40 protein-coding genes and 8 pseudogenes (1 of these 48 cut by a window edge) are annotated in these 51,681 nt (G+C 39.9%); 10 read left to right on the top strand and 38 right to left on the bottom strand.

Translation table 11 applies throughout. The features are described from left to right. The 4 genes and pseudogenes from AC1TPB_RS18785 to AC1TPB_RS18800 form a co-directional block, all read right to left on the bottom strand. Positions 1 to 509: the 5' portion of an IclR family transcriptional regulator gene (locus AC1TPB_RS18785; protein WP_482077935.1), read on the bottom strand. Its footprint begins 256 nt before the window's first position; the window shows 509 of its 765 coding nt (coding positions 1-509); it begins with the start codon at positions 507 to 509; its stop codon lies beyond the left edge, outside the window. Positions 510 to 602: 93 nt separating this feature from the next. Beyond that, positions 603 to 1,829: pseudogene (locus tag AC1TPB_RS18790) on the bottom strand (transposase); the annotation flags it as partial. A 125-nt stretch (positions 1,830 to 1,954) separates the two neighbouring features. Next, on the bottom strand, positions 1,955 to 2,896 hold the full coding sequence (locus AC1TPB_RS18795) for a stalk domain-containing protein (protein ID WP_482077936.1): 942 nt from the start codon (positions 2,894 to 2,896) through the stop codon (positions 1,955 to 1,957). Between the two features lie 450 nt (positions 2,897 to 3,346). After that, positions 3,347 to 3,496: pseudogene (locus tag AC1TPB_RS18800) on the bottom strand (NAD-binding protein); the annotation flags it as partial. 168 nt (positions 3,497 to 3,664) lie between these two features. Here AC1TPB_RS18800 and AC1TPB_RS18805 point away from each other — a divergent pair. The 3 genes and pseudogenes from AC1TPB_RS18805 to AC1TPB_RS18815 form a co-directional block, all read left to right on the top strand. Further along, positions 3,665 to 4,207 (top strand): annotated as a pseudogene (locus AC1TPB_RS18805) (ABC transporter ATP-binding protein); the annotation flags it as partial. Positions 4,208 to 4,276: 69 nt separating this feature from the next. Next, complete coding sequence (locus tag AC1TPB_RS18810) at positions 4,277 to 4,729, top strand: ABC transporter permease (RefSeq protein ID WP_482077937.1); 453 nt, start codon at positions 4,277 to 4,279, stop codon at positions 4,727 to 4,729. Positions 4,730 to 4,741: 12 nt separating this feature from the next. After that, a pseudogene (locus tag AC1TPB_RS18815) lies at positions 4,742 to 4,999 on the top strand (NAD(P)H-dependent oxidoreductase); the annotation flags it as partial. A 114-nt stretch (positions 5,000 to 5,113) separates the two neighbouring features. Here the strand turns inward: AC1TPB_RS18815 and AC1TPB_RS18820 are convergent. The 3 genes from AC1TPB_RS18820 to AC1TPB_RS18830 are packed head-to-tail and all read right to left on the bottom strand — an operon-like array spanning position 5,114 to position 8,483. Next, entirely contained in the window at positions 5,114 to 5,623 is a 510-nt protein-coding gene (locus tag AC1TPB_RS18820; protein ID WP_482062213.1) for a YfiT family bacillithiol transferase, read from the bottom strand. A gap of 41 nt (positions 5,624 to 5,664) precedes the next feature. Further along, on the bottom strand, positions 5,665 to 5,796 hold the full coding sequence (locus tag AC1TPB_RS18825; protein ID WP_482077938.1) for a hypothetical protein: 132 nt from the start codon (positions 5,794 to 5,796) through the stop codon (positions 5,665 to 5,667). 38 nt (positions 5,797 to 5,834) lie between these two features. Continuing rightward, positions 5,835 to 8,483, bottom strand: a complete 2,649-nt coding sequence (locus tag AC1TPB_RS18830; protein WP_482077939.1) for an S-layer homology domain-containing protein — start codon at positions 8,481 to 8,483, stop codon at positions 5,835 to 5,837. Positions 8,484 to 8,742: 259 nt separating this feature from the next. On the opposite strand from AC1TPB_RS18830, the gene AC1TPB_RS18835 reads away from it, so the two are divergent. The 3 genes from AC1TPB_RS18835 to AC1TPB_RS18845 all read left to right on the top strand — a co-directional run bounded on the left by AC1TPB_RS18835 (position 8,743) and on the right by AC1TPB_RS18845 (position 12,912). Beyond that, positions 8,743 to 8,895 carry a hypothetical protein gene (locus AC1TPB_RS18835; protein ID WP_482077940.1) on the top strand — a complete coding sequence of 51 codons (153 nt, stop codon included), beginning with the start codon at positions 8,743 to 8,745 and terminating at the stop codon, positions 8,893 to 8,895. Next, positions 8,896 to 11,205: a helix-turn-helix domain-containing protein gene (locus AC1TPB_RS18840; protein ID WP_482077941.1), complete on the top strand. Its 2,310-nt coding sequence runs from the start codon at positions 8,896 to 8,898 to the stop codon at positions 11,203 to 11,205. 66 nt (positions 11,206 to 11,271) lie between these two features. After that, positions 11,272 to 12,912 (top strand): extracellular solute-binding protein, encoded by a 1,641-nt coding sequence (locus tag AC1TPB_RS18845; RefSeq protein WP_482077942.1) that lies wholly within the window; start codon positions 11,272 to 11,274, stop codon positions 12,910 to 12,912. Positions 12,913 to 13,064: 152 nt separating this feature from the next. Here the strand turns inward: AC1TPB_RS18845 and AC1TPB_RS18850 are convergent, their stop codons facing one another. From AC1TPB_RS18850 to AC1TPB_RS18875, 6 genes are all read right to left on the bottom strand, one after another. Then, positions 13,065 to 16,985: a lamin tail domain-containing protein gene (locus AC1TPB_RS18850; RefSeq protein ID WP_482077943.1), complete on the bottom strand. Its 3,921-nt coding sequence runs from the start codon at positions 16,983 to 16,985 to the stop codon at positions 13,065 to 13,067. A 343-nt stretch (positions 16,986 to 17,328) separates the two neighbouring features. After that, positions 17,329 to 19,572, bottom strand: coding sequence for an FtsX-like permease family protein (locus tag AC1TPB_RS18855; protein ID WP_482077944.1), 2,244 nt, complete (start codon positions 19,570 to 19,572; stop codon positions 17,329 to 17,331). 6 nt (positions 19,573 to 19,578) lie between these two features. Next, positions 19,579 to 20,280 (bottom strand): ABC transporter ATP-binding protein, encoded by a 702-nt coding sequence (locus AC1TPB_RS18860; protein WP_482077945.1) that lies wholly within the window; start codon positions 20,278 to 20,280, stop codon positions 19,579 to 19,581. A 415-nt stretch (positions 20,281 to 20,695) separates the two neighbouring features. Continuing rightward, complete coding sequence (locus tag AC1TPB_RS18865) at positions 20,696 to 21,589, bottom strand: sugar phosphate isomerase/epimerase family protein (protein ID WP_482077946.1); 894 nt, start codon at positions 21,587 to 21,589, stop codon at positions 20,696 to 20,698. 22 nt (positions 21,590 to 21,611) lie between these two features. Next, on the bottom strand, positions 21,612 to 22,469 hold the full coding sequence (locus AC1TPB_RS18870; RefSeq protein WP_482077947.1) for a sugar phosphate isomerase/epimerase family protein: 858 nt from the start codon (positions 22,467 to 22,469) through the stop codon (positions 21,612 to 21,614). Then, positions 22,466 to 23,530, bottom strand: coding sequence for a Gfo/Idh/MocA family protein (locus tag AC1TPB_RS18875; protein WP_482077948.1), 1,065 nt, complete (start codon positions 23,528 to 23,530; stop codon positions 22,466 to 22,468). The genes AC1TPB_RS18870 and AC1TPB_RS18875 overlap by 4 nt, the downstream gene beginning before the upstream one ends. A gap of 138 nt (positions 23,531 to 23,668) precedes the next feature. Between AC1TPB_RS18875 and AC1TPB_RS18880 the strand changes: the two genes are divergently transcribed. After that, the gene (locus AC1TPB_RS18880) at positions 23,669 to 24,535 is read left to right on the top strand and encodes an AraC family transcriptional regulator (protein ID WP_482077949.1); all 867 of its coding nucleotides are present in this window, start codon (positions 23,669 to 23,671) and stop codon (positions 24,533 to 24,535) included. Between the two features lie 87 nt (positions 24,536 to 24,622). Here AC1TPB_RS18880 and AC1TPB_RS18885 read toward each other — a convergent pair whose 3' ends face one another. Genes AC1TPB_RS18885 through AC1TPB_RS18900 form a run of 4 tightly spaced genes read right to left on the bottom strand, consistent with a single transcriptional unit; the run spans position 24,623 to position 27,271 of the window. Then, on the bottom strand, positions 24,623 to 24,847 hold the full coding sequence (locus AC1TPB_RS18885) for a hypothetical protein (protein ID WP_482077950.1): 225 nt from the start codon (positions 24,845 to 24,847) through the stop codon (positions 24,623 to 24,625). Continuing rightward, complete coding sequence (locus tag AC1TPB_RS18890; RefSeq protein WP_482077951.1) at positions 24,844 to 25,497, bottom strand: NADPH-dependent F420 reductase; 654 nt, start codon at positions 25,495 to 25,497, stop codon at positions 24,844 to 24,846. Before AC1TPB_RS18890 ends, AC1TPB_RS18885 begins: the two co-directional genes overlap by 4 nt. Continuing rightward, positions 25,494 to 26,471: an SDR family NAD(P)-dependent oxidoreductase gene (locus tag AC1TPB_RS18895; protein WP_482077952.1), complete on the bottom strand. Its 978-nt coding sequence runs from the start codon at positions 26,469 to 26,471 to the stop codon at positions 25,494 to 25,496. Before AC1TPB_RS18895 ends, AC1TPB_RS18890 begins: the two co-directional genes overlap by 4 nt. A 38-nt stretch (positions 26,472 to 26,509) precedes the next feature. Beyond that, positions 26,510 to 27,271 carry an SDR family NAD(P)-dependent oxidoreductase gene (locus tag AC1TPB_RS18900; RefSeq protein ID WP_482077953.1) on the bottom strand — a complete coding sequence of 254 codons (762 nt, stop codon included), beginning with the start codon at positions 27,269 to 27,271 and terminating at the stop codon, positions 26,510 to 26,512. 449 nt (positions 27,272 to 27,720) lie between these two features. Here AC1TPB_RS18900 and AC1TPB_RS18905 point away from each other — a divergent pair, with 449 nt between their 5' ends. After that, positions 27,721 to 28,332: a TetR/AcrR family transcriptional regulator gene (locus tag AC1TPB_RS18905; RefSeq protein WP_482077954.1), complete on the top strand. Its 612-nt coding sequence runs from the start codon at positions 27,721 to 27,723 to the stop codon at positions 28,330 to 28,332. A gap of 168 nt (positions 28,333 to 28,500) precedes the next feature. Here AC1TPB_RS18905 and AC1TPB_RS18910 read toward each other — a convergent pair whose 3' ends face one another. The 12 genes and pseudogenes from AC1TPB_RS18910 to AC1TPB_RS18965 form a co-directional block, all read right to left on the bottom strand. Further along, positions 28,501 to 29,019, bottom strand: a complete 519-nt coding sequence (locus AC1TPB_RS18910; protein WP_482077955.1) for a GNAT family N-acetyltransferase — start codon at positions 29,017 to 29,019, stop codon at positions 28,501 to 28,503. Positions 29,020 to 29,283: 264 nt separating this feature from the next. Beyond that, positions 29,284 to 30,141: a GNAT family N-acetyltransferase gene (locus tag AC1TPB_RS18915; RefSeq protein ID WP_482077956.1), complete on the bottom strand. Its 858-nt coding sequence runs from the start codon at positions 30,139 to 30,141 to the stop codon at positions 29,284 to 29,286. 863 nt (positions 30,142 to 31,004) lie between these two features. Continuing rightward, entirely contained in the window at positions 31,005 to 31,925 is a 921-nt protein-coding gene (locus tag AC1TPB_RS18920; protein ID WP_482077957.1) for a carbohydrate ABC transporter permease, read from the bottom strand. Positions 31,926 to 31,937: 12 nt separating this feature from the next. Then, entirely contained in the window at positions 31,938 to 32,912 is a 975-nt protein-coding gene (locus AC1TPB_RS18925) for an ABC transporter permease (protein ID WP_482077973.1), read from the bottom strand. 73 nt (positions 32,913 to 32,985) lie between these two features. After that, positions 32,986 to 34,698: an ABC transporter substrate-binding protein gene (locus AC1TPB_RS18930; protein WP_482077958.1), complete on the bottom strand. Its 1,713-nt coding sequence runs from the start codon at positions 34,696 to 34,698 to the stop codon at positions 32,986 to 32,988. A gap of 154 nt (positions 34,699 to 34,852) precedes the next feature. Further along, positions 34,853 to 35,932: a response regulator transcription factor gene (locus AC1TPB_RS18935; RefSeq protein WP_482077959.1), complete on the bottom strand. Its 1,080-nt coding sequence runs from the start codon at positions 35,930 to 35,932 to the stop codon at positions 34,853 to 34,855. Next, positions 35,889 to 37,694 (bottom strand): sensor histidine kinase, encoded by a 1,806-nt coding sequence (locus AC1TPB_RS18940; RefSeq protein WP_482077960.1) that lies wholly within the window; start codon positions 37,692 to 37,694, stop codon positions 35,889 to 35,891. The genes AC1TPB_RS18935 and AC1TPB_RS18940 overlap by 44 nt, the downstream gene beginning before the upstream one ends. A 17-nt stretch (positions 37,695 to 37,711) precedes the next feature. After that, positions 37,712 to 38,848: a response regulator transcription factor gene (locus AC1TPB_RS18945; RefSeq protein ID WP_482077961.1), complete on the bottom strand. Its 1,137-nt coding sequence runs from the start codon at positions 38,846 to 38,848 to the stop codon at positions 37,712 to 37,714. Between the two features lie 424 nt (positions 38,849 to 39,272). Next, a complete protein-coding gene (locus AC1TPB_RS18950; RefSeq protein ID WP_482077962.1) occupies positions 39,273 to 39,482 on the bottom strand; it encodes an SUMF1/EgtB/PvdO family nonheme iron enzyme in 210 nt (69 codons plus the stop codon). Between the two features lie 5 nt (positions 39,483 to 39,487). Further along, positions 39,488 to 40,494: pseudogene (bioB, locus tag AC1TPB_RS18955) on the bottom strand (biotin synthase BioB). 927 nt (positions 40,495 to 41,421) lie between these two features. Then, positions 41,422 to 41,526 (bottom strand): annotated as a pseudogene (locus tag AC1TPB_RS18960) (hypothetical protein); the annotation flags it as partial. 48 nt (positions 41,527 to 41,574) lie between these two features. After that, positions 41,575 to 41,736, bottom strand: coding sequence for a hypothetical protein (locus AC1TPB_RS18965; protein ID WP_482077963.1), 162 nt, complete (start codon positions 41,734 to 41,736; stop codon positions 41,575 to 41,577). A gap of 378 nt (positions 41,737 to 42,114) precedes the next feature. Between AC1TPB_RS18965 and AC1TPB_RS18970 the strand changes: the two genes are divergently transcribed. Beyond that, entirely contained in the window at positions 42,115 to 44,223 is a 2,109-nt protein-coding gene (locus AC1TPB_RS18970) for a copper amine oxidase N-terminal domain-containing protein (protein ID WP_482077964.1), read from the top strand. Positions 44,224 to 44,367: 144 nt separating this feature from the next. Here the strand turns inward: AC1TPB_RS18970 and AC1TPB_RS18975 are convergent. The 9 genes and pseudogenes from AC1TPB_RS18975 to AC1TPB_RS19015 all read right to left on the bottom strand — a co-directional run. Beyond that, positions 44,368 to 45,720: pseudogene (locus AC1TPB_RS18975) on the bottom strand (IS1182 family transposase); the annotation flags it as partial. 375 nt (positions 45,721 to 46,095) lie between these two features. Beyond that, entirely contained in the window at positions 46,096 to 46,593 is a 498-nt protein-coding gene (locus AC1TPB_RS18980) for a hypothetical protein (protein WP_482077965.1), read from the bottom strand. A gap of 572 nt (positions 46,594 to 47,165) precedes the next feature. Beyond that, positions 47,166 to 47,600, bottom strand: a complete 435-nt coding sequence (locus AC1TPB_RS18985) for a hypothetical protein (protein ID WP_482077966.1) — start codon at positions 47,598 to 47,600, stop codon at positions 47,166 to 47,168. Beyond that, positions 47,584 to 47,802, bottom strand: a complete 219-nt coding sequence (locus AC1TPB_RS18990) for a helix-turn-helix transcriptional regulator (protein ID WP_482077967.1) — start codon at positions 47,800 to 47,802, stop codon at positions 47,584 to 47,586. The genes AC1TPB_RS18985 and AC1TPB_RS18990 overlap by 17 nt, the downstream gene beginning before the upstream one ends. 1,099 nt (positions 47,803 to 48,901) lie before the next feature. Further along, entirely contained in the window at positions 48,902 to 49,462 is a 561-nt protein-coding gene (locus AC1TPB_RS18995) for a hypothetical protein (protein ID WP_482077968.1), read from the bottom strand. Continuing rightward, positions 49,440 to 49,628, bottom strand: a complete 189-nt coding sequence (locus tag AC1TPB_RS19000) for a hypothetical protein (protein WP_482077969.1) — start codon at positions 49,626 to 49,628, stop codon at positions 49,440 to 49,442. Before AC1TPB_RS19000 ends, AC1TPB_RS18995 begins: the two co-directional genes overlap by 23 nt. Positions 49,629 to 49,856: 228 nt before the next feature. After that, positions 49,857 to 50,081, bottom strand: coding sequence for a hypothetical protein (locus tag AC1TPB_RS19005; RefSeq protein ID WP_482077970.1), 225 nt, complete (start codon positions 50,079 to 50,081; stop codon positions 49,857 to 49,859). Between the two features lie 181 nt (positions 50,082 to 50,262). Next, positions 50,263 to 50,424: a hypothetical protein gene (locus AC1TPB_RS19010; protein WP_482077974.1), complete on the bottom strand. Its 162-nt coding sequence runs from the start codon at positions 50,422 to 50,424 to the stop codon at positions 50,263 to 50,265. A 138-nt stretch (positions 50,425 to 50,562) separates the two neighbouring features. Then, positions 50,563 to 50,676 (bottom strand): annotated as a pseudogene (locus AC1TPB_RS19015) (helix-turn-helix transcriptional regulator); the annotation flags it as partial. Positions 50,677 to 51,495: 819 nt separating this feature from the next. On the opposite strand from AC1TPB_RS19015, the gene AC1TPB_RS19020 reads away from it, so the two are divergent. Continuing rightward, positions 51,496 to 51,681: HTH domain-containing protein (locus AC1TPB_RS19020; RefSeq protein WP_482077971.1), on the top strand; the 186-nt coding region annotated here is incomplete at its 3' end.

The raw sequence follows: 51,681 nt of genomic DNA on the forward strand, positions 1-51,681 counted from the left end.
AGAATTGTCTTTTCCGTCTTCTGCTCGAACGTGATGAACTTAACTAGATGTTGGCGTAATGGCTGTTCCTGAAAAGCAACTAGCACTTTACCCGCAGCACTTGTGTATAGGGGGACTGTTCTACCAATACGAGAATAGCGAATCGCAGCCTTCTCCCCTTCAACCTTATCGATATAAAGACCTTCATTTCTTTCTAGTGTGACTAAATGCGTAGTTTGACCCGTTAAAGAAGATAACTTTTTTAAGGATGGACGTACAAAGTCCCGTAAATCTAGCTGATTTAGAAATAACTGTCCCTTCTCGGCAAACCTCATACCAAGTCGATACTTCCCGTTTTCTTCGTCCTGTTGAATATAGCCGTGTAATTGAAGCGTTTTCAATAAAGAGTGAACGGTACTTTTATGAAGAGACATCTTTTCACTTATTTCTGTAATTTTCAACTCTGTTTGCTGTTCATCGAATAAATCAACAATCTTTAAAGCGCGATCAATAGCTTGAATAATTGGCATAGTAAACTTAAGCTCTCCTTCCCAATATAGTTTTACATTATAAAATTGTGTTCTGTATATTATATACATATTTTAGCAGAGTTTTTATTTTTGTAAATGAAAGAATTCCTTCAAGTAAGCATTTACTCTTTCAACTGCAGATCGTCTTTTAGCGATGTCTTTCCAAAGCTTTGAGCATCTGGCCGGAGCGGTATATTTCCTAAGATCCGTTGTTATCTTCATTTTATAGACTTTCTGGCAAAGTGAATCATGTGCCAATGGACAGCTTTCACATGCTTTCGGACGAACATATTTAAGTGTTTCATATTTCGGGTCGTAGCTCTCATAGCGGTAAGAATGCTCCCTCACACAAGTAGGTGCGAAGTATTCATCAAACCCGACAAGTTCTGGTTCTCGCCGACGATTATAAGCAATAATGGCATGAGCCTTCGCTTCTCGAACTTGCTTGTATATAGGTCCATAATCGTAACCTGCATCCATGGCTGCATAGTTGAAATTGAAATTTGGATGCTGCAAAGCAACCCCTTTTAGGAGCGGAATCGCGGCTTTACCATCATTCAAACTTCCAGAAGAGAGCATCGCTCCAAGGATATGTTGACTCTGCGTGCCTACGGCAAGGTGACCTTTATAGCCATACCAAAAGACATTTTTCCTATCGCTGTTTTTCTTGACTCCCCATTGCGGGTCAAGAGGCATTTCGTCACGTAGCACATGGAACGACTCTCTTAATTGAGCAGCAATTGCTTTCTCAAATATGGACTTTTGCTCTTCTTGTTCTTGTTTGTGTTGCAGCCAAGCTTCACGTTCGGCTTTTGATTTTCGCCCACGCTTTTTGGGCTCAGATTTTCCCTTTACTTGCTTGATAGGAGCCTGATCCCGAGCTTCAATATGGGTGGCATCTATGGCAACTGTATCATCCGTAATAAATCCTTCCGCTATGGCTTGCATGAGTAACTGTTATTGCATGTCCTCCAGCGCATAACTTTGGCTCATCTTGCGTACCAACCGAGAATAGGAGGATGCAGACGGAATGGCTTCAGAAAGCATAAAGCCACAATCCAGGCGGAATAAGATGTCATGTTGAAGTCTCTTGATTAAATCTTTGATCGTAGGAATCCGTTCCATAATCCTAACGATCAAGGAGTAGATCATCGCTCTGTAATTCACTTCAATAGGGGCCCCATAAAGCGATGTTTTTCTGACCAAACGCATGATAGGGGTAATAACTATTGTGGAAAAAATCTCGCGGAAACGATCTTTTTGTTCCATTTGATAAAGTTCTTGCAGGGTAAATAAACTCTCATGTCGAATATATGGCATAGGGAGTTCCTCCTTGTCTCATTTGGTTTTGTTCGCACTCAACCTATTCGAGATTTAGGGAGGTACTCCTTTTCCTATGCCTTAAAAAGCTAGTCTTAATAAGGCTTTTGATTTATGAAATTGATTCATTTTAGCTTGAAATAATAATATCTATTATCATAATCAAGATCACTATCACTTCGTTTAAGCATTAAATAGTTTTCTTTATTGTGAACAATTGGCACGATGATAGAACCCGATGCTGCATATGATCCAGAATCCTTAGGCCCTATTTGAGGATAACCGTTGAATGTTTTAAGTATATTTTTATATAAAGAACCCTCAAAACCAGTTATAGTTACACCATAAGCCATTTCATCTGAAGGAGTTCGAGCAGCTGAGAAGTTAGGATAATAATCTGCAAGATGACGGTAAGTAAATCTAGTATCCGTACCTTCTATGAACTTAGCATTTTTAAGGGCTACTTTCACATCTACTAACAAATAGGAAATTCCCTCTTCAGATTGTACTTTGAGTCCAAGCTTCTCAATTTCGCTAACACTAACAGGTACAGCTTTAGTAAGTGTTACTGTATATTGTGCAGTGTAATTGTATGAAGCATCAGCCTTTTTATTATATTCATCGTTATAAGTAAATGCTGTACCTAATTTAATTGGATCTGAGAATGTTCCTTTATTGGTACTAGTTGTACCTGTAGTCGAAGACGGATTATTAGATGATGAGGTATTATCAGTTGTCGATCCTGTAGATATTGATCCTGAACTTGTTGATCCCTTACCAGAATTTACGATAACCTTATTATTCGCTCCATCCCACTTTACGGATGCACCAAGAGCTTCTGCCAGTGGCTTAGCTGGTACATAGGTTCTACCTTCGAATGTAATTGGATATAGTTCTACTCCATCACTCTTCATACTTACAATCTTGCTATCTACCTCAATTTGAATTCCAAGATTTTGATATGCAGTTATCTTGCGTAAAAGTCCAGATGCATAGGTTATAGAGCTAATACTAAGAAGCAAAGAAAAAACAGTAATAACGATTAATAACTTACGTGAAACTTTCATAATAACATCTCCCCTTTTCATTATTTCCTATGTATGTACACTTAAAAAGCATAGCATTTAAGCACTAAAATTTCAATATATTCATATTTTTGTATATTTAAAAATTTCAATTGTAATCCATAAACTATACGTCCAACTAAACATATAAAATCATATTGATGAAACGCAAAGTTGCTCTTAACACCGTTTACAACTTCATCCCTTTGGTGAAAAAAGGTTTTTACGACGTTCGTTACCCCGGTATGATCCGGACAACGAACGCAATTTTATTTAATTTGGAATTTCTCGCAATCGGTCAGCTAGCACCTTCATCATTCCTTTGAGCACATCGATCTGCTGAAAACAGAACGAGAATACTTGGTGACGCCCAAGTTTTAGTAGCACGGTACGTTCTAGAGCCGTGCAATCCGCTGAACGCGGGCCACTGTAAATAATATTGATTTCTGCTGATGTCACGACATTAACCTTCGATTTCATTAAGTTTTCTACACTATGCTCATGAGCACGGAACTTATCTCGTCGATGAATGAGCGTCACTTCTTCAGTAATCGGTTCAAGCATAAGCGCCCAATCGACAGCAGAATCACCACCGCCATTGATAACAGGCGATCATCCCCAAAATCATAATTGGAATCGTACCTAACAATAACGTGTATGTTAATACTTTTCTAAAATATGGTTGACATCACCAGATAACACGCTAAACTATTCCTATAAGTTTACTGCGAATTAATTGATCTATTATATAAAATGCCGATTAGATAACTAAAGGAATTCACTGCAATTAGTAATATAGAATTTACCGTAAATGAGGGTGAATTTCTAACCATTGTTGGTCCTAGTGGATGCGGGAAGTCTACGCTTCTCGATTTATTGGGAGGTTTATCTACACCAACAAAAGGACGTATTTTACTTGATGGTCAAGAAATTAAAGGCCCTGGATTAGATCGAGGCACTGTCTTTCAACAGTATGCATTATTCCCTTGGAAAACAGCACGTGGCAATATCGAATTTGGACTTGAAGCAAAAGGAATACCTAAACGTGAATGGCGAGCACAATCAGATCATTATTTAGAACTGATCGGATTAAAAAACTTTGCTGATCGATATCCTCATGAATTATCTGGCGGGATGAAGCAGCGTGTAGCAATAGCTCGTAGTTTAGCCTTTAATCCAGATGTTTTACTTATGGATGAACCATTTGCAGCTTTAGATGCTCAAACCCGCGAAACTCTGCAAAGCGAACTGTTTCGAATATGGGAGAAAACTAAAAAAACAATTATTTTCATTACGCATGGTATAGATGAAGCTTTCGATGTACTTTTCATCTGCAGAGATGATTATCGAGAGGCTATGAAAAGTTTTAGGAGGTAAGAGAATATGGTTGCTATTAGTAAGCAAGTGAAATCGTCTAGAAGGCTTCATAAACTAACTTTTAATCCTTTATTCATATTACAAAAGCTATTCAAACAATCAATTGTACTTTTGCTGTTTTTAGTTACTTGGGAGGTTGCACCACGAATCGGTCTAGTCGATCCTGCTTTCTTCCCTACTTTTTCTGAAGTAGCAGCCTCATGGTGGAATATGCTCATAACTAACGAATTATTTTCTCATTTCAGTGCAAGTATGACTCGCTCCATTGTTGGTTTTGGTTTAGCTATCGCCTTTGCCGTACCATTAGGATTAGTAATTGGTTGGTACCCGATTGCACGTGATTTACTCACTGCTAATTTCAATAGTGAGCACATTCAATCAGTAAATCAGATTGTCGAGAAAGCCGAATCCGTCGTTGTTATTACACCCGTGTATAAAGCCGCTTATTCTGGAATTTAAAAAACTTATTTAGATTTACTTCCACATAAAGCACTTGAAAACAAAACAATTCTACCGATTGCAGTGGGAGGATCACTAGCTCATTTACTTTCAATAGAGTATGCATTAAAGCCTTTATTGTCGGTACTCGGAGCTACGACCATTTTGCATCCTGTCTATTTGATCGATAAGCAGATCGAACGTATTGATAATGGTAGCTTTATAATTGAAAAAGAAGTCATTCAACGTCTAGAGAAAGAACTAAACAAATTATTCCACGTGACAATATAATATAAAGGCAAATGGTTTACTTCTTCCACACTTATATCATGCTTAATAACGTATTCCATCAACCAACAAAAGTAGCTTATCGAAACTCGATAAGCTACTTTTATACATATGTTTTTATTTTGACAATGCAATTTTAATGTGTGCTAAGTGATGCTCTTCGTGCCAAGCTAATTTTGCAACTTTTGTTGCCACTTTAATCTTACCGTTTGTTTGGTGAGTAAATGCTCGATCTAGCTGCTCTTCAGTTAAACTTTGTCCTAAAGCTACGATGCGCTCATTAATACCTTCTAGCATCTTAATTGAACTTTCTACAGGAAGCTCGTTGTCTGGTTGAATCGCCCACTTCTCTTCATTAAATGCAGGTACAGTTGGGTTATCATCTGTTAAAGCTAACTTCAAACGTTGATACATGTTCAACTGAGAATCTGCAATGTGATGCACAAGCTGACGAATTGTCCAAGCACCTTCACGATAAGTTTTGTTCAATTGTTCATTATTTAATGAATCTACAGCTTCTCTCAATTGAATCGTATACGATTCAATTTGCTTTAACCACTTTTGAATATTTTCCAATGTTACCTCTTCTGGAACTTGTAATTTTCCAATTGGGAATTTCACATCCATTTTCAGACCTCTTTTCTACTTTTTATTTTCAGTAATAACACTTAATATAACAATTGTCTTAGTAGTTGTAAACCTTCACCAACTACAACTGACTCTAACATTCCATCAATAATTAGATTGATCATTAAAGGATTAGTCGTCATACTTGGCGCAAATAAAAAAACTGACGACAAATGTCGTCAGCCTAAAAATTAAAAACAATCAACTATCTTTATTTTGCTTCAATATGTGCAATGATACGATCATTTTCATATGTGACACTTACTTTATAACCATCAGCAGTTACATTATCGAATTCACCTTTAATTGCATCTGCAGTTATTAAAGTAATCACTTTAGAACCTTCAATCTGATAGTCAGAGAAATCTAAATTTAAGTCTCCACCTTCAAGATACAGTGTTCCATCGACAGTAATTTGACTGCTGTCATTATCCATCGCAATGTCTAAAGTACCATCATCCATTGTGAAGTTGCCATCAAGCGCTAATGCTCCATCAACATTAACTACAACTGTTCCATTCTCTAGATAAAGATCACCATTACCAAAGGCAGTTGTAGATTGAGCTACTAACGTACCATATTGAAGCAATGTTCCGCCTGTGTAGCGATTATCCCCTGTCAATGTAAGTGTTCCTGTTCCTTTTTTCGTTAACTTACCACTACCAGTGATATTATTTCTCCACCAGTCTTGCGCATTAAATCGCCCTTTGGAAGCATCCATATTAACGGTAACGTTGTCTAAGAACGCACCATATCCATCAGCTGCCGTTACCAAATCAATTCTACCCCAGCCTTGTGATTCGTCAATTACAGCGTAACCTGAGTCAATTGCTGTAGTATACAATACTTCTCTACGTTGTTCATCTGTTAAATAAGGTTGACGAGTTTCTAATAGTGCTTCTGCACCTTCAGGCACTACAGGGGCCAAACCTTTAATTCCTGTTTGCGGTAGACCATAAGTAAGCTTCTCTCTATAGAAAGCTTTATTAGCATCATGATCTTCCCATTTTGTTTCGTCGTATGCACTTTCGAAAGTATATTTGTCTGTTACCGTATGCGCATATTCATATAAACTCATGTTATTTGCTTCTGCTAATGCTCCAAATACTTCTCCTGCATTTTTATATGCTTTCTCTAATACTTCTTTGTTTTCTTCCTTATTAAGCGCATAGGCAGTCATTGCTGTCGCTTGTATTCTTGCACCGATAACATCAAGTGGTGAGTGCATCCCAGTAACGATTCTGTTTTCACCCATTACCGCTGCTCTAGTTAAAAACTCAGAGTATCTTTCCGGAGTTGCGTATGCAAATCCAAATGTTGATAAGTACGATGCACTTGTATGTCCACTTGGAAATGCTCCGTCTTTTCCTCTTCCATCCTCAGCTATTCTTCTTACATATTGTAATGCAGGAATAACCTTCACGTTGGTTTCATATTGTTGGTAATGTTTTTCTCCTGTTGTTTTCGTTCCTCCTGAAGCTAAAGGTTCTTTTGTTGCTTCACCTTTGCCTAATGTTTCCCAAACAGCTAATCCATTCGCATCTACGATCTCTACAACTTCTCCACTTGAATTCATTCTCCATGGTCTTGGAGATGAGTAGAAGTATTTAGATGGATTTGAAGAAGCAGGAGTTCTAAATCTAATTAAAGCAACTAAATCTACCATGTCCGCAAGTTCAGATTCAGCCCAATCTGTTCCCATTCCTTGGCTTTCGTCTTCGGTTGTTTCTTCTTCTAATACCATATTCATTTCATCCATCGTTCTTACAACACTTGTCGTTGGATTAACTATATCTACATAGGTATTAGCTAAAGGTCCAAAAGCCTCCATCATACTATATACTTTATCTCTTTGGTCATCATAATATGCTGCTAAAGTCTCTTCATCTGTTCGATTCTGAGTAATATCTTCTACATATTTGATATTAGCAACCCAAGTAGCTGCATTTCTAATCTCTTCATTAGCAAATGTTTTCTTATCTGCGACTACTGCTTTAGCATTGTTTTTATAGCCATCATAATAAATCGTAGGTCCATCTCCATACTTTGCAAATTCCCCATTTAAACCTGGTTTAGTTAACACTAATCCGTCTCTCCAAGCCGGTTGGTTTATGGACCATACCTGATCAAACCCATCTAGAATTTGAATAAATGGATTGGTTGTAACGATATTTTTCAATGTAGCATCATCAGCATTGCCTCCATCCTTCACTGCAGATAAAGGAAGCTGAACGAAATGCAAAGCATTATCTAGGGCAGCAACGGCTTCTGCGCGAGTGATTGAATTCAAAGGTTTAAATCTGCCATCTGAATAACCTTCCATAATGCTCTCAGCTGCAACTGCACCTACAGCACCTTTGCTCCAAGCCGCAATGGATGATGAATCGCTAAAGAAATTAGCTGTTTTCTCGTCCTTAATTAGCTTTTTAATTTTCGTGATCATGATTGCCGCTTCTTGACGTGTTATCAGGTCTTCTGGCTTCACCATATGATCCGTATAACCATTAATATATCCCGCTTCACTAGCTATGGATACTGCTTCGTAATACCATGCATCCTCAGAAACATCTTTAAAACTGATTGCAGCTTGCCTTGTGTAGCCAAAAGCGTGATTAACCACATTCATAAATTCTGCTCTAGTAATGTAATTATTAGGTTTGAATGAACCATCCGAATATCCTTTTATCAATCCTTCATCGTTCCAAGCTTGAATCTTTTCTTCTGCCCAGTGTCCCTTAATATCGGAGAACTGACCCTCCTGATTGGCTGCGAAACTCTGACTTGAAAACGTCGGGATTGTGATTGATAACATTAGAAGTAATACCAATGCCTTTTTAACTCGTTTTTTTGTAGCTTGCAACAACATGATCCTCTCCTCATAACTTGTTTTTTTATCTGTACCAGCGAATAATGAGGCAGCTTCAATCTTGTCTGAAACAATGCAAGTCGAGCTTCACTCATTCATTTTGTCCGGTATGCCGTTACTGTAACATTGGGGTAGTCCAGCATCTATAGAACAATTGCCGCTTTATATCAAATCCGTACGTTTTGACTATTTTATTGCATAAAACTTACAATTAACCATACATACATGAACAGATAGGCTGCAGCCATTCATTATGAATTTATGGATTTATGGATTTATGGATTTATCGATTCAAGGTATTTCTAAAGGTTGCTTTGTTAAATTATTATTAAGACGCTCACTTGTCCGCGGGCTATTGTATAATGATCTAATTATCTGGAAGTTATTCGTGAAGGAGGAGAAATAGATGCTCAAGCCATTCCAGTCTGTTTGGTCCAAGATGGTTATTTCCTATCTCGCTGTCGTGCTTGTCATTGCGCTTCTTCTCGGTTCATTCTTTTATCTCTTCTTTTCCCATCAATATAGTGAAGAAATCAGAATCAACAAAGAGATGATGTTAAACAATACAGTCAATCATATTGAGAGCTCTGTCATTGAGAGAGTCAATCAGATTTATCTATCTCTGGCTCTAGGAAGCCCCGTCAATATTGATTTAGATAAGTTTAAGGGAAACCACAGCAAAGTTGTAGACATTCAACAGCTGCTCAAAAATCAAGTGCAAAATCATTCGGATCTGATACAAGCCATTCATTTATATGATTCTGAGGAACATTTCATGATCTCATCCGTGCACGGGCTGCTGCTCTATGAGAGTCCCCCTTCGGGTGCGGTTAGCACGGCCGATTGGATCATTGCGATGAAAGAAACCCAAGAAAGCTCCTTATGGATGCAAACTCGCATAGTGCCTGAGGATCCTTATACCGTGTTAACTGAACAAAGCAACATGAATCCTTTAATCTCCTACGTTCGCAGCTACCCATTTCAATCTTCTGGGCAAGACTCTGAACTCATGATGGCGATTGATATCAAAGAATCTGCTGTCAGCCAGATCATCGAAAATATGATCCCTGCTGACTATGAACGTACATATATAGTGGACCAGGATGGAGCAGTCATTTCTGCCACGGACAAATCTTTGCTAGGGAGCCCCACGGAGGAGAGTTCGTTGATTCAGTCCCTTCTCTCTTTGAACCCTTCAGATGCGAGCTTCACGCATACATTTGACCATGGGTCTTATGTCGTTTCCCATGATCAATTTTCAGGAAACGGATGGAAGATTTACACGACCACACCCGCTAATAGCTTCTATTATAAAATGGATAGCTTGAAAGAGGACGTGATCATTATTTGCTTGTTGGCTGTCGCGGTTGGGATTGCTATGTCAACAATCTTTACGGTTGCCGGCTACAGCCCTCTAAAACGAATCATGAATAATATCAAGAGCGGGCATAACAGCCCGGTCAACTCAAAACAGAATGAATATCGGTTTATCGATATTGCTATCAACAGCCTGTCCAATAAAGTTGATAATCTTGAAGAAACACTACAGGACAACCAAAAAATGATTAAGCATAATATCATACTTAATATGTTGAATAACCGTTTCACGCCGGAGGAGCTAACAGAACAGCTACAGTCAATTCGAATTTCGATGGCCTACTCCCACTTCCAGTGTATGGTCATTGACCCCGTCAGTGAAAAGTGGAAGGAGTTGCAGCCGCGACAGCTGCAGCACACACTGTACAGTATGATTCATCAGCTGGAGACAGCAGAAATCGATGAAACCCAGCTATTTGCGGAGGAATTGCAGGATCATAAAATAGTGGTGATCATCTGTACAAACCAACCGGAAGTCTCAGATCAGATTGCAAACTTCATTCTCTCTGAAGTGAGAAGCAGATTCGGTTTAGAATTTGCCTTATCGTTAGGCAGCTGGGTGGAGCAGTACACTGACGTCCATACTAGCTATCGTGAAGCCAACACCTTAATTCGGTACAGCTATTTCTTTCCCGCTCAGTCTGTCATTCAAGATCTAGAACTGCTGAACAGGGAAATTAGCAGTCTCGAAATTCCAGACTCGTACCTGATAAACTTTGAAAAGAAGCTGCAGACTCGAGATTTGGATGGTATTATTCAAGCCATTGCGGATTTGTTGTTGGAAATAAAGGAAGGCATGTATTCAGCAGAGTACAGTCGCATCATATTATTAAAAATGGTCTCTATTTACTCTGACAGCATCAGCCAAGTACGTTGGCAGCCTGCCGAGACGAACTCACTGAATTTGTACAAGCAATATGCGTTGATCTACAATATTAACTCATATTCGGAATGGTTGGTCCATCTAGTAACCGACTTTGTTCAGCATATGGAGAAGCGCAGCGAATTAAGAAGCATCGATACAATCACAGCTGTAAAAGCATATGTTAGCGATCATATTTCAGGTGATCTCACCCTTGATCAAGTCTCCGAGCAAGTGTTTATCAGCTCCAAATATCTTAGCAAAATCTTCAAGGAAGAAACTGGCATTACCTATTCCGAATATGTTACGAACCAGAGAATGGAACGAGCGCGTGAACTCATGGCACAACGAGATTTGACTGTTGAGCAGGTCGCCAGTACTGTCGGTTACCGTACCTCTGCTTATTTCATTAAGAAGTTTAGAGAAATTCACGGCTGTACTCCGAAAAACTTTATGCGTAGCCTGATGAACAACTGATTTGCCTATTCATCATTAAGACCGTTATACATTCATCCAGATCAACCAAATTGGGAAGGAAATATTATGAACGTCAACCTTTCAAGAACTCTAAGTCTTTTTGCTGCAACTATTATCCTTATCGCATTCATGAGCAGTTGTACCGTTTTATCGGAGGATAGAAAAAAAGTGCAAGAGCAGATCAATTCTGCAAGTCCTGACGCTGTTGCAGCGCCGCTCTACACGATTTCATGGACAATGCATCAAAATGCCACTGTTTCTGAAGATGCGGAGATGATCGAATATATTGAGGAACACTTTGATGTCAAGCTAGATATGTGGAACCTTGAGAACAAGCATTATGAGGAGCTGCTGGACTTGGAACTAGCCCAAGAAAGAATTCCGGACCTCTTTCGGATCAGACAGTCACATGATCTGCTCAAGTATGAGATGCAAGGGGTTTTAGCGGAAATTCCCGAAGAGGTGCTGAAAGAATATGCGCCTAATATTGTGCAGCGAATCGACAGCTATAATCCTCGTTACTTCGAGTACGGAAAAATAAACGACACCTTGTATGGCATTCCAGTCATCAATCAAACCAACATATATCGAATCCCTGTCATATATCGAGAGGACTGGCTTGAGCAGCTGAGGCTGGACGTTCCGGAGACGTTAGATGAATTCGAGGCCGCCATGTATGCTTTTGCTAACGGTGATCCTGATGGGAACGGTAAGAAGGATACCTATGGCCTATCCAAAGAGGGCATGAATGTTGTGTTTGGCGCTTTTGGTCAGTCCGTTTTTACCGAACAGCTCTATTTTAATATGAAAGATGACCAACTCGTGATCGGCGCTTTAGAGCCTGAGATGAAGGAAGCTCTTGCTTATCTACAAAAATGGTACCAAGACGGGATCATCGACCCAGAGTTTATAACCGGTGAAAATAAAGGCGGCTATAAGCATTTGTCCCACGCTTTTATCAATGGCAGAATTGGGATGACCTCGATGGGCAACTATTATCATTGGACCCAAGAGGGCGATTACAACGTTCTCAATGTACATGATGAAGAAATCCCAATTGGGGCCTCATACAATGTCTATGAACTCCTACAGAAGAACGCAGCTGCTGATATTGTATTTGCTCCTCCTGTTATTGGCCCTTACGGGCACAGCGGTTCAAAAGCTTACAATATGTTGATGAGCTTTATCGCCATCGGAGCCGATACTGTGAGCGAGCCAGGGAAGCTGGAAAAAATCCTGGAGATACTGGATTATGTTAGCGCTAATCCCGATCCAGTGGAGCAGATTAAAATGGAGTACGGTCTTTCAGGGAAGCACTGGGACTGGAGCGCTGAATTTGCAAAGGAGTTTCACATCCTTCCTCCATATAACAACATGGATAACTACACGAATATCATCGGCTCCCGTATTGGCATGGCTGTCCCCGGAGTGCTTTCGGACCGGCGGGAGCAGTGGGCTGCAACGTTGGGCTTGGAGGAAAACGGCATTTATAATAAGCTGGAGGTTGCAACCCCCTCCTTAATTCAACATACCCCTGAACTGACTAGCATGAGGGACAAAGCATACATCTCTATTATCACCGGCGACCAGCCCGTTGAGTACTTCGATACCTTCGTGAAGGAATTCATGGAGGCAGGTGGGAAACAGGTGTTACTAGAAGCCAATGAATGGAATACCCGGTATATGGAGGCAACTCCTGCGCGATAACTATGACACTAGTAGGGCTGACACACTCATCAGCACCATATCCGAATCCACCAGATCGCAAACCGCCCCCCACCCTATTGACTGAACCCATGCTGGGCACACCACAAAAAATCTCCCTTTGGTGAATTCCAAAGGGAGATTTTCCATTTCATTTACTTAACAAACTCAGTTACAAAATTTTTGAATATGGTGGCCACTGCTGCTCTGTCGGCATTTGCTTTTGGTGCGAATGTGTTTCCGGAAATTCCGCTTATAATGCCATAACTTTGTAGTGTTGTCACTTCATCCTGTGCCCAATCGCTCACTGCGGTTGCATCTGCAAAGGCTGGCTTGCTCGTGCCTACTAATTCAATGCCCTTATACTCAATATAGTTATGGATCATGACAGCCAATTGCTCGCGAGTGATAGGTGCACTTGGATCAAATTCCCCATTTCCTACACCTGACACAATCTTATTATCAGCTGCCCAAGCAATTGCAGCGCCATACCAAGCATCCTTATCAACATCTACAAATACTGATGTGTCGTAGCTCGTAAGGTCTGCTCCTTCTATATTTGCAATGACCTTGGCAACCATAGCTCTTGTCATTTCGTTATTCGGTGCAAACTCATTATCACTTACCCCATTGAAGAACTGGCGAGCTGCTACAAAGTCTACTGCATCTGCATACCATTGTGTGCTCAATACATCTGCAAACTCCACTTTATTGTAGCCAATAACAAAGCTAGAGAAGTGGTTAACCTTCATCGTTACTGTACCAGCCTCAGCATCATATAAACCCATGACATGTTCAAGGTTTCCGTTCTTGTCCAGATAGTATACTACAATAGCGTTCGGATTCTCGCCTTGACGTAAGGTGTACGGAACGGATACGCTCGCTAATCCACCATTGAAATCACTAATCTCTTCCTCACCACTTGTTACTGTAAAATCGAATATCAGTCTGTCCGCAATCTGTTCTTTAGTAACTCCAGACACTGAAAGTGTGCTCGGATCAACAACGCTAGCAGATATCTTTATATCAGCCTTAGCCGCATCGGCAATTGTTTTTAGAGTTATATCGTCAAACGTGATGGTTGCAATTGGTGAAGCAATAAAAAATGCTTCAACCCGAGATTCGACTAATGCGCTCATCGATTTATTTGGAATCATCATTTCAACTTTTTTGACATTTGCTACGGCAGCTACTTTGATTTCAACAATGGTTTCTGTTGTGTTCGCAGCTTCCACGAAAGCAATGGCTTCTGCTATTGCTTGTTCAGTTAGCACTGCTGTAGCAATACTGCCTTCAGAAGTTTGTGTTAACTCGGTAGTAACGTTGATTCTGTTCTGATCTACTTTCGGCGCGCTAGGAGGTACTGTTTCATTATTACTGCCTCCAGTACCTTCATTGCCTGTATTTCCGGAGTTATCATCTACACTTTCTTTATAATCAGATGCAATAGAGCCTATAGTTAAAGAGCCTGTTTTTTCGCCATCTTTAAATCGATACACCGGTCTTTGACCATTTCTAGTAAAGCTTGCATCTGCAATGGCAAATCCTTCATTATTAAAACTAATATCGACACCACTTGCTGGCATGATATGAATAATTTCTGTTTCTTTATCTCCATTAAATGATATTTTTGCTGCACGATTATTATATCCATTATCCGCAACAACCCACAATACATTTTCATATGTATCGTAGTCAAGAGCCATTGCTCCACCAATCTTTCCATCAATATCAGCAATTTGCACCGAACTTCCATCTTCATTTAGAACATATGCATATACATGACCGTTATCTTCTAAAGCTACAAAGAACACACCACTTGCAATTGCATTTGGATAATTAGTAGCATCAAACACTGCAGTCGTATTTTGGTCATAAAGCTTACCTTCAACATTGGCGTTTGATACCCATTCTACAGATTCAATGCCCATATTGGCAGAAACCTGTGGTAATGATGCGGTTAAATCCCATTGCTGTAATGCAACTAAATCATCGTCTTCTTTATGTGGATCAACGCTCAAAATCATATTAAAGTTTACGCCCTTAACATTGTTATCACGTTCAGAAGCAATATAAACAATACCGTTTCCATCTACTGTAATTCCTTCTGCATCTGGTCCTGCTGCTCTTGCATCATCTGCATCCTTTTGGAATCGAACACGCTTGCCATTTTCAAAACCTTTTGCAAAACTTAACTCTCCATTTTTTGAAACGTCTAAAATCCAAAACTTACCTGTCCCGTTATCAACTGCATATAATTGGCGATTAAAGAAATCCAATCCTGAAGAATCCTCTAAAAATGTCGGTTCATGGTCAAAAATCACGACTTCACCATTACCGGGCCATGCACTCATTTCAGGAATACCATCAAATTTATTTGGTGCACCAACCGTTGCTTCTTTTGTATTTCTATACTCATTTCCAGTTACATTTGGATACAATCCCCAAGTAGGATTTGTATGGTCTGGCCATGTTGTGCTAGCTATTAATCTATCATTTTCAAATAGACGTACAGAATCATTCTTTCCAAGTCCAAAACCAAATGTTTCTTCTGTTAATACCAAAAATCCATGTGCTGGAATTGTTGTACCATTAGGGATAACATATTGATGTGTATCATCACTATCTTTAATTACTATTCCCGAAATATCTAAAACTTCGCCTGTTGGATTAGCAAGCTCTATCCAATCAGGTCCCTTATTTAAGTCATTTGACTGTACTTCATTTAATATAACTGGATTTGTTACAATATTTGCTTTTCCCTTAGTCGAAGTGGGAAATTCTACAAGTTCGCCTGTTCCATCTGGAATGCGTGCGTATACACCATTTGCATGTATTTCCCACGAATATTCTGCAATGGACACACCATCTTTATTAAAAATAGTAACTTGATCAGCCTTTCCTAAGCCAAATGTAAAATCCTTATTACCATCAAAAACATAAAATGCGCCTGGATTAAGAATTGTTCCATCTACTACGGGTGTTATATCTGCAGCATGTCCTACTGGGTCATCATCATATAAATACCAACCAGATAAATCTACGGCTGTAGTTCCTACATTATAAATTTCAACCCAATCGGTTTCATCATCGTTAGACTCTACTTCATTGATTACTATCTGAGGTTGATACCAATCGTTTTTTAACCCCTTTGTTTCTTTCATTAATCCAAATGTACCAGTCCCATCTGGATATCTTCCGAAAGACGCCAATGAATCATTACCTTCATAACTAGCATGGCCAGTCCATGAATAGTCATCTAGTAAATTCCCTTCATTATCATATAAACGAATAGAATCTCCTGAACCAATACCAATTGCTTCTTGGAATTCACCTGCAACATAAGCTTTTGTCTGATCATTATATACCTGACCATTCATACTTGCATCAACTACAAACAGTTCTCCTGCTTGCAGTTTTGTTCCTTCTGCAAATTTCCAACGATGGTCATCAGAATTGTCGCGAATTTCATAACCAGAAAGGTCCATCTCTTCTGTTCCTATATTCATAAACTCTACCCAATCATCCGGCGCAGAATTAATCTCATTGATTACTAATCTATGTTTAGGTAATTCTTCTTTTTCTACAATATTTAACTCACCTTTGGTTGGTTCCTGATCAACAAATTCTCCTGTACCGTCTGGAACCCTTGAATATGTACCAACTGCATGACCTGAATAAGTATACGAGTCCAATAAAGTAGTGCTACTATCATATAAAAAAACTGTATCTTCTTTTCCCAAGGACAGATTATTTAACACAACATCATGCTCAATAACCAAAATTTCGCCAGCTTCTAATACAGTCCCATCCTCAATACGCCATTCCTTATTATCTACCAACCGCTCCAAACCTTTATCATCTGTAACAAACCATCCACTGATATCCATATCACTATTGCCAGTATTAATAATTTCAATCCAATCTATATCTGCAACTGCATCATTAGATTCAATTTCATTAATAAAAACTGTATTTTCTACTTCTGATGCCTGTACATAATACGTTGGAGATATTACCATGGATGCAATAATAAACATGCTTAACATACTCATTGCTTTATTTCTGTTTTTCATTTTCACTGCCCCTTTTTAATTTTTATCATTTTATTAAGTACTTGCGAAACGACACAACGACGTTTGGACTCGTAAACTAAGCTTTATTCTGAGTCTCTGTCCTAATAATGAGACATCATTGTTAAATTCAAACGCACTTTATGTGATAAGTTTGTAAATTTGAAAACAAAAAAACAAGATGCCGGAAGCTAATAGCCTGCATCTTGTTTTCTTTTTGAACGCTGTATGATGTAAGTTTTGAAGTAGTTTCTATCCGCTCTGCTTAACTTATTATTACAAGTAATTACCTCTACCAAATGTAGTTCATCGTTCGCAATAGAAATTATTTGATGGTTGATAATATTCATGTATTCATAAGTCTCATGAAATTTCTATCTTTAAAAATACTGTATACAAAGATTGAAGCAATTAGGTAGAAGAATAGAACAGCACTCATAGAAAGAATAACTATATAGATAATGCTAATTTCCATAGGAATATATAAGCTACTTCCCTTGGAAATCATTCCAAACAATAATTTCCCTAGCAACATAAAGTAAGGAATAGCAACAACAATACCTAATGATAGCGGATATAGATAACCATTAATGGATATTACAAATATCTCCTTATTACGATATCCCATTGCCTTAAATAATAAGATTTGGTCCTTGCTATTTTGCAGCATAATATATAGTGCAATACTCATCAATATTATGCTAAGTACAATGCCAATAATCAGTAAGATTAGACCTATCAATTTGTATTGATTAGTTGACTGCTTTACAGCTAACAACGTTTCTTGTAGCTCGTTTACAATACTAATTTGAGCCTCATTAAATGACGGATGCGTCAAGGTATCAATATATAATCCATCAAATTCAACAATTTCTTCGTTGAAAGTATCATTATAGTAACTTACAGTAGTGTAAATTTCATTCCCCTGTAAACCTTTATGAATACCTACAATCTCTGCAGCAATATACAAATCTGATTGTGATAAAGCCAGTTCGTCTCCTACCTGCAGATCATACTTATTAGCAAACCATTTACTAATAATTACGCCGTCACTCAATCGATTTGTAATATTTCCCCCTGTATTATAGTCAATAAATTGAATGAAAGAATTACTTTCTCCTGGCTGTAAAATATACAATTCAGCTTCTTCTTGCTTCCCCTTATAATCAAATGTGTACGCCTTATTTCCGTAAGCTACATACTCATTAGAACTTTCAACATTTAATGTTTCTGAAAATCTAATATCATAAGAGTATGTAAATTGCTCCTCATAAGCCTGCACAATTCGTTGAGGAAATTCAAACATAGCAAAACTTAACAACAATTGTACTGCCAAAGCGAATCCTGTAAATATCATTAAACCTAAAACAAACGGATTACGTAATGCAAACTTATTTCTTAAGTTCAGTAGTTCATTTTTTCTAGTTGTTATTTTCAATAATACGCGCTTAAACTTACTATTTTTCTCATTACTCACGCCTCGAATGAGAGAAATTGGACTCTTTCTAAGCATAATGGCAATAAGCAACATGGAGCTGAACGCTGTTATGAAAACAAATATTATCGCGACAATTATGAAAAACAACCAACCATTATTAGATTCCAGATAAGGTATAATTCCATCTTGATTCATTAAAACAAATAAATCAGGTAATAACAAAATACTTATTATTTTACCTAAAATTATCGGTATTATTAACATAACAATAATAGGCAGGAAGCTCCTTATAATATAGCGATTTTTATATCCTATTCCTTTTAATATCCCATAAATTTCTTGATTATCTTTAATCATTTTATAAACTAGCATGGCTAGCATCACTAGAACAATAGTCATCAAAACACCAATTGAAATACCAGCAATCATTTGATTCATCGAAATTTTCAGTGACAAGGAATTCATTTCAACGTTATCAGCTGCATATTTGATCATATAAAAATGTTCAGGATTTAATTCACGATTTGATGCTTTTTCTGACCAAATTCCACCATAATAAATTTTCTCTTCGGCCTCAACTTGATTAAAAGTCTCATCACTCAATTCAAGCAGCACAGCATGTTCTGGATGATATGAGCCAAATCCTTTCAATTTCATATTAGGTTGAATTTGTCCTGGAAAACCTGCTATACCACTAATTTCGTATGATTGATTAAGGAATTCATAAGAGTCACCAACTTCTAGTTGAAGCCTTGTCGCAGTATTAACGTCAATTACGATTTCATTTGCTTGACTGCTTGCTTTACCAAACAGATAGTATGGTTCGTTAACGAGATGTTGTTGCTTTAATATTTTATAGGAGATAGATTTTTCCGTAACTAATTTAAGATGCTGTTGTTCTACATCAAACTTATAAGTTTCAGCATAATTGTTCACAGTCTCTTCAATAGACAAAGTACCATCTTGTTTCGGAATAAACTGAAAATCCTCTTGACTGTTAATCTCATAGATGTTTACAACTTGATTCATTTTCTCATTTAAGGAGATTAATGAAAAAAACAATACGCTCATAATAACTAATAAAGCCGAAATTGCTGCAAATAACCATCTGTTCTTCTGAAGAATATATCTAATTGTGTGCTTAAATAACATAATTCATCACCACTCAATCTCATCAATGGATAATGGAGATATTGTTGTATTCACTTCTTTAATCTTTCCGTCCTTCATGCGAATGACCCTGTTTGCTAATAAAGAAAATGCTTCATGATGAGTTACCATAATGATGGTCACGCCATTCTTCTTGTTCAATTCGAGTAACAATTGAATGACCATTTTTGAGTTTTCGATATCTAATGCACCAGTTGGTTCATCACAAAAGATTATTTTAGGAGACTTCACAATTGCTCTGGCAATTGCTGTACGTTGTTTTTGTCCACCTGATAACTGATTGGGGTATTTGTCCTTATGCTCTAGCAAGCCTACTTGCTCAAGAATAGTTGAAATAGAAAGCTGTTCTGAAGTTAAGTATTTTCCAACTTGAGTATTTTCGTAGACCGTTAGTGTTGGTAATAAATAATATTGCTGAAAGACTAAAGAGACATCTTGTCTGCGATATTCGCCGAGCTGCTTTTCTGTAAACTTAGAAAAGTTTTGTTCATTATATTGAATTTCCCCACTATATTCATTATCAAGTCCACTGAGCACATTTAGTAACGTAGTTTTCCCTGAACCAGAAGGTCCTAAGATTGTAACAAATTCTCCCTTTTCGATTCCTAATTTCACATTTTTCAGTACAGAGGTTGTTACCTCACCATTAACATATTGTTTATTTAACCCCTTCACTTGAAATAACGACATTTCTCACACTCCTAAACTTTTGTCTTTTCTAAGCTTATCTGATTTATCAATTTCAGTACTTATCCTTCTAAATTTCCATTTTTGCACCTCTTCATATAATTGTATTCTTATGGGGTTATTGTAACATACTGCATGGATTTGTTAATTAATACAAAAAACTAATTATCGTAAACTATCAATTTTTAGCACTAGATTGATATGAAACGTAAGTAGAGCATATGTGACAAGCCCTTGTTTAGAAATAAAGCTGCTGAATGACAAAGATGACGCTCGGATGAAATAATCCTGAGCGCCATCTTTATGTTCTTGTAGGTTGATCTACGATCGATTTTACATCATGGCCATTTTGATGCATCAGTATTACTAATGTTACTGACGATACAAATCTATAAATCTATAATCTGACTTAATGCCTTCAACTCGCCCTATAGCGCTTAAGAAATTGAACGGCTTTGTTAATATCGCCTTCGGGATTCGTACCAACTTCGCGCTCGATTGTTAAGTAACCAGCATAGCTAATCTCTTGAAGAGCACGCAAGTAAGCAGGCCAGTCAACGCCGCCCTCACCAAGCGGAACTTCGAGGAATGCTGCCCCACTCTCAGCCATAATCGCAAGCTCCTCATGATTGAGTGATTTCTCATAGCCATATTCACCATATACATCGCGCGGATCGATATGAGCTAGCTTAATACCGTCCTTCGCATGTGTATGAACAATATAGTCTTTTAGCGTATAAACACCTTGTACGGGATCATCGCCAGTAACCATAACCATATTGGCAGGATCATAATTGACCGATACCCCTTTTGTACCAAGTCCATCTAGAAATCCTTTCAAATGCGCGGCTGACTCTGGTCCAGTTTCGATTGCAAAATAAGCATTCATATCGTGTGCAAAACGACTAAGCTCCAAGCAAGCTTTATGCATCGTTTCATATATTGGGCTATTCTGATCACTTGGAACGATACCGATATGAGTGGTCACGATATTCGTTCCTAACTCCATTCCAAGCTCCATTATCCGCTTTGACTTATCGATCTTCGCACCGTTTTCCTTCGGATCCTGGAAACCATGTCCACCTAGATCACCGACCAATGCGGAGATTTCGAGTCCCAATGATTCGATATAGGACTTTAAATCTCTTCTCGCCAGCGTAGATAGATTAGCAGGATCAAGTTCGCCAGCTACCGCATACATCTGTACGCCGTCTGCCCCAACCTCTTTCGCTTTAACAAGACCGTCTGTAACCCCAAGCTTAAAGCTGTCTACAATTACGCCAATTTTATTAGTAATGATAGGTGCTTGCATATTCTACACACTCTCCCTTTAATTATAGTTCATTCCAAATTCGTCTTACATATTCAAATCCTAGTCGGGTGCCAACTAGACAATCTTCCATCCCCTCGAACTCTATTGATATATATCCGTCATAGCCGCTTTCTTTTACCTTTTGAAGCACATCGCGTATGGCAATATCTCCATGTCCTACAATTGCTCCACGCAGCCAATTGCCGCTTATAGATGGAAACCATCCTTCACCTGGTGCTTGGAAGGCTGGGCGGGTGTAAAAATCTTTCACATGCACCATTGATGCAAACCTTATGTTATTTGCAACTGCTGAAACCGGAGGTTCATCTGCACAGAGGAAATTACCTACATCAAGCGTTGTCCTGAAATTCGGACGATCTACTGCAACAACAAGCGCCTGTACCCGATCACTATGCTGAATAAAGTAGCCATGGTTTTCGACGCTAGTCGTAATGTCATACTGGGCAGCATAATCAGCAATAGCTCTGCAGGCTTCGACGAGTTTTGGAAGCTCAGCATTGAAGTTTGCGATTGATAGATCCTCTGATGATGCGACGTCATGACGCATTCTTTTCACGCCAAGCTTGTTTGCAATGTCAACTTCACCCTTCAACCGCTCAATTTCAAGCTGAAATTGCTCGTTGTTTAAATTATAGAAGTTCGCAGCAACTGCATAATTGGATATTTCAATCCCGCTTGCGCGCGTCTGATTTACGATAACGTCGATGAGCTCCGCATTTTTAGTTAAATCAAAGCTATGCGGTACGATTTCAATATGCTCACCGCCTAGTTCTGCAATATAAATAATTACGTCCTGAATCGACATTTCCCCAGCATCAAGTGCTTTGTGTAAACTATATAAGCTAATTCCTAGTTTCATAGACGTACTTCAGCTCCTTTTTCAGCTGACTCATAAATACCGCACAATATTTTCATCATTTCAATACCATCTTCGACTGGGCTAAGTGGTTTGTTGCCGCTTCTAATACAATCGATAAAATGATTAATTTCATTTTGAAAAGCACTCTCGAACTCAAAGCCCTTATGATCCGTTTGCGGATAAACATTTACGATCGTATCATTTTGCTCCGTTACGATAACCATCTCAGGATCAATTTCGAATCCACCTTTATCACCAAATAATCGAACCGCTGTTTCATCTGCTTTCGCATGCAGCGTAAAGCTCACATCTATGAGTAAGGAAGCTCCATTCTCGAAACGGATAAGCGCATTCGCCATATCTTCCACTGTATTGTTGTTCGCATCATAGTCGGCAGCTTTATAAAAGCTTAAATTTTTGACATTCGAGCGATTACCCAACTTTTTATACGTATTGGCACTAACTGATACTGGCTTAGGGCGTCCCATCATATACCAGCATAAATCAATGATATGCACGCCAATATCGATTAATGGCCCGCCGCCTGAACGCTCAATATCCGAGAACCAGCCTCCCGGGTTGCCAAGTCGTCTGATCGTCGATGCCTTCGCATAATAAATGTCGCCAAACTCGCCGCGTTCAGCCTTCGCCCGCAGCATTTGTGCATTGGAATCATATCGCCGAACAAAGCCGATCTGCAGCTGCTTGCCTGAAGAGCGAACTGCTTCTTCGATCGCCAAAGCTTCCTCAACTGTACGGCAAAGTGGCTTCTCAACAAGAACATGCTTACCTGCTTTTAGTGCGGCAATACTAATTTCTGCATGCGTATTGTTCCAAGTGCAAATACTTACAGCTTCAATAGCTGGATCTGCCAACAACTCTCGGTAGTCGGTAAATATTTTCGTCTTATCTGTTCCATATTTCTTTGCTGCTTCCGTTGCACGCTCTTCATTTAAATCGCAGACTGCATAAAGCTCAGCATTTTTATTATTTTTGTATGAGCCCAGATGCATTGATGAAATAGAACCCACTCCTATAACGGCTGTCCGTACAGGTTTCATTGTCCAATTCCCCCTTTATTATCAAAACATTTTGCATGTATCTACTTTCATATTATAATTGTATTAACGCTTAACTCCATGCAAAGCTGTGCGGTTTATTTGTAAAATTGTGCTATCTGGAAGAGAGGATAGATTGTTGTGGATAAATTCGAATCATTGCATGAAGCTATGGATATGCCCGATCCTCATTTCCCTATTAAATTGCATCAGATTTCCTTTGATCAGCAGGATCAGGTTATATTTCCGCATCATTGGCATGAGCAACTTGAGTTCTTATATTTTGTTGCGGGGGAGGCCACCATCGAATGCGGATCTACTACCATTGCTGCTAACAAAGGTGATCTCATTGTCGTAAACAGTAATGAATTGCATTATGGAATTAGCCGATCAACTAATCTTGCCTACTATGCACTTATTGCTGATATTTCATTGCTAAATAGTAAATCTATAGATGCTGCCGAAACAAAATTTATAACGTTAATTTCCCAAAATCGCATTCTACTTCGAAATCTGATTGCTAATGACAATAAAGTAACAGATTGTATGCTTACTATTATCAATGAAATAAAAACACGCGAGTTTGGATTCGAGCTGGCAATAAAGTCCGAGCTATATCAATTACTGACACTGCTGCTGCGTGGTCATGTAGCTACAGTGTTATCTAAAGAGGAGTACACTGAACGATTAAAAAACGTAGAACGATTTTCACCAATTTTCCAGCATATTGATGAGAGATATATGGATGATTTATCGATCGAATTTCTTTCGGAGAAGACTGGGCTAAGTCGTTTTCATTTTAGTCGTCTGTTCAAGGAGCTTACCGGACGCACCGTTACCGAATACGTAACAGCAACTCGGTTGAATAAAGCCGATTATTTGCTGCGTCACAGCTCATTATCCATATCGGATATCGCCGCTTCAACAGGCTTCAATGATATATACTATTTTAGCCGAACGTTCAAAAAGCATAAAAAAATCCCACCTTCGGCGTTACGAAAAGAGTAGGAATCGATGTCTACTACAAACAGACTTCTCACAAAGTTCGTATTGAACTTGTGAGAAGTCTGTTTTTTTTGGGCATGGGGAGAACGTTCAATGAAGTATTAGTGCAAGATAGCTCCTCGCTTCAATCATCTCTGGAATGATTAGCCTTGCTGTATTGATGACTCCGATCACCACATTATTAAAAATATGAAGGACGCTCTCCTCTATCGGATCAAAAACAGATGCCACAGAAATACTTCCACTGTATGAGCTAAACTCGACAACGTCAATTGTACCGTAGATGTTCTTGCCGTTGCCTATGCAATGACTCATTTTAAGGTGATCCGTCGCGCCCTGGCGAGATTGGCGATCAGCTCATCACGGGTCTGGTGCGCGTGCGCAGCCCAAGCTGGCTGGCCGGGACCGCTGCGCCATGACTCACTCAGCGGACTGTTGTCGACAGTATCGAAACCGAACTGGTCGTACAGCCGCGTCACGAGTTCCGCCGCCTCAGGAAAGTTGCTCGAGACCGACAATGCATGGCGGTCGGGGGTGCCAGTTGGTCTGCTCGAAATAAAGAGGCGGGGGGCTTGAATATGGGTGAAGGCCTTCGCCACCTTCGAGGTCGGAAGGTGCTTCTGACGGAGCTCATGAACTGTCATCTCACCAGATTCGAGCACGGGGAAATGGCCATCGCGCCAAGGCATGTAATTGTTCGTGTCGAGCACGATTTTTCCTGAGAGCTGCTCCACAGGCATGTCATTGACCAGCTTGAGGGGGACGGCCACGACGACGAAGTCACCAGCCTCGGCAGCGCTGGCCGCAGTCGCGGCGCGTGCTGACGGGCCGAGCTCATCAATGAGGTCCTTCAACGTCTCGGGTCCCCGAGAATTGGCAATAACGACCTCATACCCGTTCGCGATCGCCGCACGCGCGATCTGGCTGCCGACCTCGCCAGCGCCAATGATGCCTACTACTGTCATAGGTACATACCTTTCACGCCTACCAACTCCGCGCTTTTCACCCAAAGCCGCTCGGCTTTGTTAGCGTCGAGCGCATACGACCTTACGCCGTCGGCAAACGGGTTAGGCGTGTCATCAATCGGTGCGACCGCACAATCTTCGAGATAGCGTCCGCCGATTTCGTCTTTGTCAGCCACAACTGCGGCCCAGACCGACGTTGCGGCTGCCTGCGCGATTTCTTTGAGCTCTGCTAGCGGAAGACCCGCTACGGCGCGAGCTTTGCCAACATTCTCGAAAAGACTCTGTAAGTCTTCCGACGAGAAATGGCGTGCGAGATCGGTAAGGCTATTCCCGGGCATCACCGAGGCAGCTCGAACGCCACGATTGCGATACCGCTTATCGAATTCCACTGCGAAGAGAGTAGTGGCCGTTTTCGATCGACCATAGGCAACAAACGGATCGTATGCCTGTTGCTCAAAATTCGGATCGTCCAGGTCAACATCGGCGGCGCGATGTGCCTGGGACGATAGCATTACCAAACGCCCGTTATCGACAAGCAGCGGCTCGATCCGATTGATTAGAGCAAAATGACCAAGATAGTTCGTCACGAACTGGACTTCGAAGCCGTCAACCGTCCGACCGAACGGGGTTGCCATGACACCAGCGTTGGCGATGATAACGTCGAACAGCTGGCCGTTGGCCAACAGTTTATCCGCGCAGGCGCGAACGCTTTGCAAGGATGTGAGATCGAGATCGATCAACTCCAGGCTGCCGCCTCCTTGCGCCGCAGCATCAAAGACTGATGAAGTGGCCGATTGGGCTTTAGCGAGGTTTCTAGCCGTGCCGACGACGCTGGCACCGTGAGAGACCAGTGAACGGGCGGTTTCGAGGCCAATGCCCGATGATGCACCCGTAATGAGAATTCGTTTTCCCTTGAGATCAATGCCGGAAAGCACCTGATCGGCAGTTGACTTTGCACTGAATTTTCTAGTCATAAATTTTCTCCTTTAAATGCATATTTTTTTAGAATGTCCTAGATCCCGACACCGCCGGCCATATTGATGGTCTCACCTGTGATATAGCCCCCATGTGGTCCGGCAAGAAAGCAGACGGTCTCCGCCACTTCTTCAAGAGTTGCAAAGCGGCGGATCGGATGCATGTCTAGGAAGGTTTCAAGAGGTGGAAGATGATCGGCCACATCCTTATTCATGTCCGTGGGCATGACGCCCGGCTGCAGGACATTCACAGCGATATTGCGGGGACCGAGGTCGCGCGCGATGCCCCTCGCATATCCGGCGAGCGCTGCCTTTGTTCCAGCATAGTCGGCGACCCCTCTAAAGGGTACCTTCTCGCCGAGCAGAGAGCCGATAAAAATAATGCGACCTCCGTCCGTTAGTCGGGGTGCCGCCGCGCGGGTGTTGGAAATTGATCCCATGACATTGACTTGCCACTGCCGATTGTAACTTTCTTCGTCCAAGCCGGCATCATCCACCATCTGGCCCTGGATCGCGATTCCGGCGTTGTTCACGAGGATGTCGAGTTTGCCGAATTCGGCAATCACCGAGTTAATTAGGGGTTTGGCGGAAGAAAGATCCGCTTGGTCGCTTTTGATTGCCAATGCACGAACACCCTTGCCCTGCAACTTCTCCACGACAGCCGCCGCCTTTTCGGCCGAAGCCGCGTAGCTAATCGCAATATCCGCTCCGTGATCGGCGAACGCTTCCGCCATAGCGGCGCCAAGGCCGCGTGAGCCGCCCGTAATGAGAACTACCTTGCCCTTCAATGATTGCTGCATAAAAAAACCTCCTTTAATGATTTCAGATAAAAAAAACCTCTTTGCACGTCGCTGGAATCCCTCGCTCCGGTGAATGGCGGAATATCATAACGATCGTTACATAAAATCATGCTATACATTTTTGCGCACTTTGTCAATAACATAACGGTCATTATGTTATTGATATTTTATATTATGGCGCCCACTGTGAATTATCAATTGCAATGATGTCAAGTATCGCCAAGTTAGGATGATGCTTTGCTCACTGGGAAGGGCCATCAGCTCGGTCAGAATCTAACGTCTGATGTGAGACACAAGTTCCATACTTTTTGCCGATCGTGCACTGACGCAGGTCATTGCACGATCGATTGGTAGCGATTTGTAACGTATGTTATGATAATATAAAGTATGAAATTGGACACAAATCTTTTTAATCCGACAGTTATAATAAAAGAGAGGAGATCTGACTGATGGGACGTAACCGCGAATTCGATGTGGATCAGGCACTGGACGCGGCGCTTTGCGTGTTTTGGCGTAAAGGCTACGAGGGCGTGTCGTACACCGACCTGACGCAGGCCACGGGTGTCGAACGACCCGCTCTTTATTCGGCATTTGGCAACAAGGAAGCATTGTTCCGCCTAGTTCTAGCGCGCTATTATGAGGACTATCTGGATTTCATCCCGGTGGCGCTGGAGCTGCCGACCTCACGGGAGGTGGCCGCACACATCCTCCTTGGAGCAGCAGAATTAAATACTCGTTATCCCGATCGCAAAGGGTGTCTAGGTGTCCACGGCGCCTTGGCTGGTACGGACAATACCGAACCTATTCGGCGTGCCTTGATCGATGCGCGTGCAGACGGAGAAGCGTCGCTGCGCAATCGCTTCGAACGAGCAAAGCAAGAGGGAGATCTCCCGGAAACTACTAACTGTGCCGCGTTAGCCGCATTCGTGCTGACGGTACTCCACGGAATGGCTGTTCAAGCCAAGGCCGGCTTCAGTCGTGACATGTTAGAGGCTATTGTTGAGCAAGCGCTCTCCACTTGGCCTGCCAGCAGTTCCACACTTTCTGGAAAGTCTTCCTAAAAAATCAAATCCCAAGCGATAACCGCTTGGGATTTGATTTTACAGGTAAATGTAGCTTCGAATACCATTTCACAACTACCGTCAGCACTCCACATAGGATGAATGCTGACGGTAGAATACAATAAGGTGTGGCTGTTCAGCTACGTATCAACTTAATCGCTTTTTTTATCATTTTACATAGTCTTCTTTTAAAATACTGTATATTTCTAAATCGACAATTCCTTTACCTGCCCATAGTGTTGCTTGTCTCAATGTTCCTTCTTTGATGAAGCCATTCTTCAACAATACCTTTTTTGAAGTTTCATTTAGAGGCATCACTTCAGCCTGAATTCTGTTGACGTTGACATCCGTAAACAAGTATTCGAGTAATATTTTTACAGCTTCGGTAGCAATCCCTTTTCCCCAATGTGATTCCGACAAATAGTAGCCAATCGTCACAGTGTTAACCTTTTGATTAAAGTCGACAGCTTCAATATTCATTCCGTCACCGCTCCATATTTTCTTTTTTATCGGAATATCCCAAAATTCCAACTCTTTTAAGAATGGATTATTTGTTATTAAACCTTGTACCCTCTCTATTGTATTAGGTCGTATGGGTACGCCACTGTTTCTATTTAGCAATATCCACCTGTGCATGCCCATACGAAATGTATATCTTTTGTAGCGTAAGAAACCATGCAAAATCATATCTAGAATCCCCTAATTATCCGTTCGTCCAATCTATTACGGTATATCGGTCATTTTCTTCTAAAATGTTTAGGATTTCGAATGATAACAAGCCGAATTCCGCCTTATTTCCAGTTAGGAATTTGGCTTGTAATCTTCTACAATAGCTTACGATTGTGGATGATCAGTTTAGATAACTGCAATGTGCTTGTTCAACTAACGTACCTTGTTAGTTCCACAGAATTGAAACTGCGCTCTGTTGTTGTGATAGTAGTGGAAGCTCTTTCATCTTTTACTCATATTCGCAAATCTTGGTCCTGGGTGAAAACCTACATTCCTATAGAGTTTCTCTGCGTAATTGCCAACTGTAACGCAAAGTTTAACAACTGGTGTATATTTATGAGCATTTGATCTTACATGCTTCAACATAAATTCGCCAAGTCGTTTATTCCTGTAATTAGGTAAAACACATATTTCACCTATCTCAGCAAATCCCAAAGGTATGTTTTCACTAATACCAGCAATACAAATCCCTGCAATCTTCTGCTCATTTTCATCAAATACATAAATAGACAGATTATTGGGGGAATAAATCTGCATCAGACGTTCAGCATCTTTTATAGCATCCATTTCATCCGGAGCACCATAAATTTCATTGTCAATTCCTCCGATATACCCATCCATAATAATGTTGGCAAGGGATTTACGATCAACCGAATCATTTAAATTATGCAGAGAGTAACCATTCGGAAGCGCCGCAGTTATGCCGGGATCAGTCGGACAGCACATGACCTGACGGGTAACATCCAATCGATACCTGAAAGAAAGTAAAATACTCACATCTTCTGGCAGAACGCCTCTAATGTTTACGATATCATTACAACAAATAAACAGTGCCTTCCAAAAAACAGTTCTGTCTACAAATGGTGATATCAAAAATGGATACATAACCGTTCCGTTGTTGATAATTGCTCCACCAATCCTGTTATCATCGTACATAATCCAAAAACATTGATCAGTAAATTTAGTGTCATTAAGCCGGGAATTCCAGTCGTACCACGTTTCAATATCAACATCTGAATATAAAACTTGATATACTGCAAATAAGTCTTTTTCGGCCAGTTCTATTTTGTATTCTGTCATAAGTATGCTCCTTTTTTGATAGAAAATAATTGATAAACAAATTATTGTGTCATAGCGTTGACCTATTGTGTCTTAAACACAAAAAGCCACCTTCCGACATCTCGGATAGGAGGCATGTGTGTTGCGAACAAAGAGGCACATATCTATGTAAAATAATAGCAATGCTCAACTTGCCAATGGAAAAAAGCCCACACTAACCCTATCACGAGAGAATATCGTAGAAAACGATCATTCACTTCAATTAGAGTTAGTTTATCATTGGCTTATATTCACCCTTTCAAAATTCATTATTATAAATATACCATAATTTACTACATTTTCAAACACCTTTTTTTGTTAAATATCACCCATAAATTTAGTTCAATCTTCCACAATCTGGCCCGTTTGTGGAAGACTCATATTATTGAATTACTGAGGATAAAATCTGTTCATTTGTAAGCATGCCTTCGGTATTCGTTACTTTTGCTATCGTTAATTTAAGTTCATGCAGTGATGCAGTTTCCAGGATAGAGACAAAAACCTCGTTTTCTAAACTAACCTCTCCTTCGATATTAATTGGCAACGTTATTTGAACATTTGTCGAGATCTCTTTACTGGAGTCGTTGGATTATCATTATTATTAACAGGAGGCGAGCTTGAAATCGAAGCGGCTCTTGTTACTGTTAAAGTATAAAACAGCCCCCTTTTAATGAAAAAGGAGGCTGTTCTATAAGGTAGTATACACCCAGCTGTCAAAGAACAAGTCGTAGATCCCAAATCGGGATAATGTTACCGGCGAAAGGATACTTCGCAAATCGGGAATCGACGATAGTTCACGTTCCTAGGTAACTGGAAATATTCCAGCCATCAACCGGGCAACGACATCACTCTTTTACACTACCAAGCTTCATACCTGCAACAAAGTGCCGTTGTAAAAATGGATATACGATAAGAATCGGCACAGATGCTACAATCGTAATCGCGGCTCGGATTGATAGTGGTGTAATCATCGTTGCCGTATCCCTCGCAGCTGTGGACGATATGTTAGGATTGGCATTAGAATTCACCGTTGATGACATTAATCTCATTAGCTCGAATTGAAGGGTACTTAATTCCTGTCTAGACGATGCAAAGATAAACGTATCAAACCATGTATTCCATTGACCAACCGCTGTAAACAGCGCGATCGTCGCAAGCACTGGCGTACAAAGTGGCAAAATGACGCTGAAAAATACGCGAAAATCGCTCGATCCATCTATCTTCGCTGATTCAATCAAGCTTTCCGGTAACGTGTAAATATAGGTACGGACGACAAGCATGTTAAATGCACTAATCATCCCTGCACCAGCTCCAGGGAACAAAATATAAACCCAAAACGAATTTAATAAATTGAGATCCTTGATCAAAAAGTACGAAGGAATGAGTCCGGCACTGAAATACATTGTAAGTATAAAAATTAATGTAATAGATTTACGGAACATATACTCCTTGCGGCTAATCGTATACGCCAGCATAGCGGTCAAAAAGACGCTAACCACCGTACCAATCACGGTCCGGGCGACGGACACCCAGAAAGCATCATACACTTTTCCAGATGCGAATACCGCTTGATAGTTCTTAAATGTCCATTCCCGTGGCCAAACGTAAATGCCGCCGCGCGTCGTGTCCAGACCTGCATTAAACGAGACTGCCAACGTGTTAAGGAACGGATATAACGTGACAACAGCGACGAACAACATAAATATTACATTAAACGTATGAAACAGAAATGGCTCCGTTTTAAATTTTTTGATAGTTGTTTGCATGCGGAGCCCCCCTTATATAATTCGCTCTTCGCCGAGACGCGTGGCGATTAAATTTGCGCAGTAAAGTAATATAATACTGACGACCGTTTTGAATATACCAGCTGCTACACCGAGAGAGTAGTTCCCGATTTTGAGCCCGTACTTGAGGACGAATATGTCGATCGTCTCTGACCAGTCGATCACTTGTCCGTTGCCTAAGAAGTATTGTATGTCGAAGCCCCCGCCATTCAGCATCCAGCCGACGTTCATGATCAGGAGAATGACGATAATTGACCTGATGCCGGGTAACGTGACGTTCCATATTTTGCGATAGCGTCCTGCGCCGTCTATTTCTGCTGCTTCATACAAGGATGGGTCGACGGATGCAATAGCTGCTAAGTAAATAATTGTATTCCAGCCAACTTCCTTCCAGACATTGGTCAATCCAACAATTCCCCAAAAGTATTTACCTTCACCAAGCCAAAGAATCGGTTCATCGATAATGTGAAGATTCACAAGTAAGATGTTAATAATGCCATCTTCGGTGGACAATGACATTGAGACTAGTCCAGTCACTATAACCCAAGATAAAAAGTGCGGAAGATACGAGATCGTTTGAATTAATCGTTTGAAGCCTGTATTCTTGATTTCGTTAAGTAGTAGCGCTAAACCAATCGCTGTCACGAATCCGAGGATAAGTGAGATTAAGCTCATTGCAATCGTATTGCGAAGTACCCGGAAGAAGCCTTCATCCATAAACAGAAACTTAAATTGATCAAACCCGACCCAGGTTTGTTCCAAGATCGAGACTCCTGTCATCGGTTTAAATTCTTGAAAGGCCATTAGCCAGCCCCAAAGTGGAAGATAAGCAAAAATTATAACGTAAATCACCATCGGAAGAGACATGATGATCAATTGTCGCTGTCGGATTATCTTATTTCCAAAATCGATAGTCCGCGAAGCGGACTTAGGTGTACTTTCAACCTTTTGGACTGTATTTTGCGGCATCATCTCCGCCTCCTGTCTTAAACGAGCGGAAGACTGGAACTATTGCTCCAACCTTCCGCCCTCTGTCATCAGCTTATTTACTCGACCAAGCATTTTTACGCCATTCAAGTTGTTCATTCACTCGATTCAAGTAAGCATCCGTATCCACTTTATCCATCGCTTCTACATACTCAGCCCATACTCCATCAAATTGATCTGGTTTGCTCAAAATCGCTTTCGGCAAGAATTTAAAATCCAAATCTTTCATTTTCTGATTGGCTACTTTTGCAGGAGATCCTTCGATAAGGTCAATGTTCCATGCTGGGTAAGAAACTCGATTCTCTGGTGGATTCGAGAAGAAGTCTGTCCATGTTTTATAACCGTATGCAGATAAAAGTTCTTTGTCGATATCCTTCAAGTTAGCGAAGAATTCGTCTGGCTGATTACCAGCACCATCAGCATTGCCATCTGCGTAGTTACCTTCTAACTTAGGAAGATATCCCCATAATGAGTCAGCTTTGTTTTGTTGTTTCCAAGTAACATCTTCTTGTTGCGTACGCATTTCCGGAGTTCTATAGTATAGGCCATTGTCACCTACAAGATAGTCGGCTCCTTCTTCTCCCCAGGCAAGACGTTTTTGCCATTCTTCTGACAGCATTGCATCGATAAATTTAATAATTTTTTCTGGATCTTTAGCATTTACTGTAATACCAAAACCATTACCTAAGTTAATCACCGGACGGTCAAGATAGTAATCTGTAGTGCTCGCATCGTAGACAAGTGGGAAACCTACATAAGTGCGGTCAGTTTTCCCTTGAGATACCAATGAATCATGAGCTTGCCCGAAGTTCCAACGTTGCTCAAACATACCAAGTACGCGGCCGCTTGAAACTTTCGCCAAAAACTGATCATAGTTTTGTGCAAAAGATTCTTTATCCATCAAGCCTTTGGCATTAAATTCATTCAGCTTACTATAGTAAGGTTTTGCTGTATCTGTTGCAGAATATGGAGTGGCAACGTTCGTATCTGGATCTACTAGAACGCCTCCATCATTCGGATGACCTGCTAAATGCTGTGGCGCGTTACGTAGACCCCAGTCACGCCAGTCAAAAGCAAGTGATGTATACCCAATTGTCGGTTGTCCGTCAATCTCAGGGTATTTAGTTGCATAATCTTCTATCAGCTTAAAATAATCATCCAATGTTTTGATTTGAGGATAGTCATATTCTTTCAGAATAGCCTTTTGGATATAGAAAGCTGGTCCCATGTAGTCAGTTGGCTTAAAGTCGCCTTGATATACTCCATAGTTGGGCAGCCAGTAGATGTGACCGTCCGCAGGATCTTTCAATTGCTCCCACACTTTTCCGAAATGTTTCTTCAAGTTCGGTGCGTGTTTCTCAATTAGGTCTTCTAGCGGAATAACTGCATTAGCCGCCGTCAACTTTGTATTTGCCGTAATCATGTCAGGATAATCTCCGCCGGCAATCATAACGCCAAGCTTCTGTTCAATATCACCAACAAGATATTCTTCCTTCAGAGTTACGCCTAGCTTTTCTTTAATTTCCTGATAGATCTTGTTATCTTCTGTCGGGATCGGTCCCGTAGCAGCCGTAAATAATGAAATCGTGAACGGCTCCACTTTTGTTTCAGATGAGTTGGATTCATTAGTGGAATCGTTTGTTTTCTTTGTGTTAGCTGACGTATCTTTGTTTCCATTTCCATTACTAGAACAGCCTGACGCTACAATGCTAAACGTCAGAATCAACATGAATACCCAGTTGACCGTTTTTTTAGTTCGAACCCCCATGTTAAATCCTCCTTATCAAATATAATGCAAAACGGCGTGAAACCGTCTTACTCCTCTTATGATAGCGCTTTCTATATTGCGCTTACAATTCACATATTAAATGCGTATCCCCCTCAAAAATCTGTTTTGACGATCGTGCTTTCTCGAGGCTTCACTATTTGGAGGTTCGGTATTCCACCGGTTTCCTCCCTGTGCGCTGTTCAAAATGCCGCAAAAAATAATGGTATTGCGCATACCCGACCTGCTCAGCAATAGCACCGATCGGCTCGTTGGTATCGCGAAGCTTCTCGCATGCCTCGGAGATCCGCAAATCGTGCATCCGATCCAGCAAGCTACAGCCGAATTTGTCCTTGTAAGCTTTACCTAAATAAACGGGATTCAAATAAAACCGCGCCGCCACGTCCCTAATCGATAGTGGGCTGCGATATTTCTCTGAGACGTACCTGTCAATCTCGGTCAACGTACTACCAGGTCTGTGTTTGCGAAGCGATTGTAGTGCTATGATTACCTGCTCGGCATAAGAGAGAATCCCCAGCCGCACGGATTCCAGCTCGGCGTTCTCGCAAGATAGATCCGGGTGGGGCCGCAGCAACAACGCCGGATCTCCACCTGATTCACGTATCAGCTTGCTACACTGAACGGTCAATGAACACACAAACAACTTGGCCCATTCGAAAGACTGGCTCCACAGCTCTAGGAACAAGCTATTGATCTCTTCCGCCGCACGTTCTCCGTTCACATCTTCGATTGCTTGTAGCACGTCCTTCATCCGTTGCACCGCCAGCGGCGACAGCGAAGTCTCTTCACTGTCTTCTATTTGCCGCCGGAGTGCCCTCTTTGTGTCGAGCCTCTTGCGGATCTGCAACAAAACCTCAGCCGTCTCTTCTTCGATAATCGGCTTAAGTAAATAGTATTTAACGCCAAGCTGCATAGCACGTTTAGCAAATGTAAACTCGCTGTAGGCGCTAAGCACAACGAATTCGATCGGGGCTCCATTTTCCCCTTGCAACTGTTCGATTAGCTCCAATCCGTCCATCTCTGGCATTCTGATATCCGTCACGATAACGTCCGGCTTAAGCTCGTGTGCAGCAGACTGCGCCTCGGCGCCGTTCTCACACACACCGCAGACGCGGAATCCATGCCCTTCCCAATCTACAAACATTAGCAAGCCTTCAATCGCCCAAGGTTCATCATCCACCAGTAGCACCGAGTACATTTTTGCTGCTCCCTTCATCTTCTGGAAAGGCAGGAATCCGAAAGCTAACTCGCGTGCCTTCGTTGGGACGGCTGTCAATGTAAAAATCGACACGTTCCCCATAATGAAGCCGGAGCCTCTTATAGACGTTGCGTATTCCCACGTTCTCGTCCGAAACGAGACTGTCGTCCATCATGCTACGGATTTCGTTTAATCGTTCCTCATCCATGCCTTTGCCATTATCTATAACTTGCAAATACAAATAAGTATCTGTGCGCCGGGCTTCAATGCGAATAATACGCTGCCCTTTGACCGTCTGCAATCCGTGCTTGCACGCATTCTCGACAAGCGGTTGAATACACATTTTCGGCACCATGCAGCTTGCAGCTTCCTCCTCGATGTTGAATACGTAATCAAACCGGTCCGCAAACCGGAACTTTTCAATTTTCAAATACATTTCCGTAAAATGAAGCTCGTCCTGCAAGGTTACGGCGGCATCAGACCAACTGAGAAGCCGGCGAAGCAATTGGGACAAGTTGCGGATAATGACGGATACTTCCGTATAGCCGTTCTTCGCACTAACAACGAGCAGGGCGTTTAACGTATTGAAAAGAAAATGTGGGTTTACCTGGCTTTGTAGCAGCTTCATTTCGGCGCGAATCTGCTCCAGTTGCATATCCTTTTGCTTTATTTCAAGCTTGTAAACATCGTTGATGAGTGACTCGATCTGGGCGGCCATCCGATTGTAGCTGCGTATTAGACCGCCGATCTCGTCCTGACCTTCACTCAACTCAATCAAATGAAATTTCTCATTTGTCGCTTTGTCCAAATGGCGGGACAGCCGGCGAATCCGGTAATTGTACGAACGTAGCATGACGAAAATGAGCGTCGTTGGCAGCAACGTACTGATGGCGATCAGCATCCAGATGAAGCGCTTGGAGCTCAGGATAGCCGTCTGAAAGCGATCTTCTTCCGCAAGACCAGCAAGCTTCCATTCACTAATATAAGAAAGGCTGCCTAAAGGACTCTGGAACATCAGTCGGTCGTCCTCTCCGCTGTCAGTTGGTTCAATCTGCGCCATGAACTGGGAAGATGGGAAAAGCACCTGGCCTTGCGGATCCAGCATCTTAAGCATCATGTACGGCTGCTCCAGCTCCAGAATTTCATTGAATTTGCTAAGCTTAAGATCGATACGCAAATATTTTGCATATTGTCCGTGCATCGGATACTCGTTCAGTTTACGTACGATACTGAAATATTCTTTTTTCGCATTCAAGTTCATAAGATCGACATCGGTATACATCAAGACGTTGACGTCTGACGAAGACTTAGCAGCTGCCTCGTACCAGGGACTTCGCTTTGCCGCTTCGTCCAATATAAAGTAATTGCTGCCGCTCACGACCGTCGGATTTTCCGTGAATACTGAAATATTCTCGACGTAGGTGTAGGCAGATATAAACGGTCTCATTTTGCCGCTTAGTACCTCATTGAAGCTTTCATAGAATTCGACCACATCGGCGTATTCCTTGTCCAGCTCCTCGTATAGGATACGATCTGTCGCGACGGAATAACTTAGAGTAACGCCACCTTCGATCATGTCAGTCACTTTCTTGGCCGCCCGCTCAATCGCCCATTGAAGGTTAGTCTGCTCCCGGGTTTGAATGTTCTCCGACATTTTATGGAAAAAGAGAAAATTGATTGTCAGGATCGGTAAAAGAACGCACAGCAAGTAGATGAGCGTGAACTTCCATTTGAGTGGGATGTTGTTGACGAAGCTGAACCAGCCGAACTGCTTACGCATGCAGATACCTCCTTGGATTAACCGTTTTTGTATTGAGAGGGGGTCATGTCCATCCATTGCTTGAATTTGGCGGCGAAATGCTCGGGATCGGCGTATCCGACCGTCCGAGCCACGTCGGCGATTTTCAGATCGGTTCGCCGCAGAAGCTTGCGGCCTGCCTCAACCCGCGTGCGGTGAACGTAGTCAAGGAAAGAAATACCTATTTGTTTTTTGAACAATTGTCCTAAATAAGCAGGCTGAAAATGGAGTAATCCCGCGATGGTCTGCAGTTGAAGAGGCTCATCGTAGCGCTCTCTAATTAACTGAGCAGCTTCCCACGCGATACCGTTCACGGACCGCTGCCGTGCCAACTGCTCTGCCACTTTGTGTGCGAACGATACCAATATGTCTGGCCAACGGTCTACCCTGTTTGGCAGGATCGGAAGTAGGAGGTTTCGTTCGCCTTCTAGAGCCGAGTTTGCTGTCTCTCCCTCCATCACTTTCCATAAAATTTCCAATAAAACGTTTGACAAAAAAACCTTACCCGCTTCCGCATTACCTCCGAACGAAAGCTCTAGTTGGCGGCAGAGCCTTTGAACCGCTTCATTGATCGCCTCACCGTCTCTAGTTACAATCGCCAGCAACAGATGATCCTCCGCATCGAATAGTGGATCACCGACCTCCGGAATGTTCCAAGTAGCTTCCAATGGTGATGTCGTAGACTGCAAGCCCAAAGTATCGCGATCGTCCCGATACGACCATTCACTGTGAAATTTAACGAGTGAAGCATGAATTTCCTCAACATCGATCGGCTTCAACCAGTAATTGAGCACTCCGCACGTCAGTGCTTTCCGGGCTGAAGTAAAATCATCATGCCCGCTTAGAATGACGAAACGACACGACGCGTTCAACTCCTTCGTGCAGTACTCGATTAACTGCAGCCCATCCATAACCGGCATACTAATATCCGTCACGACTAAATCTGGATTAAGTTCCTTAATTCGGTCCAGTGCTTCTTCGCCATCTCTTGCTTCGCCACAGACATGGAAGCCGTGGCCTTCCCAATCGATCATGAACATCAAGCCTTCCAGTACAAGCGGTTCATCGTCTACAAGCAGAACGGTATAGATAGGAACCCTCTCCTTTCTAAAAATATCCATATTATTTTCAGGCATTTATTGTGTTTTCATCGATAGTTTATCTAGATGCTAGATTGAAGTCTTCGGTTTATAAGTATTGTTATGAAGGCGCTTTAAATTACCCTGAGCTTTTATTGTATTTTCAAATGAGTGTGTCTGTCAATCTTTGGTAACGGTTATAGAATTCTACATACCTTTCTTCACTATAAGGAGCAGTACATAAATGAGATTCTAACAATATTCAAGAATCAATCGTCGTTGAGAGAATAAAACAAATGCATCCTGAATACTTAATCGGAAATTCAATTCGTTGGAATTTTTCTAAATTTCTTGTTAATCAAGAAGGAAAAGCCCTTCATCGCTATGAGCCTTGGGATTCCCTTCTCGATATCGAACAACACATTGAGCAGTTAATACAATCTTAATTTATATGAAATAAGCTGTTCAAAATAGGGAGAAATCAAACAAAGACCCAATAAGATGACCTTTTCAAGTGTCTATCTTTTTGGGTCCATTTTACTCGGAAGACTCGATAGTTCCCATATCGTTCGGCATCATACAGATCCCAGCACCACTCCCAATCATTACCGATCATCTCGTAAACACCCCATGGATTAGGAAGCTGTTTTCCATCTACTTTCACATTATCGAAGATCCGGTTCAGTACCATAAATTTTAGAGAACAAGTAACTCAATCTCAAAACCTAAATCTTCAATAATTTGATGGTCAGCTGATATATCTTGACCTGTAGTCGTTAAATAATCTCCTACAAAGAGTGAGTTGGCAGCATATAGAGACAATGGCTGTAATGTACGAAGACTAACTTCGCGACCTCCTGCAACACGAATCTCTTTTGACGGGCAGATTAACCGAAATAATGCCAGTACCTTAAGCCCTTTCATAGCCGGGGTGCGTCCTGCTTCCTCCAAAGGAGTTCCAGGAATAGCATTCAAAAAATTAATCGGAATTGAATCCGCATCGAGCTCACGGAGCGCATAAGCCAACTCAACTATTTCCTGATTACTTTCACCCATACCGATAATTACACCTGAGCAGGGGGACATGCCAAATGCTTTTACCTTTTCCACGGTTTCAACACGCTGTTCATAGGTATGCGTAGTCGTAATAGACGAGTAATTATTTTTACTTGTGTTCAAGTTGTGGTTGTAACGGTGTACACCCGCTTTTGCTAATCGTTCGGCTTGACCGTCCTTTAAAATTCCGAGACATGCGCATATTTTCAGCGGCATCGTTGCACGTATTTCTTTAACCGCATTTACGACTTGGTCAAGCTCCTTCTCCGTTGGAACTTTCCCAGATGCTACAATGCAGTAGGTTCCTGTTTTTCGTGCCATAGCCTCACGTGCTCCTGCAAGAAGTGTTTCTTTGTCGAGCAGGGTGTATTTTTGAACGGGTGCCGTCGATATGATGGACTGTGAACAGTAACCGCAATCTTCGGACAATGTCCACTTTTTGCGTTGATGATCATGTTCAGTTTCACTTTTTTTCCGTAAAAGTGTTGTCTGACCTGAAAAGCAGCGTGCATCAAGGACAAGGTGTTATCGTTATCTGATTCAAGAACAGCCAGCCCTTCTTCAATCGTCAAACATTCACCCATTAGCGCTTTCTCAGCAAGTAACGACCACTCAATTTCCGATTTTTTTGTTGTCATTTCGCTCATTCCTCAATTTGTTTGTATAGTTAGTGCTCCCACGATTGTTCCCTAATGAATATGTTCTCGTGTTGATGCCTTTAATCGTAATCCTTCTATGATGTTACATTCTCCACTCCATTGTTAACCAATTATTATTTACATTGGTTAACAATGGAGTTGATTATTTTATCAGACATAAATCTTCCTGTAAAGATAATTTACAATGTAAGGGTGATTTTACGTTATTCTCGAAAAACTACTCTATAGTGTATTTCTATTTATTATGAAGAAGACACAAGATCAATGGAGTGTAAATTAGTGAAAATGAAGAGGGAAAGATGCCACGAGTAATCTTTAAAAACGCAGGATTTGACGTAGAAAACCTACTAAAAGTAGAAATATATTTGATATGCGAGCTGTAGATAAAGCCAGAAGAAATGCCGAGCGAAAATCAGGAGTGGATACCTGAAGATCGTCCGGCTGGTTCGTACATTTGAATGATGTTTGTAGATATAAATTGATGTGGCATTTACATCAATATTCGATATTATCACGACTTTATTCGATTTTTAGCATGAGTTTATTAGGAATATCAAGGTTTATTTGTTGGTTACTACACTCTCTCCAACCAAGTAACCACTTCCACATGCCCCGTATGCGGGTGAGCAGACCAATTGGGTTAAGTAAGGTTTAATAGGAAAAAGCCTGATATATCGGGCTTATTCGGGTTCATTGTAGGCTACAGTATGCTGTAATAGGGTGGTTGGTGTTAAAGTTTAACACCAATTTCGCACCAACTCATTATATCGTTTTCTCAAAAATCTAAAATATAATTTCCTTAAATCCAACTCTATTAACATTCTTCTCAACTATTCATGCTCAAGAGCTTTAGCATGTTCAAAGTGTATAATATTTTCCGCCCTATGCCGTATTGTTTATTTGAAACTCAGCTTGCTAAATCACTAACCTCAGTCTCATCAGCAATCTCATCTGGTGGATCTTGTATTTCTTAAGAAATCGTTTGATTAAAGAGCGCATATTAGCTTTAGCATCCGTACGCTTGGACCAATCAGGCGTTTAGTCTCATTAATCAGCTCGATAAGCTTCTTAGCCATCTCGCAACACTTGTGACTCATAGTGTATCTTAATCAATTCAGGCTTAGCAAGCGCATCATAAAACGCTTGTTCATCCGGAGATAGATGCAAATCAATACCTTGATTCATCGCTATTTCATTTTTTTTGCTAAGTCGATCATTTAACCAATCCAATTATTAATATCCTCAGGCTGATTGTAGCAATCTGCAATAAACTTTAGCTTATGTGAGAAATATTCAGAGCGAACAAGATTCGTTTGTCCAAACTATTTTAACTCTTCGTCCAGTAGCTTTTTCATTATCATAACTGCAACGTTTTTACGCTCCATAGCCATAATACGTTATAAATTCTCATCTGATAGTTTTCGCTGCAATACCTACATTTTCTTTGATGATAGCTTCTTCAATCATTATTGAAAATATAATCTGTATATTTGCTCTTTACAAACTCTTTATTTTGTTGTAGTTGTTAATACATGGATATTTCATTTACACTAAGTACATTTATTTCTCATTAAAGCTTTCAAAATCTAAATAAGGAGATTATTTATAATGAAAAAAGTTGCGTTTATTTTTGTTCTAGTATTTTTTGTGATCTCTTTTGCTCAAATCGCTTCAGCGAATACGAGTAAAAATGAATTTGGTAAAGAGATAGATTTAGTTTTCGAGAACAAGTCCTTCAATTTCGATAATGGAAATCTTCATGACGTTAATGGAACGTTGATGGTACCATTACGAGAATTCACTTCATATATAGAAGTGACATTAAAAAAGACTTCTACTAATACGTTTGCTGCAATAAAACATGATACTAGCATTGAATTTACAATTGGCAGTAAAATAGCAAAGGTAAATAAAAAAAATGTAACTCTACCTTTAGCTCCTACGATCGTAGATAGTGTCACCTACATGCCTCTTACATTTCTCACCGATGCATTTGAATATAAGGTAACTTATAACCGATATATAGGTGAAGCAGTAGTTGTAAATAATATCTCTAAGATAAAGCCTCTAATGTTGACGTCTCCAGATTACGAAATCAAATATTATGACGATGATTTTTACAAGGAAGAATTAAATAGCTTGGGCTATTATTATGGACTTATCATATATGAGGATTACTACAAAACAAAATATCCAAATGCAGTTTACTATAAAGGGTTTAAATTAAAAGGAATTGGGCGAGAGAATGGAATTAATATGGATGATATATATATAGATAAATATTATTCTAGCTTATATGAAAGGAGTGAAATTTTAGATTTCACAAAGGATTGGGATCCGATCGAAAGATATTATATTTGGGATTCAGCAGATGAAAGTATTGGGAATACCAAAACAACTGATCAACATATAGACCATTACATCGCATTCTACGATAGTAATTACAAATTCATTGATCTAGTTCTAATCCCAATTAAGGTACCAAAAGAAAAACTACAAACAGGCTTTACGTTCAGTAATCCTGACTATAATTCAAATTCACCATTGGAAACTGCACCTACGGTGTTAGATAAATTTTCGATTTCATCTTTACCAAACCTTAAATGGGATTATGTTTCTAATGACTATTTTCCTAAATATATAACTTACCGGAACAATGTAACTTTAACAAACAATTATACTAGTGGCACTTTTAATAGCGATAACAATCATTATATTACTACGATATCAAGGGAAGATTGGGATAAACTCAATAAACAAACAATTAAATTTGATTTTTTAGAGGGAATAGAAGTGAATTTTTCTGTTACGATAACTTCTCCTGATTATCGTTTTATATCTTATGAAAATTATACCAAAACAGAATCTATATATTTTGACGAAAAAGCAATAATGGGTAAAGAGTATAAACTAAATTTTGATCCTTTTACAGCTACACGTATGGAAATTAATGTTGAAATGTATAATCCTGAAACCTATATAACCAATAAATATCAGTTTATTATCGATAAAAATCATTTTACTTCAGATTTATTTTACTTAACTGAAAATTCTTTTAGACTCATTGAACCTTTACTGCCAAATGATATAGTCTCTATTACAATTCCTGCTTCACTTACATCGAATAAAAAGCCTATATACATTAATTTTAAATACGGAACTAACCCCAAAGCATTTTACGAATTTAAAAATTATACTAATGCAAAAGTGATACTTGATACACCTAATCAAACGAGCAACATTAAAATAAGAATAAAACGTGGAGATCGATATTTGTATGATACTATCTACAAATATGACACACATCTGCTTCCTGTTATTGATGGTTCAAAATATAAAATAACTTTTAATCAGTATGATCAAGAATGGTTAGTTAAAAATAGATTTGAGGGTGGATTTGCCGCTTTATATGCGGGTATAGCTGACCTTTCAGCAATACCTAAGGCTAAATACGCTATCATGACAGATGATTTTGTTAGATCTAGTGGCAGACAACCATCTTATAATGATTATCTTAGACACTATGAAAAATTCCCTATCAATAATGTACTTTATATATATGGCAATGCCTACCCTAGATTAGAGTATTTTAGATATCGAGTAAATGATATTTATTTCGTTCTGTATGATGAAGAAAAATTCCCAGTGGCATTTCTTAAGGCAAAGATAACATTAAAAGAAGGTTACGTGCATAAAATTCTTACTTTTCTTGATTAAAAAAATAACTAAAATCAATACAAAGAGGTTGGGACATAACCAGTCTCTAAAGTAAGCAATGACGGTGAAATCGCCAAGATTTCACCGTCATTGTTTTTTGGGATACCATTGGGAGTGAAAATCTACGACCTCCTTACATATTGTCTTAGATTTACTGCCATTCCCCTTGTGATTGAGCGTACGGTTGCCTCTCGTCTCTGCTGTGGTACAGTCTGATCGAAAGGGACAGCCTGTACAATCCTCACATTCATATACCTTAAAGTTTCGGTTTCGCTGAAAGCCTGGTTTATCCTTGCGATAGGTATGCCTAACGAACTTGACCTGCTTCTCATTCGGACAAGTATAACCGTCCTCTTTCGTATCATACGCCCAGTTACTCGGTTTAAACGCATCCCCTTTGGTTTTCTTCTTTTGCTCCTGACGGGATTGAGCATGTGTAATGAGTGGAACACGTTGTCGGTGCGTCAGGATGTCCTCATAATTTGGTTCACTGCCACAACCAGCATCAGCGACAATATGCTGAGGTAATGGAAAGTAATGCTGCTCGATTTCATCAAGAAAAGGGATTAGCATCTTGTTATCTGTCGGATTAGCAAATACACCGTAGGCTAACGTGAATTGACCTTCTGTCGCAATTTGGATGTTGTAGCCTGGTTTAAGCTAACCATTCTTCATATAATCGTCTTTCACACGCATAAAGGTGGCATCACAATCCGTTTTGGAATAATTATTGCTTGGTCCTAATATCTTACGATGATTCTCATAGTTTTGCTTACGTTCAAGCCATTCACGCACTTTCTTAAGGTGTTCTTTTGGTACTTTACGCTCACGACGATGTTGTTTTCGCTCAACCGGAGTCGTGGATTTATTTATGTTTTCAGTGCAACCTTCAACGACCTTTTCAAGTTGCTCCACGACTTGTCCAAGTTCTTTAACAGAAACTTCATCGTCACGTTCTCGCTCTGTTTCAGGCAGAATATGTGCTTCAAATAGTTCCGTGTACAATTGATTGGACTGTTCGATTAACCGAGCATGGTACTTTTCCACTGCCTTCTTCCACACAAACGTAAACTTATTCGCATTGGCTTCAATCTTAGTGCCATCGACAAAGACCACTTCTTGTTTAATGAGCTTTTCTTCAACAAGCTGACAACGAAATTGCACAAAGCATTGGCGAATAAGCTCCTTCATGTCATGATGGATACGAAAACGATTGATGGTACGGTAGCTAGGTTCATAACCTTGAGCAAGCCACATCATACGAATGCCATTTTGTGTCAAAGCTTCAATTTTAGGACCGGAAAAGGCAGATTGGGTGTAACCACACAAAATGAGCTTTAGCATCATTTTAGGATGATAAGAGGGACAGCCTGTGTGACGAAGAAAAGAAGAAAATGCTCAGTTAGGAATGCTTTTTACTAAATAATGAATGGTGAAAGCAATGTCTTTAGGCTGTAATTTAACTTCTAAATCTAGAGGTAATACTAATTGATTCATGCTATCAGAATATCCTCTACCTTACAATAATTAATAAAATTTCGCCCTATTTATGGTACGGTTCACCCCAATTAATCTTCACCCAAATAAAAATTCGCACCTCTTTCACACCGACATCCACTTTCCTTCATATAAGTTACCTGACCAAATATCCTGACAACAAAAAACCCTTGCTACGCAAGGGTTCCCAGTCTTACTCTATATTCTCTCCAACCACGTAACCACTTCAACATGTGACGAGTAGACAGGGAGTACAGGCTTTTAATACTATTGGAATGGCATTTACCCACGACTTTACAGGCGTCCTTATACGGCGTCTTTATTTTTATGCGACGAACATATTCCCGACGAGTCTTAGGGGAAGGTTAGGCTATTCTATTTGCTTTGTTCAGGTTTCGTCTGTGTGATTATTACATTCAAATTACCTTTTAACTTTGATCCATCACTTGATGTTACGCTAACAGTTCTTCCACCACTGACAGCATTGGTATTATGAATAGTAATATTTGAACCTCCATCTACTTCAAACTCACCCTGAATCCCCCTTTCACTATCCATAATATTTATTTGATACTTCACCTTACTGGTATTTTCAATATAAATATTATACCAACCATGAGTATTATTAACTTCAAATCTCCTACCTTGGGAACCATTTTCCGCTGTTAAATCTTCATCTACAGCAACATAACTCCCTTTCGTCAAAGGGGGGATATTTAGAGCAACAATAGAAGTTGTTCCATCAGATACCTGACTTTTAACGATAGAAACATTAGGATTTTTTGCAATCACAAGGATTTTTGTTGTTACACCACCAGCAATAATGATACTAACGGCACATATAATAATTCCTATACGTTTGATTTTGGACATCTTGAACTCAATCCCTTTCAATATATTTGAATGATACATTTACTTTGATGAGTCTAAGTAGATTAAGAGAAACTATCAAAATCTTATATAATTTCGAGTTCAAACTTTTGCTAGGTTAAGTATAACCTTTTTTTGTAATTTTATGGAACGTATTATATTAAAAATTGGTCGTTCGTCGCTATATCGTCGTATTGCTGAATTGGGAATAAGTCGGGAAGAAAGTCGTCAAGCCTAACGGTTCGGCTACTTTTTCTTTCGGATATTACTATATCGCAATAATGTACTAATGTCCGTTTGTGCATACATTCGTATTGAATAGACATGCCGAAAACCTAATAACGGAGCGGGTTTGTATTGATATTTGCGAAAAATGATATTATCAAAATAAGACATATTTGCCGTGTTTAGCGTATGTATCACGATAATGCTTTATATCTGACCAAAAGAAAACCGCCCTACAAATTAAGGCGGTCAATTCTGAACCATCGTTTCCCACATAAATCTACAGACCTATGCCCTTACATTCCTTCGTTATTCCAATTATGGTTGCTTACAGTTCGGCGTTATTCCATTTACATTTTCTTAGCATAATAATTAAACATGAAGATTCCTAATGCAATTTGAAAGACAAAAACGCCGCTTAGCACAGTAACTACAATTTGATCTATTCCCATTAAACTAAACACAACAGTCAATGCCATTAGGATGTAAAAAATAATAATATTTGTTTTCCAGCCTGCTTTTTCTCTTATTCTTATCTTCCGTTCGTCTTTAGCCTCAATTTTACTCGTTCTAATTTTTTCATCATGCTTCACTTTGTTCTTAGGCTTATTCAGCAATAACAAATGCACCATATTTCCTAATCCAAGCACCACAAGAACTGAACCAACACCAAGGAGCAAGCCGGAAATTCCTTTTAGCTTCTCGTCGATTAAGATAAATTCACCCAAATAAACTGCACTAGCACCTACAATTGTTAATAGAACCCATTTACCTATCGTTTTCATTTTCCCTCTCCTCCTCGTAAATGAAAATATCTTCAATGTTCATTTCAAAAAAACGCGCAATCTTAAATGCTAGAATGATGGATGGGTTATACCTACCATTTTCAAGTGAACCAATCGTTTGCCTGGATACTTCCAACTTATCCGCTAGTTCTTCTTGTTTTATTCCACGCTTCTTTCTTATTTCTTCTAGTCGGTTCTTCACACAGTCACTCCTCAGGAAAGGAAAGCTTACTTTCCTTAATTATACAATCAATTAACTTTAATGTAAAGCTAACTTTCCATTGGTTTCGAAAAAATCATGGACATATAATTAAGGCTGTAAACAAGTCATTTTCAGGTGTAATTAAACATATAATAAGATTTTCTTATAGCGGGTTTCAGCGTATCCATACGAAGCGGGAATGTATACATCCAATGTGACACGATAACCGCTATAATTACGTTCTTAACAATTCGTATACATAAACGTCCCTATACAATCCTTCATATCGTTAGATATTTAACGTTCTAAATATGTTATAAGATTATACGATGGATAGGCGAAGCCTTTGCCCCGCTCCGCTATAGATGCACTATCAACGATTCACGCTATAGGGCTATAAGAAAATCATTCATATACACAAGTAGAATCAATGACAGGTATAAGTAAATCTACGTTATTCCGAACAAAGCAACGATACAGTTCAATATCTGATTAAAGTAAATAATCGATACATTTTGTGTATTTAAGACATAACGTTAAAGCCAGTGATAGCAAAGGTTTCACCCTTAATTTTGTGCATTATTCAATAGATATACGTATTTTTGATATAGGACATATATTACGGTGTATACAGTCTAAGCATAATGTAGCGTTAAAGGCACATTGAGTTCGATCAATTCGTATTAAGGTATCGTATAGATTACGTTAGTTAAGTAATGTAACTCATATGCTACAGTAAGTACGAAGTAATTGAACGCAAAAGTAACGTTTTAGTTACATTAATAACACTAGTCATATATCGCTTCATATACGCTATAGGATTAATTAATGCTATAACTTGCGAATGTATTTAATGAAGGAACAAGTATTACTCCACTTCGTTATGTAATCTGCTCACATACGTTCTCAGGTATTATTATCTTGTATATAGACGTTAATATTAATTGAAATTACGATTACATAGGCGAAGCCGTAGTACGTGTGGTAAGGGAAACGAAGTGACCTTAGTATACGTTATATCTTTCCTTTAAGAGAAAACGTCGAGAACCCGCGTCATTAAAGGGTTTATTCGACGTTTTGCCTTGCTTAATAAAGCGAACTATATTTCGTTACTTAACCAACGCTGTAATAATGTTCTCATTCTTCGACTAGGGACGTATATTTTAATCGGTTTACCTTCACGTATTGCTGAACGAAATAACCATTGTAGTAGGTCGGATAAAGCCAGTATAGCTTCGTTGACTGTTATATTACGTTGAAAAAAGAAATGCTTCTCTATCGGATTCATATAACGATTTAACGCAAAGGCTAGTGTTGTTTTATGACGATATTTATTTGTTGCTCTTAGATTAATCGCAGTATAACAAGCTATCCCTCTATCGCTAGATGTCTCCGTTATAAGCTTCGGCTCTTCTCTCGTAAACCCACTTCCATGAATACGTCTCTTACTATCCTTAAATGTCGTCCAAAGGAAGTTATCCGCTTTTGAATCAGTTTTATGACGGAAGTAGTTATATAAGTTATTCTTTAAGCGTTTTACATTAGGAGAATTACTTGGTTTCTCAAACCATCTCTTAGATAACGTTGTGTCACGCTCTCCAATATCGTTTAATTCCCCTTCGTAAATCTCAATAAGTTCAGCTAGTACCGTGGTAATCATAGTAGTAGCGTTGAATCTGCCCTTTGAATAGATACGTTAAAATGTATACATCTTCAAAGTGTTCAAATATCTTTGCTGGGAAGTTCCAAACGAAAGCAGTATTATTAACCGAAAATAAGTTTCCTGACATAGCATACCCCTTAACATCATTGAAGCGGGTATTCATATCGGGCACCCCCCTTCCATACTACCTCTTGTGTAGATTCGTTGATCTCAACACATTTTGATTCTACCAGTAATCGTATATCATCCTTCTTCAAATCAACCAGTTCTATAACGTCCATTACTTCATCCGCGATTAACGTATAAGATTGCCAGCTAAGTAATTCGTCTAACTCATCATCTGCGAATGCGAATAACCTATGTGTTGTAGCTATATCTTCGCCTGAAGCAATTAGCTTCTTAAGGATGCTAACTTAGTGCCATGTCCATGGCGTGTTGTAGACTCTCTAAAATCACGGCTTGTTACTTCTTCTCTAATACGTTGAACTTCATTAAGAAATGGCGTTACATAAATGAATTTCTTTTTTAATGGAGCTTCCTTCATAAGTTGAATGACGTAGGACGTTTTCCCTGTCCCCATTAATGAATCTAATACTTTTACTTTGTTTTTGTGCATAAAAAATCCTCCTAATGGTTTAGAAGGACATGTCGAGTAAAGTATAGTTTATGTGACATTACTGAAAGACATTTATTTAGAGAGAGTTCAATTTCAATTACTTAACTCGTGTAATTTACATAATTAAAGATTTAATTTGAATGTTTATTGTTATCCACTTTGAGCAATATAACTTAACTTGTTAATGCGCTCTATTGACATTAGTATTGAGATACGGTTCAGCACCATGGCCTGCCCATAATTCACCGTAATCGGTTGAGGAGTTGTTGTATACTCCGATGTATTTGTGTGCAGGAATATACTCTGTACGGATACTTACGTCTGATAATACCGTTCGGTTCATTGTCGTTTCCCCCCTACTTTTATAATGTTCGGGGAGGAGTACAGTTCGTTTGATGGACAGAGGTAATGGCCTCGGATTTTTGCGGAATACATACGGTGTACATCCATATGCAGCAACAAAAGCCCGGGCAAACGCCTCTTGCGAAGAAAATCCATATCGGATTGCGATATCGATTATATGTTCGTTGGTGTCTCGTATGTCCATGGTTGCGAGGCAGAGCCGTCGCCCTGCCATATAGCTTTTTAATGTCATGCCGACAATCCTGTGAAACTGCGTTGAGCAATAATAAGGGGAATACCCTATTGCTTTGACATATCTAAAAGCGATGGGTTTTCTGTGACATGTTCCTCAATCCAGTCAATCATCCTTTGAATCGCTTCGTTCCATTCATACAATCTGTTCACCTCCCTCATATCCATCATACTGAATAGCAAGAACTGATTTATGATCTAAGTTGTGATGTTTATCCTGAATAGCTGAAGATTACGTATTCACCAAAAAATATGCCGCATTTATGATTCGGTTCACCCTCATTAATAACTAAAAGGCAGTATTCTGCCTGTTTCAAGAATACTGCCTTTTAATATCATTATCTTTCATTTAGTTTAGGTATTCCCTGTTATTTGTCAACACGATATATTGACACTATACACTCCACATGTGTTGTATGTTGGTCGCTGTACTTTTGAGATGTTGTGGGGGAATTTATCCTTTTTGTATCCAATGATTAGTTATTTGTTTATAAAATTGTTTCAAATATAATAATTGTCACTTTTATATTTGTTATGTACCCATGCTCAATGGACATTTAAGCACCTGATACAACCCAAATGATATGCCCAAGCTGTATCTTTTGAAATCAAAAAAAATATCGCTCTTACTAATCTTACGGTTCTCCGTATAGTATCTAAGCACAAAGTACGATTTGACCATAACGTTTACATCTGTATATAACCACAAAGCCACTCCGAAGTAATAAACTGTACCCTATAGAGTAGACACTTTGAAAAAAGTCTACCCTGTAGGGTACTTTTGTTTATAATAAGAAAAAACAGGTCGGAGCGAACTAATATGACAAAGCGATTATTTACTAAAAAAGAACAAGAACAACTGAAATGTAATCCTCATGTTCAAGCTGTTAGTAACAAAGCTATCACGTATACAGAGGAGTTTAAACGGCTATTTATTGCAGAAAATGAGAAAGGAAAGCTACCAAGAACTATTTTTGAGGGAGCAGGTTTAGATACTGAACTCATC

Source organism: Paenibacillus sp. Y951, assembly GCF_056786395.1.

Excerpts from the sequence above, each read along its gene's own strand:
- AC1TPB_RS18795 (WP_482077936.1), bottom strand. The coding sequence starts at position 2,896 with ATGAAAGTTTCACGTAAGTTATTAATCGTTATTACTGTTTTTTCTTTG.
- AC1TPB_RS18810 (WP_482077937.1), top strand. The coding sequence starts at position 4,277 with ATGGTTGCTATTAGTAAGCAAGTGAAATCGTCTAGAAGGCTTCATAAA.
- AC1TPB_RS18820 (WP_482062213.1), bottom strand. The coding sequence starts at position 5,623 with ATGGATGTGAAATTCCCAATTGGAAAATTACAAGTTCCAGAAGAGGTA.
- AC1TPB_RS18835 (WP_482077940.1), top strand. The coding sequence starts at position 8,743 with ATGAATTTATGGATTTATGGATTTATGGATTTATCGATTCAAGGTATT.
- AC1TPB_RS18840 (WP_482077941.1), top strand. The coding sequence starts at position 8,896 with ATGCTCAAGCCATTCCAGTCTGTTTGGTCCAAGATGGTTATTTCCTAT.
- AC1TPB_RS18845 (WP_482077942.1), top strand. The coding sequence starts at position 11,272 with ATGAACGTCAACCTTTCAAGAACTCTAAGTCTTTTTGCTGCAACTATT.
- AC1TPB_RS18850 (WP_482077943.1), bottom strand. The coding sequence starts at position 16,985 with ATGAAAAACAGAAATAAAGCAATGAGTATGTTAAGCATGTTTATTATT.
- AC1TPB_RS18855 (WP_482077944.1), bottom strand. The coding sequence starts at position 19,572 with ATGTTATTTAAGCACACAATTAGATATATTCTTCAGAAGAACAGATGG.
- AC1TPB_RS18860 (WP_482077945.1), bottom strand. The coding sequence starts at position 20,280 with ATGTCGTTATTTCAAGTGAAGGGGTTAAATAAACAATATGTTAATGGT.
- AC1TPB_RS18865 (WP_482077946.1), bottom strand. The coding sequence starts at position 21,589 with ATGCAAGCACCTATCATTACTAATAAAATTGGCGTAATTGTAGACAGC.
- AC1TPB_RS18870 (WP_482077947.1), bottom strand. The coding sequence starts at position 22,469 with ATGAAACTAGGAATTAGCTTATATAGTTTACACAAAGCACTTGATGCT.
- AC1TPB_RS18875 (WP_482077948.1), bottom strand. The coding sequence starts at position 23,530 with ATGAAACCTGTACGGACAGCCGTTATAGGAGTGGGTTCTATTTCATCA.
- AC1TPB_RS18885 (WP_482077950.1), bottom strand. The coding sequence starts at position 24,847 with ATGAGTCATTGCATAGGCAACGGCAAGAACATCTACGGTACAATTGAC.
- AC1TPB_RS18890 (WP_482077951.1), bottom strand. The coding sequence starts at position 25,497 with ATGACAGTAGTAGGCATCATTGGCGCTGGCGAGGTCGGCAGCCAGATC.
- AC1TPB_RS18895 (WP_482077952.1), bottom strand. The coding sequence starts at position 26,471 with ATGACTAGAAAATTCAGTGCAAAGTCAACTGCCGATCAGGTGCTTTCC.
- AC1TPB_RS18900 (WP_482077953.1), bottom strand. The coding sequence starts at position 27,271 with ATGCAGCAATCATTGAAGGGCAAGGTAGTTCTCATTACGGGCGGCTCA.
- AC1TPB_RS18905 (WP_482077954.1), top strand. The coding sequence starts at position 27,721 with ATGGGACGTAACCGCGAATTCGATGTGGATCAGGCACTGGACGCGGCG.
- AC1TPB_RS18910 (WP_482077955.1), bottom strand. The coding sequence starts at position 29,019 with ATGATTTTGCATGGTTTCTTACGCTACAAAAGATATACATTTCGTATG.
- AC1TPB_RS18915 (WP_482077956.1), bottom strand. The coding sequence starts at position 30,141 with ATGACAGAATACAAAATAGAACTGGCCGAAAAAGACTTATTTGCAGTA.
- AC1TPB_RS18920 (WP_482077957.1), bottom strand. The coding sequence starts at position 31,925 with ATGCAAACAACTATCAAAAAATTTAAAACGGAGCCATTTCTGTTTCAT.
- AC1TPB_RS18925 (WP_482077973.1), bottom strand. The coding sequence starts at position 32,912 with ATGCCGCAAAATACAGTCCAAAAGGTTGAAAGTACACCTAAGTCCGCT.
- AC1TPB_RS18930 (WP_482077958.1), bottom strand. The coding sequence starts at position 34,698 with ATGGGGGTTCGAACTAAAAAAACGGTCAACTGGGTATTCATGTTGATT.
- AC1TPB_RS18935 (WP_482077959.1), bottom strand. The coding sequence starts at position 35,932 with ATGAAGGGAGCAGCAAAAATGTACTCGGTGCTACTGGTGGATGATGAA.
- AC1TPB_RS18940 (WP_482077960.1), bottom strand. The coding sequence starts at position 37,694 with ATGCGTAAGCAGTTCGGCTGGTTCAGCTTCGTCAACAACATCCCACTC.
- AC1TPB_RS18945 (WP_482077961.1), bottom strand. The coding sequence starts at position 38,848 with ATGCCTGAAAATAATATGGATATTTTTAGAAAGGAGAGGGTTCCTATC.
- AC1TPB_RS18950 (WP_482077962.1), bottom strand. The coding sequence starts at position 39,482 with ATGGTACTGAACCGGATCTTCGATAATGTGAAAGTAGATGGAAAACAG.
- AC1TPB_RS18970 (WP_482077964.1), top strand. The coding sequence starts at position 42,115 with ATGAAAAAAGTTGCGTTTATTTTTGTTCTAGTATTTTTTGTGATCTCT.
- AC1TPB_RS18980 (WP_482077965.1), bottom strand. The coding sequence starts at position 46,593 with ATGTCCAAAATCAAACGTATAGGAATTATTATATGTGCCGTTAGTATC.
- AC1TPB_RS18985 (WP_482077966.1), bottom strand. The coding sequence starts at position 47,600 with ATGAAAACGATAGGTAAATGGGTTCTATTAACAATTGTAGGTGCTAGT.
- AC1TPB_RS18995 (WP_482077968.1), bottom strand. The coding sequence starts at position 49,462 with ATGATTACCACGGTACTAGCTGAACTTATTGAGATTTACGAAGGGGAA.
- AC1TPB_RS19000 (WP_482077969.1), bottom strand. The coding sequence starts at position 49,628 with ATGAATACCCGCTTCAATGATGTTAAGGGGTATGCTATGTCAGGAAAC.
- AC1TPB_RS19005 (WP_482077970.1), bottom strand. The coding sequence starts at position 50,081 with ATGCACAAAAACAAAGTAAAAGTATTAGATTCATTAATGGGGACAGGG.
- AC1TPB_RS19010 (WP_482077974.1), bottom strand. The coding sequence starts at position 50,424 with ATGAACCGAACGGTATTATCAGACGTAAGTATCCGTACAGAGTATATT.